This is a genomic window from Lacicoccus alkaliphilus DSM 16010 (assembly GCF_900142805.1).
Lineage (GTDB): Bacteria > Bacillota > Bacilli > Staphylococcales > Salinicoccaceae > Lacicoccus > Lacicoccus alkaliphilus.
This window is the reverse complement of record NZ_FRCF01000006.1, coordinates 1-57671: the sequence shown is the minus strand read 5'-3', so window position 1 is coordinate 57671 and position 57671 is coordinate 1. Positions and strand designations below refer to the sequence as shown.

Here is a 57671-nt window from a genome sequence, read left to right as displayed (position 1 = left end):
CTTCGAGCCATGTGATGCCCTGCAGAATGATGTAACCGACGAGGATGGCCACCCCGACTATGGTGAAATGGAAAGTGAATGCATCAATCGACTCGGGTCTCACAGTCTTCTGGGCACCTTTTCCGCGGTCCTGAGGTTCAACGATGCCCGCTTTCTGCGTCGGTGAGAGACCTTTGACATCAGTGATGATCTGCGCCTTATCTCTTCTCACACCCCAGTTGATCAGTGCAATACCGGCGACCACCCCTGTCAGTATACCGACGGTCGCGAGACCGACGGCGATATCATATGCTTCCGGAAAGCCCAGTTCCACAAATGTATCCTGCAGGCCGGCTGCCGTACCGTGTCCGCCCTCGAAACCGATTTCGATGAGGGCACCGATGAATGGCGGCATATCGTAGAAAGGCACCAGTACAAGCATGGCAAGCAGCAGACCGACGACGTACTGGCCCCAGCCGAGCGTCCAGCCGAAAGCGAGCTGCGGTCCACCGATGTCCCATACCCGCTGCAGATTCGGGAGCACCGTCCCTATGAATAATGTGGCAAATACGATATTGATCATCAGGCCGGGAAGTGCCGACCATACTTCCATGATTTCAGGCGTCACGAGTCCCGTCGCCCAGAAGGAGTCCTCCCCGGTGAAATTCCCCATGATCCGCCCGAGGATTTCCGGCCCTACAATCAATGCGAGGAACCCGCCGATGACCGAAGCAGGGAGGAAGAGGTTCTGCATCATCGCAGAACGCATTCTGATCCATTTCCCAAGCAGCAAAAACAACCCTAAGTATAATAACGCAAAACCGATCTGATCCGCACTCATATTATCCCTGTCTCCTTTTTCCAATTTGCAGTCCTCTTCCCCGAAACGGGAAAAATTAACCAAACAATTTCAGGAAATGGTGTGGAATCAGTTCATTTTCCTCGACCGCGCATCCGCATAGTTTTTATTCTTATGGATGATGAGTTTCGAGAGCTGATCCGCAAACAGGAGTCCGACTGCGACACCGCCTGCGATCAGTATGACTTCGAGCATCGTATTCAACGACTGGTTATATTCGAACTGGACGAGGAGGCTGGTCGCTTCGTACGCCAGGCCCCCGGGGACGAAAGGGATGATGCCCGGGACCATGAACATCGTCGCCGGTTCCTTGAGCATCTTCGCCATCAGATGGCACATGATGCCGAGCACCAGGCTGCCGAACATCGTGGCGTATACTTCATGCATGTTGAACACTTCAAGGAGTATGCGGCTGACGATCCAGCCGGTCGCACCGGTCACGCCTGCAAAGAAGAAGAGGCGTTTCGGTGCATCGAAGAGCACGGCAAAGAAGAAAGATGAAGTGAAGCTGAATATCAGATGTAAAAGCCAGGACATGTCCGCCCCTCCCTTATAAGAATATCAATACCGTCGCAACGCCCGCACCGATTCCGAAGGAGGTGACCAGTGCTTCCAGGAGTTTGGTGATCGACATCAGCATATGGCCGCCGAACAGATCCTGGATCGCATTCGTGATGAGCACACCAGGCACGATGGGCATGACTGCCGAGATGATGATGACGCTGAGTTCGCCCCCGGGAATCAGCATATGGCCAAAGGCTGCAAGCAATGCGATGATGAAGGAACCGATGAATTCCGGGATGAACTGCGTCTCAACCTTCTTTGAAATATACTCCGTGACGAAATAGCCGATGCCACCCGCCAGAATGGCCGTCGGCACATCGATCATCATGCCGCCCTGCAGGTAGAGGAAGCTGAGTCCAACCATGCCGCCGGCTAAAGCTTTGAAGGGCAGGGGGTGATCATCGATTGCCTCATCGATGTAGTTCAGCTTCTCCCATGCCTCATCCAGGGACAGTTCACCCGAGACGATATGGCGGGAGACACGGTTCGTCTCCGATATGCGGATCAGGTTGGTGTCCCGCGTCTGGATCCTGTATATGCGCGGATGCGTGCCGTTATGCAGCAGGTAAGTGACGACCGTATTCGTCACGAAACTATTGGACCCCTTGTATCCGAGTGCCGAAGATATATATGTCATCGTATCTTCCACACGGGTGCCCTCCGCTCCGGCTTCAAGCAGGATCCGGGCAGCCAGCATCACCACATCTTTGATTTTCTCTTCAGTTTCATATAAGTCCGTCATATACATCACCATTTATATTTATTACCTATATTAAAACATAAAAACGAGTGGAAACCCTATTCATCCGGGTCCCACTCGTCATATATCCACAATTTATCCAATGTTATCCACAGTTATCCCCACCATATACACACTGCTTTGTGGATAACTTGTTTCCGATTCGGCAATACTCTGAAATTTTCTCACAACCCTGTTAATCGATTTTCTTAACGACGGAAGATTTCAGTGCCATCTTGCCGAATCCCGGCACTTTGCAGTCGAGGTCATGACCGTCTTCCGGCTCGACGATCCTGATGCCTTTGATTTTCGTCCCCTGCTTGATGACATTCGAAGACCCTTTCACTTTCAAATCCTTGACGATGGACACATAATCCCCGTCATTCAGCACATTGCCGTTTACATCCTTTATCTGTGCGGCTTCCTCTTCCTCCGCTTCCGATTCCTTCGTCCACTCATGCCCGCACATGGGGCAGATCAAAAGGCCGCTGTCTTCGTAGGCGTATTCGGAACCGCAGCTTGGACAGTCCGGTAAGTTCGACATTTTAAGTTCCTCCAGTCAGTTATTGAACATATAGAACACTTATCCACAATCTTATCAAACTATTCACAAAAAATACACTTTATCCACAGTAGTCACAATATTATGTGGATAACTATTCAGTAAAAGATGAATATCCATATGCGCATATCAGCCGTCATCATTAAAAAGTGCCGCATCTCCAGTCAGAGATGCGGCTCATTTGCGTATATTTATCCACAGTCACCCACACCGTTTACCCACAGGCGTGGATAAACTAAATCGTATAGATCTCCGTCGGTGTGTTTTTATCCGTATGATGAAGCTGGATTTCATTATCCGTATCGATGTCATACTGGCTCAGTATCTGCTCCACGCTCATTTTTGCGAGCTCTTTGATGTTGTTATCGAGGCTCAGGTGACTCAGATATATGCGTTTCGTCTTATCCGTGATCACGTCTTTCATGGCGTGGGCGGCGTCTTCATTCGAAACGTGGCCGACATCCGAGAGTATGCGCTGTTTCGTCACCCACGGGTATCTGCCCATCCTGAGCATATCCACATCATGATTGCTCTCGAATATGAAGCAGTCGCTTTCCTTGATGATCCCTTTCATCTGATCGGATACATACCCTGTATCGGTGATCACCGAGAGCTTCTTCCCATCTTTCATGAAAGTGTAGAACTGCGGATCGATCGCATCATGGGAGACGTGGAAGGACTGGACATCCATGCCGACGATCTCCTTCGTCTCAAGCGGATTGAAGTGAAACTTCTGCTCGGATGGCACTTCTATGTTCTTCCTGTCGAGCTGCTGCCATGTCTGGTCGTTCGCAAAGATGGGGATGTCATACCTTTTTGCGATGACCTTCAATCCTTTTATATGATCGGAGTGTTCATGGGTGATCAATATCCCGTCTATATTTTTCAGGGAGGTACCGATCTGGCCCAGGCCTTCTTCTATTCTTTTGCACGTCAGTCCCACGTCAATGAGCAGGCTGCCTTTTTCTGTTTCCACATAAGTGCTGTTGCCTGATGATCCACTGGCCAACACGCTCATTCTCATGTCATTCACTCACTTTCAATTATTTCACCTGAATCTGTTGTTGCATCCACATAAAGGGTCCTTGTCTCACCCTCATCTGTTATATTCAGCTCCCATTTGGGCCTCAGCATGACATTCTCATCACCTGAAAGAATGATGTAATAGCCGAGCCGGGCGTCATTGATGACCGCTTCATCGGATATTTCCTCTGATACATAGAGCTCCTCGACCACTTCCACAGGAGGTTTCGCCTGAATGTTCAATGTATATTCATTTTCCTGCAAATTCGTCAGCCGCGTCTGTTCCATGAGTTTGACCTGACGGCCTTCACCTTCGAAAATGATCCGGGCCGCTTCATGATTGAATATCGGAAAATCCTCGTAAACCTGGTTGAAGATGAAACGGTCCCCGGTGCTCATCATCTCATCATACTTATATTCTTCCCCTCTGTAAACATACTCGTCCGTGTAGTTTTCAAGATTGCGCTCCACCATCGTCGGTCCGCTTTCCTCGAATTCCACAACGATTTCCGTCCCCCTCACATGCTCCGGTTCCACTTCCTGACGCAGCACATCCTGACTTGAAAAATCTTCGACCGCGCCCGTCAGTATATTCATTTCTACCGGTTCATATTCTTCGATGTTGCTCATATTTATATCGGTGCGGCTCAAAATATCGGGGGATTGCTCGATTTCATTCACGGATTCACGATGTTCATATACATATATATAGAGCAGGGCGATATTCATCAATAGGAACACGATGATATAGAGGGACTTCGTCAATTTCCAATCCATCAGCTCAAGCTCCCTTCATCGAACCTCATCCACTCGCCGTCATATTTGACGTACCAGGACGGTGTATACCTGACAACATTGATTTCACTTTCTTCCGTCGAAAAAGTCATATTGTAGCCGACCGTTATTTTCGTGACATTTTGAAGGTCATGGTTGTCATTCAACGCGATTTCATACCTGACATTCTCTATGGGCGGGAGTTCCCGGCTCTCTTCCCCGGGCACCTGGGCATTCACGCGGATCAAAGGTCTGGTGTATTCATAAACCGCATGTTCACCGTGTTTGACGGAAATCGTCGTCGTCACTTCATCGCTGAAGACGAAGTGGCCGTTCATCGAAGACCGGTATATCGATTGGTTTTCATCCGTGATGTAATCAAACAGGATGTGCCGCTGATCGATGCCGATATGCGAGGTCAGGAAATAAAACCCGCGCTGTATCGTCTGATGGGGGTTGCTGCCGCCGGTCGGGGATTCATCCAGATTATTGTAGGAGTAGGTGTACGTTTCACTGTTATAAGTCGCTATATTGTCTTCGCCTTCATACACATGGATGCCTTCCTCGCCTTCCATCGTATAATCATCATCCATGAAGAGAACGTTGTTTATAGCTTCCACACTGACCACATTATAAAGGAATGTCTCTACCGGCATTTCTCCGGGAGAGGTGGGACCGTAGATCGCCGTCTTATTGTTGGAAGTCTGCTGATTGGTGATGACGGCCGAGTATTCTTCAAACAGGTCACTGTGATCTTCAAGCAGCGATTTCAAATAGTCACTTTCAAGATCGGTCGCCGCGACCGCCACCCTGTCGAGGTCTTCATTGATCAGGAAAAAGGTGACGTGTTCATCCACCAGATCCACGATGATGCGGTTGTAGCTGTAATCCGGGTAGTCACCTTCATATTCGAAGTCGAGCACTTTGAAGAGCGACTTCGTCGGCATATCGGATGCATAGTCCACAATCAGGAACTCTTCATCACCATCTTCATCCGTGCCAGGTGAGAGTCGGCTCAGACTGTTATAGACATTGATGTCCGTAATTTCCGTCCCATCGATGTACTCACGTATGCCGACGACCGCTTCTTCCTCGATCGTCCCCTGTACATCCATGTCATTCACCCAGACGAGCTGATAGGCACGCATGACGGAAGTGAACGGCACCGGCTCACCCGGCCCGATGTTGGCGGTCCTTTCGACATCGGTTTCCACTTCAGAGAATTCGGGTTCATAGCTCCACACCATCAGGGTGAGGACCAGGCTTGAGATGACCAGGAGGAAGAGGGCGATGGATTTGATGGTCTCTTTATTCATCCCAACCATCCTCCCCCAGCGTCTCACACGGCAGGTTGATGAATATCGTGGTGCCTTCGCCTTCCAGGCTGTTGGCCCAGATGCGTCCGTTATGCGCTTCTATGATCTCTTTTGAAATCGCAAGGCCGAGGCCTGTACCGCCTTTTTTACGTGCACGGGCTTTATCCACGCGGTAGAACCGCTCGAATATGCGGTCGACTTTATTGGCGGGGATGCCCATGCCGTTGTCTTTGATGCGGATGGTCATACGGTTGAATAAAACATTCTGTTTCACATGAAATTCCACCCGTTTGTTTTCCCTGTTGGAATATTTGATGGCATTCGATATGACATTGTCCAGCACCTGATTCATCTTATCCACGGCAATTTCGGAAAACATTGCCATTTCCGGGATATTGCGGATGAATTCCACTTCGTCCTTGTGCGTCATCTCGAAACGGTCGATGATTCGGTTTAAGAACAGGTTGAAATCGACGATCTCCTTATTGATTTCCTCAGCTTCATTATCCATCCTTGATAACTGGAGCAGATCTTCCACAAGACGGATCATGCGGTCGGTCTCCTCCCTTGTGACACTGAGGAAACGCGGGGCGAGCTGATCATCCTGCCATGCACCTTCCTGCAGTGCTTCAATATAGGAGCGCATCGAAGTCAGCGGAGTACGGAGCTCGTGGGACACATTGGCCACGAATTCCCTGCGCTCATTGTCAATCCGCTCCTGTTCCGTGACATCATGGAGCACAGCAATATATCCGTTCATGAAGCCTGTATCTTTATAGATGGTCGAGAAGTTGGCACGTATCGCAGCTTCGTCATCACTGTCGGAGAACAGCAGCTGGCTTTCGTTCATCTCCTGGATATCCTCGAGTGACATCTCCTCATCGAGCCTCAGTATCTTCAGCATATTCTTCCCGTGAATGTCTTCTCCCTTAGGGATGTGCAGCATATCCAGGGCCATCTCGTTGACCACAGTGATGCGGCCTTTACGGTCGGTGGCGATGATGCCCTCCGACATGTTCGTAATGACTGAATCCAGGCGCTTCCTTTCACTTTCGGTGTTGGCCTGGGCTTCCTGGACCCGCTTCGAGAGGATGTTGAAGGAGCCGGCGAGCTCGCCGATTTCGTCATTGCTGTAGATTTTGACCCGTGATGTATAATCGCCTTCCGACATCATCAATGCCTGGTTCCTCATATCCGAAATCGGTTTGGTGATCGTCCTCGCTATGAATATCCCGAGGATGCTTGTGATGACAAGGGAGATGATGGTGGCGATGATGAACGTATTGTTGATCGCTTCAAGCTGCTGATAAACCGTTTCAATATTCGAGGCAGCATAAATAGCACCCAGCATTTCACCTTCATTCGTCACCGGGTGGTTGAGCAGCCATGTGCGCTGATGGTCCTGATTGACATTGACGTATATCTCATCATTCCTGGCACCTGTTGAAATGGCTTCCTCGGTCAATGGTTCATTGATGCGCGAACCGATATTCGGCTCGTTTGAAATACGGCTTGTGCCGATGAGGATGTTGTCAGGGTTTATAAAACGGATCTCCTCGATTTCAGGACGGTTGCCGAATTCCGACAACAGACTCTGGATCTCCTCACCCAGTGTCTCCAGGTCATCCTGATGCTCCGTATGTAGTTCCTGGATCCTCGTATCGATGAGATCCACCTGTGTTTCAATATTATCCTGGAAATTTTCGGTCAATTCACGTTCAAGCGTGTTCGTGAAATATAAACCGATGATCTGCATCCCGATGACGATCAGGAGCACATATATGATGACCAGCTTAATATGCAGGGATTGCAGATTCCTCAAAAACTGCTTCATGTATTATGCTCCTTTATTCGTTGCCCTGGATGAAGTACCCGACACCTCTGCGTGTCATCAGATATTCGGGATGGGAAGGGTCATCTTCAATCTTTTCCCGCAGACGGCGCACTGTCACATCCACGGTGCGTACATCTCCGAAATAGTCATAACCCCATACCGTCTCCAACAGGTGTTCACGAGTCATCACCTGTGAAATATGCTTGGTCAGATAATGGAACAGTTCGAATTCCCTGTGGGTCAGGTCGATGCTGTCGCCATTTTTCTTTATGGAATATGAATCCGGGAGGATGGTGATCTCCTTGATCTTTATATTATTATTTTCCGGCTCTTCTTCCTTCTGGACCGGGGCGTTATTACGGCGCAGGTTCGCTTTGACTCTCGCAATCAGTTCCCTTGTTGAAAAAGGCTTGGTGACATAATCGTCCGCCCCCAGTTCAAGGCCGAGCACTTTATCGATTTCTGAGTCTTTTGCCGTCAGCATGATGATCGGCATGTCATGTTTCTTCCTGACTTCCCGGCAGACTTCCATACCGTCCATGCCCGGCAGCATGATATCCAGCAGCACGATGTCCGGCACCACTTCCAGAATAAGATCCAGTGCATCATTGCCGTCATAAGCACTGTGGACTTCATAGCCCTCTTTTTCCAAATTGAATTCCAGTATGTCCGCAATTGGACGTTCATCATCGACGACCACTATTTTTTTTGGCATTATCTTCCCTCACTTTAATTGTCGGTTATGTTGATATATCTTTCACATTTAATCTCAAATTATAAAATTACCCAACCATAATGTATCATTTTTCAATAAAATTATCCATTATACGGGAATTTGATGAGTACAAAAAAGTCACCAACACGGATGTTGATGACTTTTGTAGGACGGTCCCGACGGGAATTGAACCCGCGATCTCCTGCGTGACAGGCAGGCATGTTAACCGCTACACCACGGGACCATATCAATGGATGTCTGTATTTGAATTTTGTAAAAAAGTGACCCGTACGGGATTCGAACCCGTGTTACCGCCGTGAAAGGGCGGTGTCTTAACCACTTGACCAACGGGCCATCATTCTATGGCACAAGATTGATTATAACATGAAAGTATTTTCGATTTCAACACAATTGTGGAGAATTAATGAGGTTTTTTTAGTTTTGCCAGTTTTATTTTGAAACTTTCAGGAACTTGTTGGCGGGGTGGGGATGGGGGATATTTAAAGGAGATGGCTTTTATTCGATTACAGAGCCAGAATCGATTAAGTCACCGGAAATCAGACAAGATAATCGAATTGCGAAGCCGGAATCGATTAAGTCATGGGAAATCAGACAAGGTAATCGAATTGCGAAGCCGGAATCGATTAAGTCATGGGAAATCAGACAAGGTAATCGAATTGCGAAGCCGGAATCGATTAAGTCACCGGAAATCAGACAAGGTAATCGAATTGCGAAGCCGGAATCGATTAAGTCACCGGAAATCAGACAAGGTAATCGAATTGCGAAGCCGGAATCGATTAAGTCACTGGAAATCAGACAAGGTAATCGAATTGCGAAGCCGGAATCGATTAAGTCACCGGAAATCAGACAAGGTAATCGAATTGCGAAGCCGGAATCGATTAAGTCACCGGAAATCAAAAAGTTAATCGAATCCACCGGAAATCAAAAAAGACCCGCAGCAGCGGGTCCCGGCCGGAAAATCAGTTCCAGAAATCTTTCAAAAGGTTCGTCTGTGTACGGTCGGGGCCGACACTGAAGATCGACACCCTGACATTACAGAGTCTTTCAATTTCACGCAGATAATTGAGCGCATTCTCAGGCAGTTCATCCAGATGTTTGACACCTGTGATGTCTTCGCTCCAGCCCGGCATTTCTTTATATACCGGTTTGGCACGTTCAAGGGCATCGAGTGTCGCAGGATATTCCGTGATCTCCCTGCCGTCGATTTCGTAGGCCACACAAAGTTTGACCGTCTCAAGTCCGCTCAGGACATCGATCGAATTCAGAGACAGGTCGGTGATACCGCTGACGCGTCTTGAATGGCGGACGACGACGGTATCGAACCAGCCGACACGGCGCGCACGTCCTGTCGTCGTGCCGTATTCACGGCCGACTTCACGGATATGCTCTCCCTGGTCGTCGAACAGTTCAGTGGGAAAGGGTCCATCGCCGACACGTGATGTATATGCCTTGCACACGCCGACGATGCTTTTCACATTCGTCGGGCCGACACCGCAGCCGACCATGACGTTCCCGGCGATCGGGTTGCTTGAAGTGACGAACGGATATGTACCGTGATCGACATCGAGCATCACGCCCTGTGCACCTTCAAATAAAACCTTCTCACCATTCTGGAAGGCATCATCCAGAATTTTCGCAGTATCCGCCACATAAGGTGCCAGGCGTTTCGCCGCCTCCAGATACGGGAGGTAGATGTCGTCGAATTCAAAGCCTTCATGATCATACAGCGCTTTGAGCGTTTTATTTTTGATTTCCAGATTTTCATCCAGACGTTTTTTGAATACTTCATCGTCTATCAAATCCGCCATGCGGATGCCGATACGCTGGACTTTGTCCACATAGCACGGGCCGATGCCGCGTTTGGTCGTACCGATCTTATTTGCACCGCGTGCTTCTTCTTCAAGTTCATCCTGCACGAGATGATACGGCAAAATGACTTGCGCCCTGTTGGATATACGCAGGTTATCGACATCGATGCCGCGTTCGATCAGACCATCCAGTTCTTTGATCAATGACAACGGATCAACCACCACACCGTTACCGATCAGGGACAACTTATCTTTATAGAATATACCCGACGGAACGAGGTGCAGCTTATAAGTTTCCCCGCCGAATTGAATCGTATGACCCGCGTTGTTTCCACCGGAAAAACGCGCAATGATGTTCGCATCTTCTGACAGGAAATCCGTTATCTTCCCTTTACCTTCGTCTCCCCACTGCGTTCCAACCACTACTGTACCAGACATTTAAGAGCCTCCAATTTATTCAATAGAATACCGTTTACATTCTATCAATATCATCTGTAAGATGCAACAAAAATACGAACGTTTTCACAGGACGCCTGTAAAAACATTCGCATTTTAGTTGGGCGGGATGTATCCATCCCCGTAATCTCTTGTATCCTGGTCAAAAAACGTACTATATGATTTATTGAATATCAGATTGACCGTGCCCGTCGGACCGTTACGGTGCTTGGCCAGGATGATTTCTATTTCATCCTGTTCCTTCTGGGCGCCGGCGTCTTCCTCCTCGCCGTCACCGCGTGTGTAATAATCCTCACGGTAGAGGAATGCGACGATATCCGCATCCTGCTCGATCGAACCGGATTCCCGAAGGTCACTCATCATCGGACGTTTATCCTGACGCGATTCGACACTTCTCGACAGCTGGGAAAGGGCGACGACCGGACATTCCATCTCACGGGCGAGCGCCTTCAGCATCCTCGAGATTTCCGAGACTTCCTGCTGACGGTTGTCGCTGCCGCGGGAACCGGATCCCTGGATCAGCTGCAGATAATCGATGATGACCATATCGAGGCCGTGTTCCTGTTTCAGCCGCATGCATTTCGAACGGATGTCGGTGACGCGGATGCCCGGTGTATCATCGATGAATATTTTGGAATCCGCAAGCTGACCGATGGCCGTCGTGAAGTTGTCCCAGTCCTGGTGCTCAAGGCTGCCCTGCCTGAGTTTGGTGGCATCGATCATGCCTTTGGATGATATCATCCTCGTCACCAGCTGGTCGGCGCCCATCTCAAGGGAGAAGATTGCGACGGTGTACTTATCCTGCGACGTTCCGACATGGCCTGCGATGTTCAGGGCAAACGCCGTCTTACCCATGGAGGGGCGGGCGGCGATGATGATCAGGTCATTCCGGTTGAAACCGGATGTCATGAAGTCGAGGTCCCGGTAGCCTGTCGGGATACCGGTCGTCAGAGACTTCTGTCCGGCCCTCGCCTCGACCTGCTCATACACTTCGTGCACGACGGACTTCATCGATTTGAACCCTTCGTTGCGGCGGGATTCGGAAATCGACATGATCCTGCTTTCGGCTTCATTCAATATGTCTTCAATCTCAACCTCTTCGGAGAAGCCGTCCGTTGCGATCTGGCTCACTGTTTCGATCAGTTTCCTGCGCAGTGAATACTTGCTGACGATGTCGGTGTAGAATGACCAGTTCAGGCTGGTCGGCACGAACTCGGACAATTCCCCGAGGTACCTCGGTCCGCCGACCACATTCAGCTGATCCATCGCACGCAGCTGATTGGTGAGCGTCACGAGGTCGATCTGTGTACGTTCTTCACTTAAGAGCGCCAGGGCGCGGAATATCTGCTGATGCTCATTGCGGTAGAAATCTTCAGGATCCAGCCTCTCCTGGATCGTTATGAAGATTTCGGGATTGACTAAAATCGCACCCAATACCGACTGTTCTGCTTCAACATCATGCGGCATCTGGTGATTGCCATTCATAATCAACCCCTCCTTTGCAATGCATGTTACTGTTCAACGACATGAACTTTGATTTCCGCCTCGACTTCCGGGTGAACTTTCACTTTCAGTTTATGGTAGCCGAGACTTTTGAGCGGCTGATCCATATTCAGTTTCCTCTTGTCGATTTTAAGGTTGTGCTGCTTATCGAATGCATCGACGACCTGCTTGGAACTGATCGAACCGAACAGCCGGCCGCCTTCACCGGATTTCGTCTTGATTTCCACTTCTTTGGATTCAAGTTCGGTCTTCAAAAGCTGTGCATCCACAAGCTCCTGTTCCTTCTCCTGTGCATCCTGATCTTTCTGCTGTTTGAGTTTCTCCAGGTTCCCGGCCGTCGCTTCTTCAGCCAGCCCTTTTTTTATGAGGAAGTTCTGTGCGTAACCTGTCGCAACATCTTTCACTTCGCCTTTCTTACCCTGATTCTTTACATCTTTTAGGAATATCACTTTCATTCTTCTTCACTCCTGTTTTCTAAAGCTTCATCAATCACTTTGACTAAATCTTCATATACCAGATCGATTGGACGGTCCAAGATCCGGGTCGCGGCATTTGTCAGATGACCCCCGCCGCCGAGGGCTTCCATGATGAGCTGGACATTTATTTCGCCGAATGAGCGGGCGGAAATGCCGACCGAGTCATCTTCACGGTACGCCATGACAAACGATGCTTTGACGCCTTCGATCTGCAACAGCTGATCGGCCGCCTGGGCGACCGTCACCGGATGATAGCTCAGTGCCTCATCTGATTTGACGATTGCGACACCATTGTCGAGGATTTCCGCCGACTTGATCAGATCACTCCGGGCGATGAACGTATCAATATCATCTTTAAGGAATGTCTGTGCAAGGACGGGATCCGCACCATGACTTCTCAGGAAGCTTGCCGCATCGAATGTACGTGAGCCGGTGCGCAGTGTATAGTTTCTCGTATCGACGATGATGCCGGTGAGCATCACGGTCGCTTCAATGCGTGACAGGCGCTTTTCGACATTCTGGTATTCGATCAGCTCGGCAACAAGCTCGCTCGCACTGGAAGCGTATGGTTCCATATAGACGAGGAGGGGATTTGAAATGATGTCATCGCCGCGCCTGTGATGGTCGATGACGACTTTACGGGCCGCCTTGTTCAGGATGTCCTCATCCAGCACCATCCCCGGCCGGTGTGTATCCACGACGACCACGGTCGTCTTCGGATTCATCAGATTCCAGGCATCCTCGCTGGTCACGAATTTATCCAGAAGATCTTCACGCCCGGTGACTTCATTCATCACCCTTTGCATGGTATCATCTACATCCTCTTCATTTAAAATGATACGCGCTTCGATGCCGTTCATCGAAGCAAGACGGGCCACCCCGAGGGACGCCCCGAGGGAGTCCATATCCGGACGCTTATGCCCCATGATGAGCACGTTGTCCCCTTCAAGGAGGATATCGCGGAGCGCATGAGCAACGACCCGTGCTTTGACGCGTGTCCGCTTCTCCATCGGGTCGGTCTTGCCGCCGTAGAATCTCGCGTTGCCGTTTGCCGCCTTGATCGCCACCTGGTCACCGCCGCGCCCGAGTGCAAGATCAAGGGAGGACTGCGCGAGTTCGCCGATCTCGATGAACTCATCCGTACCTTCGCCGATGCCGATGCTGAGTGTGATCTGCACACCGATTTCATCGGAGCGGTCACGGACTTCATCCAGCAGGTTGAAACGCGTCTCCTCAATATCTTTCAGTATCTTGGAATTCAAGACGATGATGAACCGGTCCTGTGAAAAGCGTCTGATATAGACGTTATGACGGTTGGCCCAGTCATTGATCGTGTTGGTGATCGAGTTGTTCAGTTCACTTTTCAAAGCTTCACTCATATTCTGGGTGACATCATCATAGTTATCGAGGTAGAGTATCCCGATGACCGGCGTTTTTTCTTCCACACGGCTCTCCAGCTGACGCTGTCTGCTTATATCGAACAGGTGCAGTGCCTTATGTTCCTCTTCCCAGAAGATGCGGTAGTCCTTTTCATCATATGAAGACTCGATCACTTTCATGTTATTCGCTTTCAGGGCGGTCATGATGTTCGAGAAGATCCGGTTGATGGGTTCGCCGATTTTTTCATTGCCCAGTTTTTCAAGGATATGCGGGTTCATATAGTCGATTTCATCATCATCATTCAGGAGGATCAGACCGACCGGAAGTTCGTCGACCGCGTATTTACGCGACCCGGCGATGCCGTAGACGATTTTCCTTGAACGTTCCTCGCTGCTCGTGATGGACCGCGCCAGATACATGAATACGGCAAGCATCAGAAGGATGCTGAACAACAGGACGATGAGGCCCAATCGCACATGATTGGCCATCACGAAGATATTCAACACTAATATGTGGAATACAGCGATTCCAAAAGGGATATAAATCAACTTTTTATCTATAATGTTGAACATCTGCTTCACTTCCTTTTTTGTTTCATCAATAATCTAAACCTGAATACCATTTCCAAAAGACCGATGATGATCGTCAAAGGCCTGAGTATCGCAAGCGGTATCAGCAGCAGGATTGCGACGACCTTGTTCAGCTTCTTCTCCAGGAAGAAGAAATAAGCGAAACTCAACCCGTGCAGGAACACTGCCCATTCAACAACCACATAGGCATTGCTGATGATCGTTCCGAATGTGTCGTCATTGGATGTAAAGAGCGAGATGATATAAAGGATGAAGAATAAATAGAGTATGAACCTCGGGAAGGCCCAGTCCTTGAAAGACATATATGGCCAGGCCTGCAGTTCTTTATTCTGTAACAGCAATCTCAACATCAATACGGTGTAGAGCACGACGAAGAACGAGGCGACCGTGATGAACGCCGGCAGCTGGATGAACAGCTGATCAAGCGCCGTCCTGAAGAGATCTGCATCCAGTGCGGCAAAATTGAGGACGTCCACGTCTTCCACCTGTTCAACATACCAGTTCCTTACATCCGTATATGTATCTGCCAGCGGGTTGATGATCCCCGTCATCTGAAGGAGGTTCAGTCCGCCCACGACGCTCAGCATCAACGCGAATGTGCCGTAGAAAAGCGTCAGTTCCTGTGAAAAACCTTTACTCAAAGTATGATACAGCACTGCAGTCAATATATATAATACCACAAACCACATCCATACTACGGGTGTCAGGAACAGAAAAGCAGGTAACATGAAGCTGATGAATATCAGCCAGAAATGATAATTGGATTTATGTTTTATATTGAGTAGATAATAAACGACGAGCGGCAGGATCACTGCGCCGAGCAAGACGCTCAGAGATGTGATGGTGATGAATATGAAGCTGATCAATATCGCAAGAAACGTCTGACCCAGCGAAACATTTGGTTTCAAATAAACACCCTTTCAAATACGCAATAAAGCTCCTATAAGGAATAGGAGCATTGACTATGATATATTATACCTTTTTAAGCACTTCCTGACCACCCATATAGGGCTTCAGGACCTCAGGGATCGTGACGGTGCCGTCCGCATTCTGGTAATTTTCCAGGATGGCCGCCATCGTCCGGCCGACCGCAAGGCCGCTGCCGTTCAGCGTGTGGAGCAGTTCAGGCTTGGCATCTTTGCTCCGCTTGAACTTGATGTTTCCGCGGCGTGCCTGGAAATCGGTCATGTTTGAGACGGAGCTGATTTCCTTGTAGTCGTTGTAGCTCGGCAGCCATACTTCGACGTCGTATGTCTTTGATGAACCGAAACCGATGTCCCCTGTACAGAGGAGCACCGTGCGGTGGGGGATTTCAAGCAGGTTTAGGATATTTTCCGCATGCTGCGTCATCTCTTCAAGCGCCGCCCATGAATCTTCCGGACGTTCCATGCGCACCATCTCCACTTTGTTGAACTGGTGCAGCCTGATCAGTCCGCGCGTATCACGTCCTGCAGAACCCGCTTCACTCCTGAAACATGCAGTCTGCGCCGTGAACTTGACCGGCAGCATGTCACCTGTAAGCGTCTCATCCTTGTAATAGTTGGTCAGCGTCACTTCGGATGTCGGTATCGTGTACATATCCGTACCTTCAAGTTTAAAGAGGTCTTCTTCAAACTTCGGAAGCTGGCCCGTCGAGTACATGGCACCGGCCCTCACGATCTGCGGCGTCATCATTTCACGGTAGCCATTTGTGTTGTGCACATCCAGCATGAAGTTCATCAATGCACGCTCAAGTCTCGCGCCGTCCCCGGTGTGATAGACAAAGCGGGCGCCGGATACTTTCGCGGCACGCTCGAAGTCGGCAAGTTCAAGGTCTTCGAGTATGTCCCAGTGCGCTTTCGGCTCGAAATCGAACGTGCGCGTTTCACCACTCCGTCTCACTTCGACGTTTTCAGAGTCATCCGCACCTTCAGGCACATCGTCGTGGATCAGGTTCGGGATGCCGCTCATCAGGTCGTGGAACTGCTCTTTGACTTTATTCAGCCGATCATCGATCTGTTTGATCTGCTCGCCGACATCCCGCATCTCCTTGATCACATCTTCGGCATCTTCCTTGTTCTTCTTCTTCTGTGCGATCTCACCGGACACTTTGTTCCTGCGGCTCTTCAGTTCTTCGGTCTCCTGGATCAGATCACGCCGCGCCTTATCGAGATCCAGGATCTCATCGATGACCCCTGCATCCATGCCGCGCTTCGTGACTTTCTCCTTCACCATTCCGGTTTCCTGTCTGATCAATTTTATATCCAACATAATTTCCGCCTCCTGAGTTTTATCCATAAAATAAAAAACCACATCCCCTGTGAAAGGGACGTGGTTTTGATTACGCGTTGCCACCCTAATTAGTGCCGTCGCCGGCACCATCTCATTGGTTTAACGGCATTTGGAAATGCCGGCTGCTTTTTGTGCGAAGGATGGAAATTCACATTGTCCGCTGACCATTTCCACCGACCATGGCCTCTCTGAGATTGGATCATGCTACTGTTTCCTTCAAAGCAGTGAATATTTGATTGACTTTGTGTCATTTTATAACGTGGAGCCGGAAAATGCAAGCGAATGAGCGTGTATTGGCGGGCGCAGGGCGGTCTGAATTCTGTATATCGGGTGCTTTTCGCAACCTTCATGGTTTTTTGAGCCCCCCTTACGAATCCGGCCTTCCAAACGATCCTCATTGTTAAAACATCAGCCCCGGACGCTCATACAGCAGCTTTCCGTCCGCAATCACTTTATATGCATGGTTCACGCCGTAGTGATAGGGGATGTACTCGTGGTTCGGCGCATCCCAGATGACGATATTGGCATCATCGCCGGCCTCGAGCGTCCCGCGGTCGGGCGCATCGATGGCATGTGCGGCATTGACGGTGACCGCGTTCCAAATCTCATTTGGTGTCATCTTCAGCTTCAATGCGGCGATGGCCATGATCAACTGAAGATTGTCGGTGACGCAGCTGCCCGGGTTGTAGTCGGTGGCAATGCTCACCGCGCCGCCGCCGTCGATCATGCCGCGGGCGTCGGCGTACTTCTCCTTGCCGAGATAAAACGTCGTGCCCGGCAGGAGCACCGCGACGGTATCGGAATCCGCGAGCTGCTTTTTGCCTGCCTCACTCGCAGCGACGAGATGGTCGGCGCTCACTGCATCCTGTTCGATCGCGAGTTCCAGTCCGCCGAGCGGATCGATTTCATCGGCATGGATCTTCACACGGAAACCTTTATCCCGTGCCGCTTCCATATACTTTCTCGACTGTTCGACCGTGAACACACCCGTTTCGGTGAACACGTCCGCAAAATCGGCATATTCTTGCGCCTCATCCAGCAGTCCGATCATCTCATCCATGAATTCATCCGCATCACGGCCTTTCGGTATCGCGTGCGGCCCGAGATAGGTGTGGCGCATCTCAATCGGGAAGTTCTCCTCCAGCGCCTTCGATACTTTCAACTGCTTCAATTCGTTCTCACGGTCCAGCCCGTAGCCGCTTTTGCTTTCGACCGTCAGCACGCCGTGCTGGATCATGCGTGTGATGTTGACCGAAGCCTTATCCAACAGTTCATCGAAGGACGCCTGCCGCGTCTGTTCGACGGTGTTCAGGATGCCGCCGCCCTGTTCCAGTATCTTCAGGTAATCGACACCCTGCCGCTTCAAAGCCATCTCATGCTCGCGTGAACCGCCGTGGACGACATGCGTATGCGGTTCGACGAGGGCAGGGGAGGCGACTTTGCCTTCGGCATCCATCACTTCCGCCGCTTCATATTCATCAACGGCTGCCCCCGCGTAGACCACTTTGCCATCCTTCACGACGATCATCGCATCTTCAACGATTTTCAGTTCATCCATCTCACTGCCTTTCAAAGGCTGATCCGACTGCTTCGGCAATATCAATGATTTTATATTTTTAATGATCAGATCGTTCATTTTTCATTCTCCTCCAGCATCGGTATATTCACGCCGTGTTCCTTCGCAGTGTCAATCGCGGTGTCATACCCTGCATCCGCATGCCTTGCGATACCCATGCCCGGATCGCTCGTCAGCACCCGTTCAAGGCGCCTTGCCGCATTTTCGGTGCCGTCGGCTACGACCACCATGCCGGCGTGCAGCGAGTAACCCATGCCGACACCGCCGCCGTGGTGCACACTGATCCATGAACCGCCTGCTGCGGTGTTCACGAGCGCGTTCAAAATCGCCCAGTCGCCGACCGCGTCACTGCCGTCCTTCATGCTTTCCGTCTCACGGTTCGGGCTCGCAACGGACCCCGAATCCAGATGATCCCGGCCGATGACGACGGGTGCTGAAATCTCGCCCGACGCCACCATTTCATTCAACGCAAGCCCCATCTTCGCGCGCTCCCCGTATCCGAGCCACGCAATCCGCGCAGGCAGACCCTGGAAGGCGATCCTCTCCTGTGCCATATCGAGCCAGCGCAGCAGTTTTTCATTGTCCGGGAACAGCTCGCGCATTTTATCATCCGCCGCTTTGATATCCTCCGGGTCCCCGCTCAGTGCGACAAATCGGAACGGACCCTTGCCTTCGCAGAATAGGGGACGGATGTAGGCAGGGACGAACCCCGGGAAGTCAAAGGCGTCTTCAACCCCCTCATCGAAGGCCACCTGGCGGATGTTGTTGCCGTAATCGAAGACGACCGAGCCGTTCCTCCGGAATTCAAGCATCGCATCCACGTGCTTTGCCATGGATTCTGACGACAGCTTCACATATTCCACCGGATCGGCTTCACGGAGCTTTGCCGCTTCCTCCAATGAAAATCCTTCCGGCACATAGCCGTTCAGCGGGTCATGCGCGGATGTCTGGTCGGTCACGACATCGATTTTGAAACCCCGCCTTAAAATCTCATGGTGGATTTCAGCCGCATTGCCGAGCAGTCCGATCGACAGTGCTTCACCCGCATCTCGCGCTTCACCGGCGAGCCTGAACGCTTCATCGAGGCTGTGGACTTTCAAATCGAGGTATTTCGTCTCAATCCTCTTATCGATCCGGCTTTCATCCACTTCCACACATATCGCGACCCCTTCATTCATCGTCACTGCGAGCGGCTGTGCGCCGCCCATGCCGCCGAGTCCCGCGGTCAGGGTGACGGTCCCTTTCAGCGACCCGCCGAAACTTTGGCTTGCAAGTTCTGCGAACGTTTCATAAGTGCCCTGAACGATGCCCTGGGAACCGATGTATATCCATGAGCCTGCGGTCATCTGGCCGTACATCATCAGCCCCTTCTTATCCAGCTCGTTGAAATGCTCCCAGTTTGCCCACTTCGGTACAAGCACCGAGTTCGACAATAAAACCCGCGGCGCTTCTTCGTGTGTCCTGAACACCGCAACCGGCTTGCCGGACTGAATCAGCATCGTTTCATCCTTCTCCAGTGCACGCAATGTATTTTCAATCGCTTCGAACGCTTCCCAGTTGCGCGCCGCCTTGCCGATGCCGCCGTAGACGACGAGTTCCTCCGGTCTTTCAGCGACTTCCGGATCCAGGTTGTTATGCAGCATCCTGAGCGCCGCTTCCTGTTCCCATCCTTTGCATTCGATTTCCAAACCCCTTTTTGCAGTGATTTTACGTGACATACAAACACCCCTTATTTGGTGGCACTCAGTGCCAGACTTAAATTTTCAATATCCATGCTGAAATTCCGGTCTTCATCGATGAAATCCGCAACCATCCGGTATTCTTCGAATTTCTTCAAAGTTTCCGGCGCCAATTTATCTGTCCCCTTCAGTTCAACCGCCGTCAGTGCAATCAGCAGTTCGATCGCCAGCACATTCCGCATATTGTCTATGATATCCCTCGCATGCCGTGCACCGATTGTGCCCATCGAGACATGGTCCTCCTGATTGGCCGATGATGGTATGGAATCGACGCTCGCCGGGTGGGCGAGTGTTTTATTTTCGGACACCAGGCTTGCCGCTGCATACTGCAGTATCATCGCCCCCGACTGCAGCCCCTCCTCGGGACTCAGGAATGCCGGCAGATCCCCGTTCAATGCCGGATTGACGAGGCGCTCGATGCGGCGTTCCGAAATGTTCGCGATTTCAGCGGCACCGATCTTCAGCAGATCCATCGCAATCGCGATGGGCTGGCCGTGGAAATTGCCGCCTGAAAACACTTCATCTTCACTGAATATGAGCGGATTGTCGTTCGCCGCATTCATCTCGATTTCAAGCTTGTCCTTCACATAGTCCAGCGTCTGCAGCGAAGCACCGTGCACCTGAGGGATGCAGCGGATGGAGTAGGCGTCCTGCACACGCACTTCCCCCTGGCGTGTGGTGAGGTGCGACCCTTCCAGAAGTCTGCGCATCTCCCGTGCGACATGCACCTGTTCCGCATAACCACGTGAAGCATGGATCTTTTCGTTGTAGGCATCGATGATGCCGTTCAAGGCCTGATGGGTGAGGGCGGCGATCCACAGTGCATCCTCCATCAGGCTTTCCGCTTCGATGTAATTCAGCACGCCCTGCGCCGTCATCGGCTGGGTGCCGTTGATCAGCGCGAGGCCTTCCTTCGCCTGGAGTATGACCGGTTCGATACCGAGCACTTCAAGCACATCGGCAGTCTGCCTCGGCTCCCCTTCATAATAAACTTCCCCTTCGCCCATCAGCGTGACTGCGATATGGGCGAGCGGGGCAAGGTCCCCGGATGCACCGAGGGAGCCCTGTTCCGGCACTTTCGGTATGATCCTCCGGTTGATGTACATCTTCAACTGATCCACCAGGCCGGTGGTGACGCCTGAATGCCCTTTGACCAGCGTATTCAATCTGAGTATCATCATCACGAGCACGGCGTCTTCCGTGAAGGGCCTGCCCACCCCGCAGCAGTGGGAGCGGATGAGATTGACCTGCAGGTCCAGTGTCTTCTCCTTTGAAATCAGCACATCGCAGAACAAGCCGAATCCTGTCGTGATCCCGTAGATCGTCCGCCCTTCATCGATGATGTTTTCAACGATTTTACGAGATGCCTTTATTTTCTTGTACCCTTCCCCGGGGATTTCCACGGTTGATTCATTATTTCCCAGGAAATCTTTGATCTTCCCGATTGTCAGGCCTTCGCCCGTCAGTTCCAAAACCGTCATGTCCGTCCCTCCTTTTTTGCATTAAAAAAAGACATGGTCACCCTGAGTAACGATGTCCCTGTCAACTGATATCTATGACACTCATATTTTATATATGGTTGATGCCGAGACCGAGCGTCTCGTGTTCTTTTCCTTTGATCGGTGCGCCGATCGTCCCGTAAAAACAGACGGCCAGCCATTCGCCTTCACGCGCATCTTCATACGGTCTGCCTCTCACCACTGAAAATGATAATCCCACTGTGCGCATGATCTCACCGACGCTGAGCTTACCCCTGGTCACGCCTTCAGCCGCTTCGATGATGGCATGGTAGAGCGCATGCGTTTCACGGTAAGTCTCCCCATCGATCAGATTACCCCGTTTCGCTGCGGTTTCAACGGATGCGATGACTTTCTTCAGTTCCATCGAGCCGACTTTTCCCGTCACGACTTCGTATTCCGACAATTGCGGCGCGATGTCCAAAGCCGCCGTTTCATCCGTCAGTGCAACGAGCGCGGCCAGTTTGCCGATTTCATTCGTTTGTACGTCCACCATTGACACGCACCTCTTCTATCAACTATTGACTCCCTTAAGTATAGCGCTTTCATTTTGACTTATCAACAAAAAGAAGGACAGCATGCCGCTGTCCTTCTGTAACGATTCCTTTATGAACGTGATTTTTTGACCCAGCCCTGACTGTATGAGAAAAAGTATATCATCAGTACAAGGACGAATGAAATCACCACGAATAACCAGTGCTGGCCTGCTCCAATGAACAACGGCCCGAACGTTATGAGCGCAATTTCAACCGGTGCGATCGGCACATAGGCAAGACCGAAATCTTCCAGTGTCTCGCTTTCCTGTTTCGGATCGGCGACTCTGATGAGTGCGATGGCCATGGCCACGGCACCCGTGATCCAGCCGAATGTGAAGATGCCTTTTTCAAACCAGTTCTGCTGGAAGTAGTACCCCGACAGGAAGCGGTAGAATGCGACCGCAAGCAGGATGCCGAAAATCATCAGGAGGATGAAGGGCACCAGATTCTGTGCGACGACCGTGAGGTTGATCGATGCGATGCCGAAAGCGACCAGATAGTCCGTCGCGCCGCCGCTGATTTTGGAGAAGATCTCCTGATCCAGATACTTGTCCGCACCGAGTGCCTCTATCGCCAGCCTGATGAGCAATGCGACGATGAACGCAAGCGAGAAGGCCGGTATTGCGACATCCGGCAGCATCTCCTCGCCAAGCACGCTCAAGTAATATCCGATGCCTGTCGCGATGGCGATGAACATCACATGATAGATGAGCGGATCGATCACGATGGACGAAATCCTGCTCTCACCCATCGATTCATAATCTTTCTCGGAGAGCAGACCGGTACGCAGACCATGCGGCAAATGTTTGAAATCCTTGATATAGTTCGTCTGGCCTTTCGCTGCAGCCCGTTTGATCAGCAGCAGACCGATACTGATCGCCGTCAGTGCACCGACCGTCGCCGACGTCATGGCGATGGAAGTCGCTTCTTCCCAGCCCTGAAGTGCAAAAGCCTCACCGATTGCCGCTGCGGTGCCGTGCCCGCCTACGAAACCGGCTGCAAGCAGGAGCCCGAAGCCATTATGTAAATCAGTGAAAAACGGCCCGAGGACGACCAGTGCAAACAAAAGCCCAAGTGTGTAGAAGAGTATCATGATCGTCTGTGAGTATGACCAGAGCCCTCCGACTTTCTCTATGACTTCCTTGACTTTGAATTTGCCCGTTGAAAATGGCAGCGCCGCGAAGACGAAGGCGATCAACATCCCCGGATATGTACCGATCAGTTCTGAAAATGGCAGCACATTCAATGCGAATGGACCGAGTATCAGCCCCAGAAGCCCTGCGATGATGCTTGCGGGCATGAATGATCTCTGAATGAAGACGATTTTAGCTCTCATCAGGACACCGGCAAGCAGCAGTCCAGAAATGATGGAGAAGTCGATTAAGACATCCCAAATACTGAATTCCATAAAGACCCTCCTTAAAATAATAAATTCCAATCTATTGAAAGATAGCAGACCCATAATACTTTGTAAATGATATTCGTTTCACAATCACACGCAAATCCTTAATGGCAAAAAAAAACAGGACGCCAATTCATTGGCGTCCTGTCCTCGATCATACTCCGGGGTAGCCCCCGGAATCTTCATCTTCTTCAACCGGTTCTTCGACATCACTCGTTATTTCATGATCCTCTTCATCGAGTCGTTCTTCCATTTCTTCTTCGATCTGTTCTTCGATCTTTTCCTCGTCATCGAGAGTCAGTTCTTCTTCTTCAAGCTTTTCCTTGACCTTTGCCACTGTCGCGACATTGTGCTCATCCGCAAGGCGGATCAGCCGCACGCCCTGGGTGTTGCGGCCGGTCACCGAAACTTCTTCCATCACGAGGCGGATGATGACCCCGTAATCCGTGACGATCATCAGGTCCTCATCACCGTTCACCGCCGCGATGTACACGAGGTCCCCGATACGGTCGTTCAGGTTCGCTGTCTTGACCCCCATGCCGCCGCGGTTTGCACTGCGGTACTCTCCTGCCGGGGTGCGTTTGCCGTAGCCGTTCGAAGTCACTACGAGCACTTCCTGACCTTCGGAGAGGACATCCAGCCCGATGGCTTCGTCATCCGCACGCAGTCTGATGCCGCGTACACCGGCAGCCGTCCTGCCCATATTTCTGATCTGTCTTTCATCAAATCTGATGAGCGAGCCTTTGCGGCTGCCCAGAATGAGTTCTTTGGAACCATCCGTCAGCCTGACGGCCAGCAGTTCGTCATCTTCCCTGAAGGTGATGGCGATTTTACCGTTCTTGTTGATCCGGTCGAAATTATTCAGGGCGGAGCGTTTGACGAGGCCTTTCTTCGTTGCGAAGACCAGGTGCATGCCTTCCGTATCGCTGTCCTTCACCCCGATGATCGTACTGATTTTTTCATCTTTGTCGATCTCGAGCATGTTGACGATCGGTATCCCTTTGGACTGGCGGGACAACTCCGGTATTTCATAACCTTTCAGCCTGTATACACGGCCTTTATTCGTGAAGAATAAAATGTAGTCGTGTGTACTCATTGCGACGATCTGGCTGACGAAGTCATCCTCGACCGTGTTCATGCCCTGGACGCCGCGACCGCCCCGGTGCTGTGCACGGTACGTCGAAGAGGGCAGGCGTTTGATGTAACTGTTGTGGCTCAATGTCACCACGATCTGCTCCTCCGGTATCAGATCCTCATCCTCGATATCGGAGATGCTGCCGAGCGTGATTTCAGTACGGCGTTCGTCGCCGAAACGGTCCCTGATTTCCGTCAGTTCCTCCCGGATGATTTCCAGGAGTCTTTCTTCACTGGCAAGGATCAGTTTCAGTTCCTCGATCGTCTTCATGACTTCTTCGTACTCGGATTCGATCTTGCCCCGTTCAAGGCCGGTCAGACGGCGCAGTCTCATATCAAGAATTGCCTGAGCCTGGCGGTCGGATAAACTGAAGTCTGTCATCAAGCCGTTCTTCGCTTCTTCATCGTTGGATGAACCGCGGATCAGGGAGATGATCTCATCAATGTGGTCGAGTGCGGTGCGCAGCCCTTCCAGTATATGCGCACGATCCTGCGCCCGCTTCAGATCAAACTCCGTACGGCGTCTGACCACGACTTTCTGATGCGCGAGATAATGTACGAGCGCTTCCTTCAGTCCGAGGACGATCGGCTCGCCGTTCACCAGCGCAAGCATGTTGACGCCGAATGTGGACTGCAGCGGTGTCTGTTTATATAAGTTGTTCAGTATGACGTTCGCATTCTTATCCTTGCGGATTTCAATGATGATCTTGACGCCTTCCTTCAGGCTCGTTTCATCACGCAGGTCGGTGATCCCTTCAATCTTCTTATCTCTTGCGAGTTCGGCAATCTTCTCGACCAGTCTTGCCTTGTTCACCTGGTAGGGGATTTCCGACACGACGATACGCTCTTTGCCGTTCTTCATCATTTCAATTTCGCATCGTGCACGCATCAGCACCGACCCGCGGCCGGTCTCATACGCACGCCGGATGCCGCTTTTGCCGACGATCAGTCCGGCAGTCGGGAAGTCCGGCCCCTTGACATGTTCCATCAATTCAGCGAGTGTGACGTCCGGATTCCTTGAAATTTCAAGGACTGCATTGATGATTTCAGTCAGGTTGTGCGGCGGGATGTTGGTTGCCATGCCCACAGCGATGCCGCTCGTCCCGTTGACGAGCAGGTTTGGAAAACGTGAAGGCAGCACGGCAGGTTCCCGCTCGTTGCCGTCGTAGTTATCCGAGTAATCAATCGTGTCCTTGTTGATGTCGCGCATCAGCTCCGCGGAAATCTTACTCATCCTGGCTTCCGTATAACGCATTGCCGCGGCACCGTCACCGTCCATCGAGCCGAAGTTGCCCTGGCCGTCCACGAGCGGATACCGGTAACTGAAGTCCTGGGCCATGCGCACCATCGCCTCATAGATTGAAGAGTCACCGTGAGGGTGGTATTTACCCATGACATCGCCGACGATACGCGCCGATTTCTTATAGGCTTTATCCGCCGTCATGCCGTTATCATACATGCCGTACAAAATACGGCGGTGGACCGGCTTCATCCCGTCCCTGACATCCGGCAGTGCACGCGAGACGATGACGCTCATCGCATAATCCAGGAAGGATGTGCGCATCGTTTTACTTATATTGATATCCTGCAGCTGATCTCGTTTTTCATCTGCCATTAATACTGACCTCCATCATTAAATATCCAGGTTCTGGACATATAAGGCATTTTCCTCGATAAAATTCCTTCTGTGTTCGACCACATCGCCCATCAGCATTTCAAAAGTCTGGTCCGCTTCGACGGCATCGGTCAGGCGCACCTGCAGTAAAACCCTGTGTTCCGGATCCATTGTCGTATCCCACAGCTGATCGGCGTTCATCTCACCCAGACCTTTATACCGTGATAAGGACCATCTCGGTGTTTCCGGCAGGGTCGCCCTCAGTTCTTCAAGTGCTGCCTCATCGTACACATAATATTTCTTCTTGCTCTGTTCCACCTTGTAGAGGGGCGGCTGTGCGATGTACACATAGCCTGCCTCGATCAGCGGTTTCATGAAACGGTAGAAGAATGTCAGAAGCAGTGTCCGGATATGGGCACCGTCGACATCCGCATCCGTCATGATGACGATTTTATGATAACGGGCCTTCGACAGGTCGAATTCCTCACCGATGCCCGTACCGAGCGCCGTGATCATCGAACGGATTTCATTGTTGTTCAGTATCCGGTCGAGACGTGCTTTTTCAACGTTCAAAATCTTTCCCCGGAGGGGGAGGATCGCCTGGGTCGTGGAGTCACGGCCCGATTTGGCCGATCCGCCTGCAGAATCACCCTCGACGATGAACAATTCACTTTCCGCAGGATCTTTGCTTGAACAGTCTGCAAGCTTGCCCGGCAGGCTGGAAACTTCAAGTGCCGACTTCCTGCGTGTCATTTCACGTGCCTTTTTGGCAGCCATCCGTGCATGCTGTGCAGTGATCCCTTTTTCAACGATCACTTTGGCAACGGACGGGTTTTCAAGCAGGAACCTTTCAAATCCTTCCGTGAACAGCTGATCGGTGATCAGACGGACTTCGGAGTTGCCGAATTTCGTCTTCGTCTGACCTTCGAACTGCGGATCCATATGCTTGATGGAAACGATGGCTGTGAGCCCTTCACGCACATCTTCGCCGCTCAGGCGTTCCTCGCTGCTCTTGATGAGATTATTTTTGGCCGCGTAATTGTTGATCACTTTTGTGAGCGCGCGCTTGAAACCTTCTTCATGCGTACCGCCTTCATAGGTGTGGATATTATTCGCATAGGAAAGCATGGTGGTCGCGTAGCCTTTGTTGTACTGGATGGCGATTTCCACTTCCACATCTTCTTTTTCCTTATCCAGATAGATCACTTCATTGTGCAGGACTTCTTTGGATTCGTTGATCTGTTCAACATAGGATTTGATGCCGCCTTCGAAGTAATACTGGTCGCTGATGGGTTCCTCACCGCGTTCATCGGACAGGTTGAGCTCAAGCCCCTTGTTCAGGAAGGCAAGTTCCTTCACACGGTGCTGGAACACTTCATAATCGTATTCCGTCGTCTCGGTGAAGATCTCCGGATCCGCTTTGAACCGGATCACCGTGCCTGTCTGATCCGTCTCATCTATGACCTTGAGGTCAAAATCAGGCACGCCGCGGGTATAGCTCTGGTGATGGATTTTGCCGTCCCGGTGCACGTATACTTCAAGTGTCTCACTGAGGGCATTGACGACCGAGGAACCCACACCATGAAGACCGCCGGACACTTTATAGCCGCCGCCGCCGAATTTACCGCCGGCGTGCAGGACCGTCAGGATGACCTCGACCGCGGGTCTGCCCATCTTCTCCTGTATATCGACGGGTATGCCGCGTCCGTTATCCGTCACTTTGATCCAGTTGTCTTCTTCTATCGTAATGTTGATGGTGTCCGCATGGCCGCCGAGTGCTTCATCGATGCTGTTGTCCACGATTTCCCAGACCAGGTGATGAAGGCCTCTTGAAGCCGTGGAACCGATGTACATTCCCGGACGTTTCCTCACCGCTTCAAGTCCTTCAAGCACCTGTATCTGACTGGCACCATATTGTTCCAAATTCTTATCTTCCATATTCTCACCTTCCATTATGCTTTGACCTGCCCTTCTGTAACTCTGAATGCCTTCATATCGTCCATGATCGCATGATTGATGTCACTGATCGATGTCGTCGTCACAAATGTCTGGACACGGTCCCTGATCGATGTCAGCAGATGCGCCTGCCTGTTTTCATCCAGTTCGCTCAGCACATCATCCAGCAGCAGTACCGGATACTCCCCGACTTCCTTGCGGATCAGCTCGAGTTCCGCAAGCTTCACACTGAGTGCGGTCGTCCGCTGCTGCCCCTGGGAGCCGTACGTCTGGACATCGAAACCGTTGATGCTGAATGTGATGTCATCCCGGTGCGGACCGATCAGCGTCTGCATACGTTCAATTTCCCTGGGCAGATATTCTGCGAATAAAATGCGGAGCTCCCGTACCAGTCCTTCTGGATCATCACTTTCATATTTTATATTCGGTGCATATTCGACTTTCAATGCTTCACTGTCATTCGATATATCACTGTGTATGCCTGCAGCAAATTCCCCGATCGTCTTTATGAACCCGGCCCGCTTCAATATGATGGTGGCCGCATACCCGGAAAGCTGTTCATTCAGGACTTCAATCATCATCTCATCCGGATTGCGCTGCTTCAGATACTGGTTCTTCGTCGCCAGCACTTTCTGATAATTGCTGAGGGCGCTCAAATAAACCTTGGATATCTGACCGCATTCAATATTGATGAATTTTCTCCTCACCTGCGGCGGGCCTTTGACCAGGTTCAAATCTTCCGGGGCGAACAGCACTGTGTTCAAATGGCCGATATACTGGCTGAGCCTGGATGATTCCAGATGATTCACTTTAGCCCGTTTCCCCTTCTTGCTTATGCTGATCGACAGGGGGAGGGTGCTGTACGATGTGGTGATATGCCCATTTACAAATGCTTCTTCCTGTTCAAACCGGATGAGCTCTTTGTCTTTCGTTGTACGGTGGCTTTTGGCAAGGGCCAAAAAATAAATGGACTCAAGAAGATTCGTCTTTCCTTGAGCATTCGCACCGATGAATATATTGAGCTTTGGATGGAAATCCAGCTCCAGGGAGTCATAATTCCTGAAATTGCTTATGCTGATATCCGTTAAAATCATTGTTTGTACTCTATTTTAAACTGACCGAATTCACCCAGATCCAGCACATCTCCATGTTGCAGCTTTTTGCCGCGGCGGCTTTCAATTTCGTGATTCAATAAGACTTCGTTCTCACTTAAAAACCACTTCGCTTCGCCACCGCTCCCGATGATGCCTTCATGTTTCAAAAACTGGCCCAGGGTGATGATATCACTGAAAATTTTAGTTTCCATATACACAGCCTCCTAAAACTTCACACTATTATATTATACACCATTTTAAGGTGAATTTCACTTTAAAAGGCCAAAATCGGCGTTCAGAGCGTTTTAAGGTGAATTTAGGGTCAACCTACTTATAAACAAAAAAAGACTGTCCCTGGTTTTTATTTCAAAATCAGGGCAGTCTGGAAGGATTTCGATTGATTTATGATCAATAAGTTCTGATCGGCAGGATCAGCTGGACGACTTCATCCGATTCACTGGATTTCAGGGTGAACGGACGCATCGTGCCGTAGAATTCTATCGTGACATCTTCATTATTGATTGCTCTCAGTGCATCCATCATATATTTCGAGTTGAAGGAGATCTTCAATCCTTCACCTTCGACCTCCCCGGTGTTGATGTCTTCATTCACCGTTCCGACTTCCGGGGAATTTGACGACAATTCCACACTGCTGCTGTTCACGTTCATGCGTATCACATTGTTTCCGCCTTCCCGTGCGAGCAGGGAGACACGGTCGATCGCATGGAAGAACTCGGCATTGTTCACCGTCACCTTTGTTTCATAATTCTCAGGGAACAGGCGTGATGTGTCCGGGTAGTTGCCTTCCAGCAGCCTGGAGATGAAGCGCATATTGCCGTAGCTGAACAGCACCTGGTTCTGGGACAGGTGGATTTCGACTTCTTCATCCGTATCGTTGATGATCTTATTGAGTTCGGACAGGGACTTGCCCGGGATGATCGCATTACCGAGGTCGCTGTTGAACTGTCCGCCCCTCAGTTTGCGGAGTGCAAGGCGGTGGGAGTCGGTCGCAGTGAATGTGATCTCATCATTGTCGAACTGCCAGTGGACACCGGTGAGTACCGGTCTTGTCTCTGATAATGATACGGCAAAGTTCGTCTGGCTGATGACATCCTTCAATACGGATGCAGAAATGACGAGACTTTCTTCGTCATTGACCTCAGGCAGCAGTGGATACTGGTCCGGATCGTTTCCGCTGAGGTTAAATTCTGATTTTGCCGCAGTTATTTTAGTCTGGAAAGAATCATTCGTTTCCAATTGAACGAATTCCCCTGAAAGTTTTTTGATGATATCGACAAAGAAACGGCCGGAGAGTACGACTGCACCGGGTCTTTCTATTTCCAGCACTTCTTCATTATCGATTTCCATAGGCACTGTAATTTCAATGGAGACTTCGGAATCACTGCCGGTCAGAATCATATGATCATTTTTCACATCAATTTTTATACCGGTCAGAATGGGCAGGGTCGTCCTCGGGGAAATTGCTTTCAGGCAATGATTCAATTGTTCAATGAAATATTGACGGTTGATGTTAATTTTCATGATTCTTAACTCCTTATATATTAATAATTAATTAAAGATAGTAATAACAGTAATAGGCCCTGTGAATATGTGGATAACCCCATCCGTTCCAATGAAGCCGAGTTATCCACATGTGTATAACCTGTTGGCCCAAGTGTATCATTTATCCACATTATGCACATTGTTTTATTCTATCAAAAACGGGCGCATTAATTGAGCTTTTTCTCTATGTCCTCCAATTCATCCTTGAAGAGTGAATCTTCATTGACGAGTTTCGATATCTTCTCGTGTGCATGGATGACGGTCGTATGGTCACGGCCACCGAATACCTCTCCTATTTTAGGCAGTGAATTATCCGTCAGTTCACGAGCGAGATACATTGCCACGTGTCTTGGGAATGCGATGGATTTCGTCCGTTTCTTCGACAGGAAATCCTCTGTCTGGACCCCGTAGTAGGCGGCGACGACGTCCTGTATATCCTGGATTGTGATTTTCTTCGGCTTCTTCTGGGAGACGATGTCCTTGAGCGCTTCTGCGACGACGTCCGAAGTCAGCGGCTGATTGGACAGCTTGGAATACGCAGCGACCCGTGTCAGGGCACCTTCCAGTTCACGTATGTTCGTCTGGATGTTGCTTGCGATGTAGATCATCGCCTCGTTCGGAATCTCGACTTTCTCCTCTTCACATTTCTTCCGGAGTATCGCGATGCGCGTCTCCAGGTCCGGCGGGGTGATATCGGTGATCAGGCCCCACTCGAAGCGTGAACGCAGCCGGTCTTCAAGCGTCGGGATCTCCTTTGGCGTACGGTCGCTTGAAATGACGATTTGTTTATTGTCTTCATGGAGGGCATTGAATGTATGGAAAAATTCCTCCTGCGTGGATTCCTTGCCTGCAAGGAATTGTATGTCATCGATCAGCAGGACATCCACGTTCCTGTACCTGTTGCGGAATTCCTCCGTCTTGTTGTCCCTGATGGAATTGATGAATTCATTGGTGAACTTTTCGCTCGACAGGTAGGCGACTTTCGCGTTGGGTTTATGTTCCAGCACGTAGTGGCCGATGGCATGCATCAGATGCGTCTTGCCGAGGCCGACTCCACCGTATATGAACAGCGGGTTGTAGGCTTTTGCAGGTGCTTCGGCGACTGCGAGTGAAGCGGCATGGCTGAAACGGTTGCCGCTGCCGATCACAAAAGTTTCAAATGTATTGTTCATGTTCAGCTGCGGCGGCACCGGTTTTTCAGCAGGGGCCCCGGCTTTGGCCGGCGCCGCGGCAGGCGCATCCTGGTCAGGTTCATCATGGATGGTGATCTGTATCGACGGCTGTTCACCGATGGATTCGTATATTTTCTGTTTGATCAGATCGGTGTAGTGGTTTTCCAGCCAGTCACGCTGAAAATTGGTTTCCGCCTTGATGACGGCGGTTTTATTGTCAAGGTGGATCAGGGTGGTGTCGTTGAACCATGTTTTGAAGCTTGTGATCGGTATTTCATTTTGGATCGCATCCAGTGTCTGCTGCCAGATATCATTTATAGAACTCATATTTATCCTCTCTCTTCACAAAAATCACACCCTGTGGATAAAGTTTTCCCACGCCTCTGGAAAACTATCCACAAGTTACACACAGTCTGTGGATAACTCAGTCGTTAAAGATGGTTGTCCACAGAGATACATTCAAATTCTACCGAAAATCTGAGCGAAAAACAATGATTCCAATGCAATTTATATAAAGTTATACACAGAAATCACAATTATCCACAATTCCATGCTCCACACCTGTGAATAACCTGAATAAGTCATGTATCCACATGTGGGTAACTTTAAATGACGGAAAAGTTATCCACAATTTCTTCATCATCCACAGATTTTCCGGTCATGAACATGAAAAAAATCATTGAAATGAAGGGGCCTTTCTGTTATCCTTTAATAGTTGCATTCAAAGAGAAGAATATGAACGTAAGTAATACATGGTCTATGGAGGTGTTTAGAGATGACAAAACGTACTTACCAACCAAATAAACGTAAACACAGCAAAGTGCACGGATTCCGTAAGAGGATGAGCACTAAAAACGGCCGCAAAATATTGGCGCGCCGCAGAAGAAAAGGCAGAAAAGTACTTTCCGCATAAGTTATCCCAAGATCATCTATGTCAAGAATAGGTGGTCTTTTTTTATGGCCTGAAGTGGATGATTTCAGACTTGGTGTAAATTTTGTTATAATAAACTATCATAAATTGTGAAAGAGCGTAATAATGATGAAAAAACGATTCAGGATCAAAAAAGAACAGGATTTCAAGCTTGTTTTCAAAAAAGGCAAATCATATGCGAACAGGCAGTTTGTCGTTTATTTGAGGGACCACCCGGAGGTCTCTCATTTAAGGCTCGGGATCAGCGTATCCAAGAGGCTCGGCAATGCTGTACAGAGAAATAAGATCAAGAGGCGCATCAGAGCCTTTTTCCAGCATCATAAAGATGATCTGAAAGCGAAGGAATACGTCGTCATAGCGAGGAATCCGGTCAGCGACATGGATTATCATCAGATGGAGAAGTCATTATTACACGTGTTGAAGATAGCGAAATGTATAAAATGACGCGGAGGTACTTTCAATGTACAAAAATTACAAAGCAGAAACAGTCGACCACGCAATCGCACTCGGACTCGAAGAACTGAAAGTGGCGGAAGAGGATGTCAGGATTGACGTACTGGAAGGCGGCTCCAAAGGCTTTTTGGGCCTCGGCAAAAAGGATGCTGAAGTGAAGCTCACGATCATCAACCCTGAACTCAAGACTTACGGGACCATCGGGGCAGTCATCGGCCGTGATCATCCAAAAGAGGAAACAGCACTGGTCGAAGCGGTGATGGAAGAGAACAGGGCAGAGGCTGTGACCGGGACGGAAGAGGAACCCGTAACGGCGGAAGAAACTATTCCGGAAGATGTGCCTGTGCAGCAGGAGGGACCGCAGCCGGAAACATCTGCTGATGAAAGCCATGAAGAAGATGGATCGGATGACGGGTGCCTCTCATTCGATGAGGCGGCGCAGCGTACGATGGAGTACATCCAGGATGTCATCACGGATATGAATATAGAAAATGACGCAACATATAAAATCACCGACAACCGGGCATATATCGAGCTCGAGTCGGCGCTTGCAGCCAAACTGATCGGCAAAAGGGGCCAGACTCTGAACGCCCTGCAGGAAGTGGCGCAGAATCATCTGAACACCATCTACAGAAGTTACGGCATGATCGTCCTCGATGTGGAAAATTACCGGGCAAAACGTCGCCGGACACTTGAAAATCTGGCCGTCAACATGTCGAAGAAAGCGATCAGGACGAATCAGCCGGTCAAGCTCGAACCGATGCCTTCATTTGAAAGGAAGATCATGCATAATGTGCTGAGCGGCATGGATGACATCAACACATATTCGGAAGGCAATGAGCCGAACCGGTATTTAGTGATAGAAAAGAAATAAAGGAGTTATACCATCATGCAATTAGAAACGATTTCCAGCATCTCCACCCCTGTCGGGGAAGGTGCCATCGCCATCGTGAGGCTGTCCGGAATTGATGCATTGGAAATTGCCGAGAAGTTATACCGCGGTAAGAAACCTTTGGCCGAAGTGGAGACGCACACGATCAACTATGGCCATGTCGTCGACCCGGATACAGAAGAAGTGATAGAAGAAGTGATGGCGGCCGTGATGCGTGCACCGAAGACCTATACGCGCGAAGATATCGTGGAAATCAATTGCCACGGTGGGATCAACACCATCAACCGCATCCTGCAGCTGACTTTGAAATACGGCGCACGCATGGCGGAGCCGGGGGAATTCACAAAACGCGCATTTTTGAACGGACGGATCGACCTGTCGCAGGCCGAAGGCGTGATGGATTTCATCCGGGCGAAAACGACCGAAGCGTCGAAAGTCGCAAGCGGCCAGATGCAGGGCCGTCTGAAAGTCTATATAGAGGGCCTCAGGCAGAGCATTTTGAATATACTGGCGCAGGTGGAAGTCAACATCGACTATCCCGAATACGATGATGTCGAGGAAGCGACGACGGCATTCCTGATGGAAGAAGCGGAAAAAGTGAAGATTGAAATCGAAAGCTTGTTGAAGTCGAGCCGCCAGGGCCGTATAATGCGCGAAGGACTCGGCACCGTCATCGTCGGCAAGCCGAACGTGGGTAAAAGTTCGCTTTTGAACTACCTGATCCAGGACAATAAAGCCATCGTCACCGAAGTGGCGGGGACGACCCGTGACATCCTCGAAGAATATGTCAACGTCAACGGCATCCCGCTCAAACTTGTCGATACTGCAGGCATCCGGGATACGGATGATATCGTCGAGCGGATCGGCGTGGAGCGGAGCCGGCAGGCACTCGAGGCAGCCGAACTCATCCTTTATGTGCTGAATTATAATGAAGCACTGACACCGGGGGATATGGAAATCCTCGATTCCATCAAAGATGAGAACGTCATCATCATCATCAATAAGCTGGATCTCGAGAACAACCTGGATGTCGGGGAACTGGAGAGCAAATATGACTTTCCGGTCGTCAGGACATCCATCACCGAAGGCACCGGCGTCGACGACCTTGAAGATAAGATTGCCGAACTGTTCTTCGGCGGTGCCGTCTCAAGTGCAGATTCGACTTATCTCTCGAACAACCGTCATATCGGACTGCTGGAACAGGCCAACAGCGCAATCAATGATGCGATCGACTCCGCACAGATGGATGTTCCGATCGATATCGTGCAGATAGATTTAGTGAAAACATGGGAACTGCTGGGTGAAGTGATCGGCGAAGATGTGAGTGAGCAGCTCATCGATCAGCTGTTCAGCCAGTTCTGCTTAGGTAAATAGGTAAGAGGAGGAAAATGATGAAAGAGATGAATTATGATGTCGTCGTCATCGGTGCAGGCCATGCAGGTGTCGAAGCGGGACTTGCTGCGAGCCGTAAAGGTCTGAAGACACTGATGCTGACGATCAATCTGGATAATATCGCATTCATGCCGTGCAATCCGTCCGTCGGCGGCCCTGCAAAAGGCATCGTGGTGCGTGAAGTCGATGCACTGGGCGGTGTCATGGCCAAAGTGACCGATAAGACACATATCCAGATGCGCATGTTGAACACAGGTAAAGGACCGGCGGTGCGGGCACTCCGGGCACAGTCGGACAAGGTGCTTTACCAGCAGGAAATGAAAAGCATATTGGAAAATGAAGAGAACCTTGATATTTTACAGGGCATGGTCGATGAACTGATCATTGAAGACGGTGCGGTGAAAGGTGTACGCACGAACATCGGGGTGGTCTACAATGCCAAATCGGTGATCATCACGACAGGTACATTCCTGCGCGGGGAAATCGTCCTCGGACCGTTGAAATATTCCAGCGGGCCGAACCATCAGATGCCGTCGATCGCCCTGGCGGATCAGATCAGGGAGCTCGGCTTCGACATCGTCAGGTTCAAGACGGGTACGCCGCCGCGCGTCAACGCCGATTCGATCGATTATTCAAAAACGGAGATACAGCCGGGGGACGACGTGCCGCGGGCATTCAGTTTCGACACGACGGATTTCATAATGGATCAGCTGCCGTGCTGGCTGACATACACTTCAGAACATACACATGAAGTGATCAATGAAAACCTGCATTTATCACCGATGTATTCGGGCATGCAGATGGGCACAGGCCCGAGATACTGCCCGTCCATCGAAGATAAAATCGTCCGCTTCAATGATAAGCCGCGCCACCAGATCTTCCTGGAGCCGGAAGGCCGCAATACAAAAGAGGTATATGTGCAGGGGCTGTCCACAAGCCTGCCGGAGGATGTCCAGCGTGAAATGCTGTCGACCATCCCGGGGCTTGAGAATGCACGCATGATGCGTGCGGGTTATGCGATCGAATATGATGCGCTCGACCCGACCCAGCTATGGCCGACGCTTGAAACGAAGAAAATCGAAAACCTGTTCACCGCAGGGCAGATCAACGGTACGAGCGGTTATGAAGAGGCCGCCGGCCAGGGCATCATCGCCGGCATCAATGCGGCGAACAAGATATTGGGCCGGGACCCGCTCGTCTTGAGCCGTGCGGATGCATATATCGGTGTACTGATCGATGACCTGGTGACCAAAGGCACGAACGAACCCTACCGCCTCCTCACTTCGCGTGCGGAACACCGCCTGTTGCTGAGACATGATAATGCCGACATGAGGCTCACCGATATCGGCTATGAAAACGGCCTGATTTCAGAGGAGCGATATGCGAGATTCAACCAGAAGCGTGACAATATCGAAGCGGAGATGGAACGTCTGTCGAAAATCCGCATCAAAGCGGACGAATATACGCAGGCCATCATCAGATCCCGCGGGGGGACCCCGCTGAAAGATGCGATCCTCGCACTCGATCTGCTGCGCCGCCCCGAAATGGACTATATGTCCATACTGGAGATACTCGGGGAGGAAAACCAGCTGGATCAGCTCGAGTATGAGCAGATTGAAATCAAGACGAAATACGAAGGCTATATCCAGAAGTCCCTCCTGCAGGTCGACAAGATGAAACGCATGGAAAAAAAGAAGATACCTGAAAACATTGATTATGATGCGGTGAATTCCCTTGCGACGGAAGCGCGTGATAAACTGAAGAAAGTGAAGCCGCTGGATATCGCTCAGGCATCCAGGATTTCCGGTGTCAACCCGGCGGACGTCTCAATACTCCTTGTCTACATCGAACAGGGAAACGTGAAGAGAGTGGAAGCATGAACCGGCAGGAATTTACAGAAGCACTGATGAATCACGGCATCGAGTTGAGTGATGCACAAGTCGCACAATTCGAAAAGTACTATGAGATGCTGATTGACTGGAATGAAAAAATCAACCTGACGGCAGTCACGGAAAAAGAGGAAGTTTATCTGAAACATTTCTTTGATTCACTGACGCCTTTGTTCTACACGGACATCCCGGAAGATACACGGCTCTGTGACGTCGGTGCGGGTGCCGGATTCCCGAGCATCCCGATGAAGATCGTGCGGCCCGACCTCAAAGTCACCATCGTGGATTCCCTGAATAAGCGGATCACATTTTTGAACGAACTGACGGCGGAACTGTCGCTCACCGATATGCATCTGGTGCACGACCGTGCAGAAACTTTCGGACAGCACAAGGGCCGGCATATGTTCGATATGGTGACGGCGCGGGCGGTCGCCAACATGAACACGCTGCTTGAACTGTGCCTCCCGCTTGCGCGCACGGGCGGAAGGTTCCTCGTCCTGAAAGGGAAAAAAGGGCTCGAAGAACTTGAGGAAAGCGACTTCGCCCTCGACCTGCTCGGCGGCAGGGTCGTCGGGACTCATCAGTTCACATTGCCCGAAGAGGACAGCGAACGCTATATAATCGACATCGAAAAGGTCCATAAGACACCAAAGAAATTTCCGAGAAAACCCGGGACCCCGAACAAATCACCATTAAAATAAAAACCAGGGAGGCGGTGGGACGATGAAAAAGCCATTTTCAAAGTTATTTAATCTGATTGATAAAAGCAGTGAAGATCAGCCGGCTGCGGAAAGTCTGCAGAAATTGCCGCTTGAAAATATTGTTCCAAACCGCTATCAGCCACGGACCGTCTTCAACCATGAACGCATTCAGGAACTGGCCGATTCGATTCTCGAACACGGCCTCCTGCAGCCGATCACCGTCCGTCCGATAGAGGAGAACATGTATGAGATCATCGCAGGCGAACGGCGTTTCCGGGCGATGAAGCTTCTGCACATGGAGGAGACGGACGCCCTCATCCGTTATCTGACGGATCAGGAAACGGCGGCTGTGGCACTCATTGAGAACATCCAGCGTGAAAACTTATCAAGCATCGAAGAAGCACGCGCCTACCGCAAGCTGCTTGAAATGGAAGACATCACCCAGAAAGACCTGGCCCAAAACCTCGGCAAATCACAGTCTTTCATCGCCAACAAACTGCGTCTTTTGAAATTGTCGGACAGTGTGATCGAAGCACTGGGCACCGGGGAGATCACGGAGCGGCATGCAAGGAGCCTGCTCAGCCTGGAAGATGCGGAGCAGGGCGAAGTGCTCGGTGACATCAGGGATGGGAAGCTGACGGTCAAGGAAACCGAGGATGTCGTCAAAAAACGGACGAAAAAAGACGTCAAACAGATCAACTTCAACAATGATGTGTCATTCGTCGTCAATGATATAACGTCCCAGGTCGAAAAGCTCAAGGCAAAAGGGCATTCGCTCGCCTGCGCAAGTACGGATGAGGACGGATATGTCGAAGTATCGATAAAGGTCTACAAGTAATGCACTCAACTCCCGTTGGGTGCTTTCATGTTTTGTGTTACTTTTGATGAGCTGCTTGATATAATACATTTATGTGATTTTTGAGAAGGAGCGACACCTCAATGAAGATTTTTGCGATTGCCAACCAAAAAGGCGGCGTAGGAAAGACGACGACAGCAGTGAATCTCAGTGCCGCATTGACGGAGCGCGGGAAAAAGGTCCTGCTTGCCGATATCGACCCCCAGGGCAATGCGACCAGCGGGCTCGGCATCGGTAAAAATGATCTGGAGCAGTCGATATATGATGTATTGATGGATGAGGCGGACATCAATGATGTCCGCTGCGCCACAACGAATATGAACCTCGACCTCATTCCGGCGAACATCTCTCTTGCCGGGGCAGAAATTGAACTCGTGTCTGCGATGAGCAGGGAGCTCCGGCTGAAGAAAGCATTTGAAAAACTGGATCAGGATTATGACTATTGCATCATCGACTGCCCGCCGTCGCTCAGCCTGCTCACGATCAATGCATTCACGGCGGCAGACAGTGTGATCATCCCCGTCCAGGCAGAGTATTATGCACTTGAAGGTCTGAGCCAGCTGATCGATACGATAGAACTGGTCCGTCGTCACCTGAACACCGACCTTGAGATTGAAGGGATCCTTCTGACGATGCTGGATGCCCGGACGAACCTCGGTGCACAGGTTTCCGAAGAAGTGAGGGATCACTTCGGGGAAAAGGTGTATAAAACGGTCATACTTAGAAATGTGCGTCTCGGTGAAGCGCCGAGCTACGGACAGCCCATCACTGTATACGACCCGAAGTCGCAGGGGGCGGAAAATTATTCACGTCTGGCGGAAGAGGTGATCGAACGTGGCAGGTAGGAATAGGCTTGGCAAAGGGCTGGATGCCCTGTTCAATACGGATACGGCAGAGGCGGAAGCGGTCACGGAAGTGAAGCTGTCCGAAATCCGTAAAAATCCATATCAGCCGAGGGTCGAGTTCGATCCGGAAAAGCTGGAAGAGCTTGCGGACTCCATCCGCACCCACGGCATCCTGCAGCCGATCATACTGAGGAAGTCGGTCAAAGGCTATGATATCGTCGCAGGGGAGAGAAGATACCGCGCAGCCGGGCTCGCAGAAATGGAGACCATCACTGCTATCGTGAAGGAATTGTCGGATGACGACATGATGGAACTCGCGATCATTGAAAATCTGCAGCGTGAAGATCTGAATCCGCTGGAAGAAGCGATGAGCTATAAGCAATTGATGGAGAAGCGCAGCCTGACACAGGCTGAAGTTGCTGAACGTCTGGGTAAATCCAGGCCCTACATCGCCAATATGCTGCGCATACTCAACCTCCCTGCAGCGGTCAAAAAATTGATCAATGAAAAGAAGCTGTCCGGTGCACATGGGAGGACGCTGCTCGGCCTGAAAGACCCGGTGTCACAGGAGGCGGCGGCCAAAAAAGCCGTGACGGAAGATATGAGCGTCCGTGCACTGGAAGAGTATGTGAGAAGCATGCAGACGATGAAAAAGAAGAAGGCATCACAGGAAAAACCGAAATTCCTGCTCCGGCATGAGAGCAGCCTGAAGGAGAAGTTCGGGACATCCGTCGAGATTAAAAAAACCCGAAACAAGGGCCAGATAGCATTTGAATTTAAAAATGAAGAGGAATTCAACCGATTGATGAAATTGTTTGAAGAATCATAGGGAGGCTAAGTATTGGTTTTATCGTTTTTATTCAGTATATTGAGCACCGCGCAGAGCGGGGTGGATGAATCGCTGACATTCTTCCAGGAAATCGCCGAGGAGATGAGTGATCCGGAGCTGTGGATGAACATCGGCATGAGTGTCCTGTTTGCCGTGATCCTCATCACGGTCGCAGGTATCATCATCAAAGTGGTCAACCGCATCATCGAAAATTATTTTACATTCAAATCCAAAGCGGCTCTGAAGGCCAATGGAAAAGGCAAGAACGGCAAGAATGGCAGGAACGGCAAAAATAATGAAAAGCGCAGCCGGACGCTGATCAATGTGCTTCAGAATGCAGTGAGCATCGTTGTCTGGTTCATCGTATTCGTCATGATACTGGAAACGTTCGGCGTGCCGGTCGCGACACTGCTCGCCGGTGCCGGTGTCGTGGGTCTCGCCATCGGTTTTGGAGCGCAGAGTCTCGTCAAGGACATGCTGACCGGGTTCTTCATTTTGCTGGAAAACCAGTTCGACACCGGTGACTTTGTACGCATCAACACGTCGGGGACGACGGTCGCCGAGGGTGAAGTGCTGTCCATGGGGCTGCGCATCTCCAAAATTCAAGGGTACGAAGGTGAGTTGTTCATCATCCCGAATGGTACAATCAATGAAGTGATCAACTTTTCGAAATATAATTCAATCTCATTTTTGGATATCAATCTTTCTCTGAATGAAGATCTGGACCATGTGGAGGAAGTGCTCAACGAATTCTCCGAAACTGCCATGGCGCTGGAGGAGACGCTTGTCGAGAAGCCGCAGGTGCTCGGCCTGAACGGCATCGTCAACGGTGAAGCGATCATGAGGGTGATGATCGTCACCCAGCCGATGGAGCATTTCGGAGCGACGAGACGTGTCAGGAAAGAAATCAAGAAACACCTTGGGAAGAACGGCGTTCAGATTTCCGTGCCGACCATGGACATCCAGGATTTTGATGAGACGGCGAGAAAAGGTGAAGAGTCATGAAAAAAGAATACGAATTAAATGATATAGTTGAGATGAAAAAGCAGCATCCATGCGGCAACAGCAATTTCCAGATCATCAGGATGGGTGCCGACATAAAGATAAAATGTACAGAGTGCGCGCGCACGATCATGATGACAAGGCGCGACTTCGAGAAACGCATGAAGCGTATCATCACAAAAAAGAATGGTAATTAAAGGAGAAAAATTATGGCTTTAACAGCAGGCATCGTTGGATTGCCGAACGTCGGCAAGTCCACATTATTCAATGCAATCACAAAGGCGGGCGCGCTGGCTGCAAACTATCCGTTCGCAACCATCGATCCGAACGTCGGAATCGTCGAAGTGCCGGACGAACGGTTGAACAAGCTGACCGAACTGGTGAAACCGAAGAAGACGATACCGACGGCATTTGAATTCACGGATATCGCAGGCATCGTGAAAGGTGCTTCGAAAGGTGAGGGGCTCGGTAATAAATTCCTCGCGAACATCCGTGAAGTGGATGCGATCACACAGGTGGTCCGTGCATTTGAAGATGAGAACGTCACACATGTATCGGGTAAAGTGGACCCGGTCGAAGATATTGAAGTGATCAATATGGAGCTGATCCTTGCAGACCTTGAAAGTGTCGAGAAAAGGCTGCCGAGACTTGAGAAGATGATCAAACAGAAAGATAAGGAATCGATGGCGGAACATGCGGTGCTCACAAGGATCAAAGAAGGCCTGGAAGAAGGCCGGCCGGTCAGGGCTCTCGAATTTTCCAAGGAGGAACAGGCTGCGGTGCGTCACTTCCACCTTTTGACGGCAAAGCCGATGCTTTATGTGGCGAACGTTTCTGAAGACGATCTGACGGATTTATCTGGCAATGAATATTTGAGTGCGATCAACGAGTATGCAGAAAAAGAAGGTTCCGAAGTGATCGTCATCTCGGCAAAAGTCGAAGAGGAAATCGCTGTGCTGGAAGATGACGAAAAAGAGATGTTCCTGGAAGACCTGGGGCTCGATGAATCCGGTCTGGATAAGCTGATCCGCGCTTCCTACGACCTGCTCGGCCTTGCGACCTACTTCACGGCAGGCGAACAGGAAGTCCGGGCGTGGACATTCAAAAAAGGGATGACGGCACCTGAATGTGCAGGCATCATCCACACCGACTTCCAAAAAGGATTCATCCGTGCAGAAACGGTCGCCTACGACGACCTCGTTGCAGCAGGCAGCGAACTGAAAGCCAAAGAAGCGGGTAAAGTCCGCCTGGAAGGCAAGGAATACATCATGAAGGACGGCGACGTCGTCCATTTCAGATTCAACGTATAATAAAGGATCGCCGGAGCCCCCGTGGGTTTCGGCGGTTTTTATTTCGTCATGCATTTGTTTATGGGAGCGGCATCACCCGGATGTTGTGCTGTGAGTGATGGCGCACTCTTCCAATACCATTTCCCGGCATGGCAGTTAATAAATTATCTTCTTAAAAATAGGGTTGAAAATATTGTAATATGACCGTTTTACTGATATAATAACTGATTGTGAGTAATGAAAATTATTCCTTGCTGGTGACGGATTGTCAGCAGCCGCCAAAGACCATAAGGAGGTGCAGAAGATGAGAGCATATGAAATTTTATATGTCATCCGCCCGAACATCGAGGAGGAAGAAAAAACAGCTTTAGTAGAGCGTTTTGACGACCTGTTGACTTCAAACGGTGCGGAAATCGTCGAATCAAAAGAGTGGGGTAAACGTCGTTTAGCTTATGAAATCAATGATTTCAAAGACGGTTTTTACCAGATCATCAAAGTGAATGATGATGGAACAGCGACTCAGGAATTCGAACGTCTTGCGAAAATCAGCAATGATATCATTCGTCATATCATTGTTCGTGATGAGCAGGCAGAAGAAAACAAGCAAAAATAATTTAGTCAAAAAATGACATGGAGTTGATTACATGATAAACCGTGTTGTACTGGTCGGTCGCCTCACTCGCGATCCGGAACTTAGAGTCAGTCAGAGCAATGTATCTGTCACAACTTTCAACCTGGCGGTCAATCGTCCTTTTACAAGCCAAAGTGGTGAACGTGGTGCAGATTTCATAAACTGTGTCACCTTCCGCAAACAGGCGGAAAATGTGAACCAATATGTGAAAAAAGGCAGTCTTGTCGGTATCGATGGAAGAATCCAGACGAGGAACTACGAGAATAAAGATGGCCAGAGAGTTTACGTGACCGAAGTAGTGTGCGACAGTGTACAGTTTTTGGAGCCAAAAGGACAACAGGGCAGTAATCAATCTCAAAATAATTATAACTCAGCGGATAATTATACCAGCGCTTATGGCGGAGGGGCAGCCGGCGGAGCCGCAAGCTTCGGAAACCAGTCCACTGGTTCCAGGCCGGCACCGTCATCACAAGGCCAGAACAAATCCGAGGAAAACCCGTTCGCGAATGCGGACGGCCCGGTGGATATCAGTGATGACGATCTTCCGTTCTAAGATTGAACGATAATTTCATCGAAAAGAAATAATTTCGAATTACGTGTGTGAACTGTGTGTGTTAAAAGGACATTCAAGTGTGTGGATGTCTGATATGTGTGTGGGTCCCGTGGATATTTTCCACGGGGCTTTTTTCGTTCCCCGGATATTTTTGAATATTATCTCAAGGCTTTTTATGTTAATGTTTTAATTGATTGTAACCATGCACTTGAATATAACGTCGATAAGGGAAAATAAGGGGAGATTCGAATGTTGAGATTGATGTGCAAAGGAAAAATCCATCGCGCCACCGTCACGGAGGCGGACCTGGACTATGTGGGCAGTATCACGATCGATTCAAAATTGATGAAAGCGGCGGACATCAAGCCGTATGAAATGGTCCAGATCACGAACTTGAGAAATGCGACGAGATGGAAGACATATGCGCTGCCCGCTGAAGCGGAGTCGGGAAAAATCTGCCTGAACGGCCCGCCGGCGCACCTTTTTTCACCGGGGGACATTGTGATCATCCTGAGCATGGCCCAGATGTTGGATGAAGAGATTGAAACATTGGAGCCGCACGTGGTCTTCGTGGATGAGGACAATCAGATCACACACGTGGAGACACACGACCTCCACTGGGGATGAAACCGGAAAGTGAACACCCATGACGCCGTCATGGGTGTTTTTTTTAATTTGCTGCGATTGCTGCAGAACTCCAGGATATTTGCAATGTATTGTTTATAGATATATGTAATGGGTATATAAATATTGCTTTAAAGATTCAAAAAAACGGAGGGGTAATATGTTTTTGCATGACAAACATTTGCAGTTCGAAGCAAAACCGGTCAATCCGGATCCATTGATGGCGAAGCGCGTTCAGGAATTGATCGGCGGCCAGTACGGAGAGATGAGCGTCGCGATGCAATACTTATTCCAGGGATGGGGCGTCCGTGAAGGAAATGAGAAATATAAGGACCTGCTCCTTGATATCGGTACGGAGGAGCTTGGACATATTGAAATGCTGGCGACCATGGTTTCAAGACTGCTGGAAGGGACTTCCCTTGAAGATCAGCAATCGGCCATGAAGGATCCCGCCACAGCCGCAGTGATGGGCGGCATGAACCCACAGCATGCGATTGTTGCAGGTCTCAATGCACGTCCCGTCGACAGTGTCGGCAATCCGTGGCAGGGCAGCTACATCATTTCAAGCGGCAATCTGCTTGCCGATTTCCGTGCAAATCTGAATGCTGAATCACAGGGCCGTGTGCAGGCAACGCGGATTTATGAAATGACGGATGATCCGGGTCTGAAGGATATGCTTGCGGTGCTGATCGCACGTGATTCCTATCATCAGAACCTGTGGATGCAGGCCATTCAGGAACTGGAGGAAAAAGAGGGCAGCAGAATCGTACCGACGACATTCGACCGTTCACAGCAGCGTGAAGATATCGCGTTCAGCCTGTACAATCATTCCAACACGGAAGAAAGTAAAGAAGGCAGCTGGATTGACGGTAAGACTCCGGCAGGCGACGGCACTTTCAATTATGTCGAGAAACCGCCGTTCGAGGGTGAAATACCATCCATTCCGCCGTCACCGGAGTCTGTACACAATACATTGCCTGAAGATAAGCTGTAATTCATTGAATAAGAAGACTGCACTTAAACACCGGGCGACCGGTGTTTTATTTTTGTGGAACATAAAGCGTCATCATTCCCATCACCACTTATTTAGTATAAAATTATACTTAATAGAAAATGAGGGGTGTATCATTATGTCATATCAGAAGATAGTGCCGCATTTATGGTTCGATGATGAAGCGGTTGAAGCAGCCAATTTTTACGCAGGGCTGTTTCCCGGCTCCGTGGTGCATTACACCAATGTGTTGGAAGGGACGCCCTCAGGCGGTGCCGAGCAGGTGGACTTTGAAATCATGGGATACCAGTTCATGGCGATCAGTGCCGGGCCGGGTGTCACCAAAAATCCCTCCATTTCCTTCATGGTCCTCTTCACCAGGGAAGAGCGGAAAGCATTCGAAAAGATATGGGAAACGCTCGCCGGTGAAGGGAAGGTGCTGATGCCTTTCGGGAAGTATGATTTCAGTGACTTGTACGGATGGCTCGAAGACGGGTATGGTGTATCGTGGCAGTTCTACATGGCGGATGAAGAACCTGGATCCAGGGTCATACCGACAATGATGTTCATCAATGCCAATCTCGGGAAAGCCGGGGAGGCGATGAAGTTTTATATGGACATCTTCCGTGATGCCGGGATGGAAGATATTCATTATTACCCGGGAAATGATGGGCCCGACTCAGGTCAGCATGTCATGCACGGCCAGGCCAGGCTCGAAAATCTGTCTTTCGCCTTCATGGATTCAGCGGAAGATCATGCATTCGATTTTTCGGAAGGCGTGTCATTGATCGTGAAATGTGACGACCAGGATGAAATCGACTATTACTGGAACAGACTCTCCCATGTGCCCGAGGCGGAAGTGTGCGGATGGCTGAAGGATAAGTACGGTGTATCCTGGCAGATCATCCCAAAAGTGATGGACGAGATGGTTGAGAATGGTTCGAGGGAGCAGCTGCAACGTGTGACAGAAGCTTTCCTTAAGATGAAGAAGTTTGATGTCGCAGAACTTGAAGCAGCATATCGAAATTGACCGAAAAGCACCCGCCCGGGTGCTTTTCCGATGTCATGTTTCCAACGGAAATTTATCGGGTAGCTTTTATATAACTGATGAAAGGGAGTAGGATCATATGTTGAAATTATCGGAAAGTGAATATCCCAATGTCGTCCAGATAGAAGTTGATGGCAACGTCATGGATATAGATGCCGAAAAATCGGAGGCTTTCATAAAGGAGCATTACGGTGACGATGCGGAACTGAATGCACTCATCTACATCAAAAAGCTTGAAGGTGTGAGACCCGGCGGTGTATTGAGGGGCATACCGGTGGATGCAAAGCATTGGGATCAATTCAATAAATTCGCGGTGGTCGCCGACGATGATATTTTAAAGAGCCTGGGATCACTGACGGATATGCTGCCGGGCATCAGCGTCGAATCATTCGACAAGACTGAAATCGACGACGCCTGGCGGTGGCTGGCGGCATAAGCCGGCTCACCTGAACCGGTAAATCATGTAAAGGAATGAACGGAATGGATGTACTGACAGAGTATTTTCACATGGCTTCGAAACTGGTCGTCGGACTCATAGGCATCATCATCGTCATCCGGCTCCTCGGCAAGAAAGAGATGGCCCAGGTGACGCTGCTCGATTTCGTCTATGCCCTGGTACTCGGCGGGGTCATCAAAGATGCGATGTATGAGCCGTCGGTGACCATACCGGACATGCTTTTCGTCCTGGCAATCTGGAGTGCCCTCATCTACATTTTTGAAAAGCTCACACAGAAATCAGGTGTGCTCAGGCATGTCATCAAAGGGCGGCCCGCCACACTCATAAAAGAAGGCCGGCTCATGTACGGTCAGATGGAGAAGCTCAACATGGAAATAGAGGAACTCAATCAGCTGCTGCGGGTGGAAGGCATATTTTCCCTGAGGGAAGTCAACTATGCGATGCTGGAAAACAGCGGGCAGCTCACTGTACTTAAGAAACGGTCGGAACAGGAGACGGTGATCGATGTCCCCTCCCATACGCTGGTGGGTGATGGTAAAATCATGAATTACCCGCTTGAAGACATCGGGGGTGATGAAGAGTGGATCACCCGCGCCCTGGCGGAAATCGACAAAGAAGCCGATGAGATTTATTTTGCCGAATGGAATGCTGAAAAGGGTTGGCATATCCAGGATTACGAAGGCAACCTGTACGATTTATAATGATGGGCGTATTTTGGAAAGACCCGGGTGAACCGGGTCTTTTTTCACTTATTGATGGTATTGGGGCGCCCGGCTGTGTTTAAATGAAAGTAAGCAAAATACATATAAAAGGTGAATTCTATGAATCGTATCAGGATATTCGGATTGACGGCTGCTGCGGTGCTGCTCGCATCATGTGACGGCGGGACGGAGGAAGCGGCTGAGGAGCAGCCGGTGGAAGAAGAGACGCAGGAAATGGAAGAAGCAGAAGAGGCGGAAGAAGAGACGGAGGTCACAGTTGAGGAGGAGAATGGGGAAGAGGAAACGGTTGAAGAAAGTGAAGCGGAACTGCTCATAACGGAAGAGGATGTGTTCGATGACGGGAGCATTCAGGCGCTTGTCAATAAACAGCACCATCTCGACGCGGATTATGTGCCTCACGACCTGGTGACCGTCGAAGTGCCGACGGTGCTGCAAAATCCGGAAATCAACCAGCTGAGGGCAGAGGCGTCGTCTGCGTTGACGGAAATGTTCGATGCGGCGCTGGAAGACGGTCTGACCTTATACGCCCGGTCGGGTTACCGGTCATATAATACACAGGTCAGCCTGTACAACAATTATAAGGAGGCGCACGGTGAGGCAGCCGCCGACCGTTTCAGCGCCCGGCCCGGAGCAAGTGAACATCAGACGGGACTTGCGATGGATGTGACGAGTGAGAGTGTGAACTACGAACTGAATGAGGCGTTCGGGGAAACTGAGGAGGGTGTATGGGTCAAGGAAAATGCACATGACTACGGCTTCATCATCCGGTATCCCGAAGGCATGGAAGATATTACAGGTTACTCGTATGAGCCTTGGCATCTGCGGTATCTCGGGGCGGGACTCGCCACGGATATTCATGAGAGCGGACTGACTTATGAAGAATATATTGAGGAGAGTGGGATGGACATTGAAGAGGACGGAGAAGAATAAAAACAGTTCACCGATACTGAAGATACTGGTGCCGGCATTGCTGCTGATCCTGGCGATCGGTGCGCTTTTCATGGCATTCAACCTTTCAGGCAATGGGTCTGATGAGGAGGAAGCGGCCGTGGAGGAAACAGCCGGAGAGAGCGAATCAGCGGAAGAAGGCGATCAGGCAGAAGATGAAGGTGAAGAAAATGGCGGAGAGGCTGCAGGGGAAAATACGGAAGCAGCGGAAGAAGGTTCGACTGAAATCACGATTTCAACCGTCGGCGACATCATGGTGCATGATGAGCAGTATTGGGGTGCATATGTGGAAGAGACGGACTCATATGACTTCAAGCCATGGTTTGAACATGTGAAACCTTATCTTGAGGAAGCGGACCTCGCAATCGGCAACTTTGAAACGACGGTGGCGGGCGAAGACCGGGGTTACACCGGGTACCCGCTGTTCAATACACCGGATGAGATCGTTGAAGATCTGGACTATGCAGGTTTTGATTCCATCGTGACATCAAACAACCACAGTCTGGATATGGGGGCACAGGGCCTGGAACGCACAGTGCAGATGCTGGAAGAACACTTTGATGTGATCGGTACATATGATGCCCCGCCTGAAGACAGACATGTGATCAAAGAAGTGGACGGCATCAAAGTGGCGATGCTCGCTTTCACCGAAATGCTGAACGGCATGGATGGACCGTACACCGATGAGGAAGTATATAACATGATTGATGTCATTTCCGAAGAAAACCTGACTGAGGCGATCGATGCCGCGAAAGAAGATGATCCCGACATCATACTGACCTATATGCACTGGGGTCCTGAATACGTGGAGGAACCGAGTGACTATCAGAAAGAGTATGCACAGTTTTTGGCGGATCAGGGCGTTGACCTGATCATCGGCTCCCACCCGCACGTCCTCCAACGTGCAGAATATCTTGAATCGAGTGACGGGGAGAGCGAATCATTCGTCGCTTATTCCCTCGGCAACTTCATCTCCAATCAGCGCCTGGAGACGATCGGCCCGGACTTTGAGCCGAACGAAGACGGTGTGATTCTGAATTTTGATATTGAAAAAGACCACGAATCCGGCGAGACGGTCCTGGCGGATGTACATTATACACCGACATGGGTCTACCGTCACAGTGATACCGGGGATACGCCATTCGATTACGAGATCCTGCCGGTGGAGGATTTCCAGGAGGATGAGGATCTCCCGGAAGACATCCGCGAGCGTCTTGACCGTTCACTGGAACGCACAAATTCAAGGTTGAATCTGGAACAATAATAACTTTCAAACCCTGCAAATTTGCAGGGTTTTTTATTTTTCAGGGAGTAGATCGGCCGCAGCCGGGTAGATATAAGTTAAACGCATATATATAAAGGAGGATTTTCATGAGTAGTATGCAGTATGGCAGTGATTACAAGAAAGTTCCCGCACTATCGAAGGACAGCGGCAAAGGTGCTGAAGTGCTGCCGGACGTCTATACGTATACGAATCAGATCGTCAACATCCATCTGGTGGGCCGCCCGGAGGGCGATGGCTTTGTGCTGGTGGATGCCGGTCTGCCGGACTCTGCGGAAAAGATCATCAAAGTGGTGGAAGAGCGGTTCGGCGAAGGGGCGAAGCCTGAAGCGATCATACTGACACACGGGCACTTCGATCATGTCGGTTCCATCATTGAGCTGATCGAGGAATGGCAGGTGCCGGTCTATGCGCATAAGCTCGAGCTGCCTTACCTGACGGGGAGGGCGCCTTATCCGGAGCCGGATCCGACGGTGGAAGGCGGCATGATGGCGAAGACTGCAGGCATGTTCCCGAGGGAGCCGATCGACCTTGAAAATCACATCGAAGCGCTGCCTGCGGACGGGAGGGTGCCGCATCTGCCGGATTTCGAGTGGATCCATACACCCGGCCACACGGATGGACATGTGAGCTTCTACCGGGCATCCGACGGCCTGCTCATCGTCGGCGATGCATTCGTCACCGTACAGCAGGATTCCCTCTATAAAGTGATGACACAGAAGAAGGAAATCCACGGGCCCCCGGTCTATTACACGACGGATTGGGGAGCGGCGCGTGCTTCGGTGGAAAAGCTTGCATCAACCGATGCAAAGACGGCCGTCTTCGGACACGGTCAGCCGCTTAAAGGTGAAGAACTGAGGGAAGGCCTTGATCACCTTGCCCGCAATTTCGATGATATCGCACTGCCCGCCCACGGCAAATATGTGGATGATGATAAATAATTTCCACTGTTTAAAGATACATTCATTTCACCTATAATTGAATTAATGATCAAAGATGAATTTTAAAGGGAAATTGTAGGTGTAAAAATGAAGAAATGGATTGGAGTCATCATTGGTGTGCTGGCCATCCTGGGAGCGGCCGTTTTTCTGATGTTCAACTTCACGGACATATTCCAGGCGGATGAGGAAGAAGCGCTGGCCGCTTATGTCTCCCATTACGAGGATGGGAATTATGAAGAGATATATGAAACATTGAGCGCAGGGACGCGGGACAGATATGCCCCGGAGGACGTCACAGAAAGATATGAGAAGCTGTATGGGGACCTGGGTGTCGAGTCACGGTCCATCGATGGTCTTGAACCGGATGAAGAAAGGTCGACCGACCATAATAAGATTTATGAAGGCGACTGGACGGTTGATACCGCATACGGCGAACTGACGCGTGATATGCAAATCAGCCTGCTTTATGACGAGGCGGAAAATGAATGGGATGTGGAATGGACGCCCGACATGATCATCCCGGGCCTGAACGGCAACCGGACGCTCGATTTCAATTTCTCAAATGGTGTCCGTGGTGAGATCCAATCCAATTCCGGTGAGCCGCTCGCATTCAATGGCCGCAAGGAAGTGGTCGGGTTCACAGCGGGAGAGGTTTCGGAAGAGGATCTGACCGACCTTGCCGATGTGCTTGAGATCAGTGAGGAATCACTTGTGTCCACATACAATCAGGAGTGGATCGGTGAAGGCATGTTTGTGCCCGTGAAAGAAGCACACCGCTTTTCCGATGAAGATAAATCGAAGTTCGGTGATAACGGTCTCCAGGTTCAGGAACAGCCGGCCCGTGAATATGCCTTGGATGCAGCGACATTCCACCTGCTGGGTTATGTCGGGGAAGCGAGTGCTGAGGAGATCGAGGAATCGGATTACTTGAGCGCCGGCGATATGACAGGAAAACGCGGTCTTGAACAGCTGTATGATGAGCGCCTTCAGCCTGAGGGCGGATATGAGGTCGCCATCACGGACAATGACGGTCAGGTGCTCGACACTTTATTCAGTGAAGCAGCGGAAGACGGTTCGGATATCGTACTCACCATCGACATGGATCTCCAGGATGTCATCTTCAATGAGCTCGAGGATGATTCGGGCGCGAGTGTGGCGCTGAATCCGGAAGACGGGGATATACTGGCTGCAGTCAGTTACCCGTCCCCGAGCCCGTACGATTTCATGTTCGGCATCACCCAGGACGAACTGGATGAACTGCAGGAAGACTCGGAGAATCCGTTGCTCGGCAAGTTCAACCGGACGACCTCCCCGGGCTCCACCCAGAAGATCCTCTCAAGCCTGGTCGCCATGAATACGGATGGGTTCGACCGTGATGCCACACGCGAGATCACCGGAGGCAGCTGGCAGGCGGACGACTCCTGGGGCGGGTACACCGTGAACCGCTACCATGTCGAAGACGGGGCGTTCGATCTCGGCCGTGCCATCACGAGCTCCGACAACATCTACTTTGCACAGACCATGCTGGACATCGGCGCCGACCGTTTCATCGAAGGCATGCATGAACTCGGCATCGGCGAGGAATATGACGGGGATTATCCGATCTATACGAGCCAGGTGGCGAACGATGAAACGATCGAGAGTGATGTCCTGCTTGCGGACAGTGCCTACGGACAGGGTGAACTGCTGATTTCACCGCTTCAGATCACAGCGATCTACGCCGGGGTGGTGAACGGCGGGGATGTCTATGTCCCACATATACTGGCGGATACGGATGAAGATATCCAGGTGGAAGGTATCGCCGAAGAGGATGACCTTGCCTACCTGGAGGGCGCGATGAGAAGCGTCGTCACGGACTACCATGCCGACGATATGGAGCGCGATTACGCCAGCTTCGCCGGCAAGACCGGGACGAGTGAGAATAAGATGTCCCAGGACACGAGAGGGTCCGAGACGGGCTGGTTCATCGGCTACGATCAGGATGAGAAAGACATGATGCTGAGCCTCTATGTCGAAGACGTCGAGGACCGCGGCATGAGTGAGTATTCTGCACAGAAGTTTGCAGATATCCACGATGCCTACAGGGAAATATCGGAATGAATTTAAAAATGCGTACATCTGAAAAGATGTATGCATTTTTAATGCAAAAATAATTTTATCGTGTTTACGGTTGGAAATTAATGTGCTACGCTTTTTATAATTATCAGAAAAATCCGATTCAAAGCACCGGCAGAAGAGTCATCTTGAAGACAGTTAGTGAAGAATTCCGGAAAGGGGATGTAAAGGATGGACGCTTTTCCAATAGCTGGATGGCTGATCTTGATCGTACCGCCTATTCTCATGATAGGCTCTGTTGCCATATGGTATGCACGTGAAGTGAAGATGGAAAAACTTGAAAATGAGTTGTTCAGAAAAAAATATGATGACAGGGAGATGGAGTAGATGGGCGGTATAGGCATATTGAGCATCGTCATTCTATACATGATATTACTTCTGGTCCTTGGCATCTGGTCTGCAAGGATCAGTACGCAGGGGTCTTCCGAATACTTCCTCGGCGGAAGGAAGCTCGGACCATGGGTCTTGTCCATGAGTGAGAAAGCGTCGGAGTCGAGCGGTTTCATGACCGTCGGTCTGCCCGGTGAAGCATATTCCTCAGGCATGAGTGCGGCATGGAACGCGGTATCGAGTGTATTTTCGATCTTCAACTGGCTGTTCTTCGCGAAGAGGATACGCCGTTTATCTGAGATACAGAACTCCATTACAGTGCCGGATTTCCTGTCCGCACGGTTCAAGGATGATACACATATAATGAGATGGGTCTCCATCGTCGTCATGACGATATTCATGACCGTCTACGTCTGTGCCCAGTTTGTGGCATTCGGGGTTTTATTCGAAGTGGTGCTGGGTGTCAATTTCGCAACAGGCGTCATCGTCGGCGGTATCGTGACGATCATCTATACGATCCTTGGCGGTTTCTTTGCAGTCTCACTGACCGACTTCATACAGGGACTGCTTATGGCATTCGCATTCCTGGTGCTGCCGATCCTCGCCATCACCGAAATCGGCGGATTCAATGAGATGGGGTACCAGCTCACGGATATGATGGGTCAGGAGTTCCTGGCGCCGTTCTTCGGCAACTCGGCACTGACGCTTGCCGGTCTGATCGCCATCATCAGTTACCTGTTCATCGGTATCGGGTTCAACGGGTCCCCGCACGTACTCGTGCGTTACATGGCGCTGCGCCATACCCGTGACGTGAAGCGTATCGCACTGATCGGCATCATATGGATGATGGTGGCCTACTACGGTGCCGTACTGATCGGTTTGTCCGGGCTCGCCTTATTCCCGGACCTTGCAGATCCTGAACACATCTTCCCGACGATGACCGTGGAATTGTTCCCATGGTGGATTGCGGGCATCATCGTCGCAGCCGCATTATCTGCGATGATGTCATCGATCGACTCGATGCTGCTGATCGCTTCATCCACCATCGCAGAAGATTTATGGAATAAAATACTCAAAAAAGGCGAACTCAGGGAAGATAAGACGATCCTCATTTCAAGGATTGCGACAGCCCTGCTCGGTCTCATTGCAATCATCATCGCCCTGAATCCGCTCGACACGGTATTCTGGCTCGCGGTATTCGCCTGGGCGGGACTTGCGACGTGTTTCGGTCCACCGATCATCCTTTCCCTGTTCTGGAAAGGCGTCACAAAAACAGGCGCGATCGCAGGCATGATCGTGGGGCCCCTGGTCACCGTCATCTGGTATTTCTGGCCGCCCGTCGACATTTATGAAGGCGGACCGGCATTCATTGCGGCAATGCTGACCATCGTGCTCGTCAGCCTCTTTACTAAACCGCCTGAAGGCGATGACTTCGAGCGGTTGTGGGATACGTATTCCGAGAAGAATGAGCTTGGCAGATTTTCATTCCTGCCTTCGGACGAAGCAGTCATCAGGAACCTCAAGGCGAGCAACCTGGGTGACAGGACCGAAAAGGAAATCATCATGGAGCTGCTCGACAGTGAGCATAAATCGGCAAGTGCGTTCCGGACGAATTGATGGAAGGGGGGTTGAGTATGGATAACGAAGAATATGCATCCGTATCCCTGATAGAGACACCGATGGATTTGAGCGGAAGGGAACTGATCTGTTATCCATATTTGATCGTGCTCTGTAAAGTGTGCATGCCGCGGATGTTCATGAAGCCGAGGGTCGCCTGGACGGTCATCACGGTGGATCTTGTGAAGGGTGTGCCGCTGCGTTCGAATATGTTCCCCGAAACGAAGGAGATCAGCATCAAACCGTCGGCGCTTGTACCGGCTGTACTCTCAAACGAAGAAGCGATCCAAAAGTCGCGTAAGCTGGTGCTGCGGTGGGTGATGTATAAGTTCCATGCATTCAAGAATCCCGAAATTGAAATTGTGAAGCAGCAGGCAGTATATAAAGCGTTTTTCTTTGCGGAAGCGGACGGTAAGGAAATCCTGGTCGACTCAGTCAAAGGACTGACGCCGGAAGACTTATAATTTCAGACGAAAGCAGGGATACAATGTTTGATTTCAAATCGAGAAGATCACGCGTCATCGACAAGCTGAAGGCGCAGGGTGATGCCGTCGCCATCGTGACGGACCCGGATTATGTCTTCTATTTGACGGGCTATCACGGTGCGCTCGGCATCGAATGGGGCAGGCCGAACATCTTCATTCAGACTGTCGACGGCGAGTCCGTTCTCCTCGTCCCGCTCATGGAGGAGGAGATGGCGCACAGGCAGACGGATGTGAAGAGGATACTCCCATGGACGGACGGTATCGACGAAGAATGGCGGCCGCATCTCCAGGAATACCTGGATAAATACAGGAACGACAAAGTCGCTGTGGACTATACGTCGATTCCAAGGCTCGTCTGGGATTTCATCGGTGATGTCATCCCGAAAGAACGCATCTCCGACATCGGCAAAGAAATCGACCGGCTCAGAAGCGTCAAAGATGAGAAGGAGATCCAGGTCGCAAGGCACGCAGGGGAAGTGGCGGTTGAAATGCTGAAAGGCGCGATGAAGGTGGCTGCACCCGGCGTCTATGAATATGAAGTGGAACTCGCTTCAAAAGAAGCAGGCACCCGGCACGCCGCGGGGCTCATGGAAAAGTATTATCGAGATGTGCAGCCGTTCAACTATCCCGGCATCGGCAATAAACAGATCATGAGCTCAGGCGGAGAAATCACGATGTGCCATCACAGAAGCAGCATGACGAAACTCGTCCATGGCGAACCGTTCTTCATATGCCATTGCGGCACGGCGGAATTCAAGAACTTCTTCGTCGGTTTCGACCGTATTTTATTCCCCGGGGACATCAACGACGAAGCCGCAAAGATGCTGGAAGTGGCAGAGGAGGCACAAAAAGCGGCCCTGTCCCGGGTCAAGCCCGGGGCATATGCCAAAGATGTCTACAATGCTTACGCAGAAGTGATAGAAGACAACGGCTACCCGATACCGTTCCGGGCCGGCCGCTCCCTGGGCTTTTCATACAACGCCTGGCCGGCGCTTGAAAAGGGCAGCGGGGCGGTACTTGAAGAAGGTATGACATTCGCGGTGGACGGGGCGACGGACTCGGACAACTACCGCACCCAGGTCGGGGACAGCATACTGGTGACTAAAGACGGCTTTGAATACTTGACGCCGTTCACCAAAGACCATAATGCGCTGATCGTAGGAAAATGAACTTCATAACTGTGCCCGGACGAGCGTGGATGCTCGTCCGGGTTTTTTCGTGTCGCGGGAGCGTGTTTCGTGCCACAGCAAGTCTCCAAATGATATAACTCGGGTGCCATGCCACCAGTTGTGTCACAAGCCGACCTCCACCCTTAACTCAATTTAAAAATTAAAATAAAAATAAAAATGGGGCTGGGACATAAGTCCCCGCCCCTAACCAAAAATCCCCGGATTAAAATGTGAATTTTAATCCGGGGATTTTTATATAAATATAAGACAAAAACAAGGCACACTCTTATAATGTAAGTAACCACACAAACAAAGGAAGAGGTGCCTTATGTATAAAGATTATAACATGAACCAGCTTACAATACCATTGGATATCGAAGTGATGATTCCGGACGATGACATCGCCGTTGCGGTGAATGAGATGGTGGAGAGCATCCCGGAGGCGCCGTTCAAAGCCTTCGAGCATGATGTCGGGGCGTCCTCCTACCATCCGAGGATGATGATG

The 57671-nt window shown here is 50.5% G+C and carries 53 protein-coding genes and 2 tRNA genes (1 of these 55 running past the window's edge); 27 read left to right on the top strand and 28 right to left on the bottom strand.

Translation table 11 applies throughout. The features are described from left to right. The 28 genes from BUA12_RS08205 to dnaA form a co-directional block, all read right to left on the bottom strand. Nucleotides 1-844, bottom strand: the 5' portion of a protein-coding gene (locus BUA12_RS08205) for a sodium/glutamate symporter (RefSeq protein WP_331463073.1). Its footprint begins 587 nt before the window's first position; 844 of the gene's 1431 nt are visible here — the first part of the coding sequence; it begins with the start codon at nucleotides 842-844; its stop codon lies beyond the left edge, outside the window. A 63-nt stretch (nucleotides 845-907) separates the two neighbouring features. Next, nucleotides 908-1375: a threonine/serine exporter family protein gene (locus tag BUA12_RS08200; RefSeq protein ID WP_072710117.1), complete on the bottom strand. Its 468-nt coding sequence runs from the start codon at nucleotides 1373-1375 to the stop codon at nucleotides 908-910. A 13-nt stretch (nucleotides 1376-1388) separates the two neighbouring features. Next, nucleotides 1389-2144 (bottom strand): threonine/serine exporter family protein, encoded by a 756-nt coding sequence (locus BUA12_RS08195; RefSeq protein ID WP_072710175.1) that lies wholly within the window; start codon nucleotides 2142-2144, stop codon nucleotides 1389-1391. A gap of 193 nt (nucleotides 2145-2337) precedes the next feature. Then, complete coding sequence (locus BUA12_RS08190; protein WP_072710116.1) at nucleotides 2338-2685, bottom strand: zinc ribbon domain-containing protein YjdM; 348 nt, start codon at nucleotides 2683-2685, stop codon at nucleotides 2338-2340. 253 nt (nucleotides 2686-2938) lie between these two features. Next, entirely contained in the window at nucleotides 2939-3727 is a 789-nt protein-coding gene (locus BUA12_RS08185) for an MBL fold metallo-hydrolase (RefSeq protein ID WP_143146117.1), read from the bottom strand. A gap of 5 nt (nucleotides 3728-3732) precedes the next feature. Next, complete coding sequence (gene yycI, locus BUA12_RS08180; RefSeq protein ID WP_072710114.1) at nucleotides 3733-4503, bottom strand: two-component system regulatory protein YycI; 771 nt, start codon at nucleotides 4501-4503, stop codon at nucleotides 3733-3735. After that, on the bottom strand, nucleotides 4503-5816 hold the full coding sequence (locus BUA12_RS08175) for a YycH family regulatory protein (RefSeq protein WP_072710113.1): 1314 nt from the start codon (nucleotides 5814-5816) through the stop codon (nucleotides 4503-4505). Before BUA12_RS08175 ends, yycI begins: the two co-directional genes overlap by 1 nt. Next, the gene (walK, locus tag BUA12_RS08170) at nucleotides 5809-7650 is read right to left on the bottom strand and encodes a cell wall metabolism sensor histidine kinase WalK (protein ID WP_072710112.1); all 1842 of its coding nucleotides are present in this window, start codon (nucleotides 7648-7650) and stop codon (nucleotides 5809-5811) included. The genes BUA12_RS08175 and walK overlap by 8 nt, the downstream gene beginning before the upstream one ends. Nucleotides 7651-7663: 13 nt before the next feature. Next, on the bottom strand, nucleotides 7664-8365 hold the full coding sequence (gene yycF, locus BUA12_RS08165) for a response regulator YycF (RefSeq protein WP_072710111.1): 702 nt from the start codon (nucleotides 8363-8365) through the stop codon (nucleotides 7664-7666). A 171-nt stretch (nucleotides 8366-8536) separates the two neighbouring features. Next, nucleotides 8537-8609, bottom strand: a tRNA-Asp gene (locus tag BUA12_RS08160). A gap of 38 nt (nucleotides 8610-8647) precedes the next feature. Beyond that, nucleotides 8648-8719: transfer RNA gene (locus tag BUA12_RS08155), tRNA-Glu, on the bottom strand. 626 nt (nucleotides 8720-9345) lie between these two features. Then, nucleotides 9346-10632, bottom strand: coding sequence for an adenylosuccinate synthase (locus BUA12_RS08145; RefSeq protein WP_072710109.1), 1287 nt, complete (start codon nucleotides 10630-10632; stop codon nucleotides 9346-9348). Between the two features lie 114 nt (nucleotides 10633-10746). Further along, nucleotides 10747-12135: a replicative DNA helicase gene (dnaB, locus tag BUA12_RS08140; protein WP_072710108.1), complete on the bottom strand. Its 1389-nt coding sequence runs from the start codon at nucleotides 12133-12135 to the stop codon at nucleotides 10747-10749. A gap of 26 nt (nucleotides 12136-12161) precedes the next feature. Beyond that, entirely contained in the window at nucleotides 12162-12608 is a 447-nt protein-coding gene (rplI, locus tag BUA12_RS08135) for a 50S ribosomal protein L9 (protein ID WP_072710107.1), read from the bottom strand. Then, nucleotides 12605-14581, bottom strand: coding sequence for a DHH family phosphoesterase (locus BUA12_RS08130; protein ID WP_072710106.1), 1977 nt, complete (start codon nucleotides 14579-14581; stop codon nucleotides 12605-12607). The genes rplI and BUA12_RS08130 overlap by 4 nt, the downstream gene beginning before the upstream one ends. A 5-nt stretch (nucleotides 14582-14586) precedes the next feature. Further along, nucleotides 14587-15507: a DUF2232 domain-containing protein gene (locus BUA12_RS08125; RefSeq protein ID WP_072710105.1), complete on the bottom strand. Its 921-nt coding sequence runs from the start codon at nucleotides 15505-15507 to the stop codon at nucleotides 14587-14589. Between the two features lie 64 nt (nucleotides 15508-15571). Further along, a complete protein-coding gene (gene serS, locus BUA12_RS08120) occupies nucleotides 15572-16849 on the bottom strand; it encodes a serine--tRNA ligase (RefSeq protein ID WP_072710104.1) in 1278 nt (425 codons plus the stop codon). 421 nt (nucleotides 16850-17270) lie between these two features. Continuing rightward, entirely contained in the window at nucleotides 17271-18506 is a 1236-nt protein-coding gene (gene hutI, locus BUA12_RS08115; protein ID WP_072710103.1) for an imidazolonepropionase, read from the bottom strand. Further along, on the bottom strand, nucleotides 18503-20164 hold the full coding sequence (hutU, locus tag BUA12_RS08110; protein WP_072710102.1) for a urocanate hydratase: 1662 nt from the start codon (nucleotides 20162-20164) through the stop codon (nucleotides 18503-18505). Before hutU ends, hutI begins: the two co-directional genes overlap by 4 nt. 11 nt (nucleotides 20165-20175) lie before the next feature. Further along, complete coding sequence (gene hutH, locus BUA12_RS08105) at nucleotides 20176-21666, bottom strand: histidine ammonia-lyase (protein ID WP_072710101.1); 1491 nt, start codon at nucleotides 21664-21666, stop codon at nucleotides 20176-20178. 88 nt (nucleotides 21667-21754) lie between these two features. Continuing rightward, nucleotides 21755-22198 (bottom strand): histidine utilization transcription antiterminator HutP, encoded by a 444-nt coding sequence (gene hutP, locus BUA12_RS08100; RefSeq protein WP_072710100.1) that lies wholly within the window; start codon nucleotides 22196-22198, stop codon nucleotides 21755-21757. Between the two features lie 110 nt (nucleotides 22199-22308). Continuing rightward, complete coding sequence (locus BUA12_RS08095) at nucleotides 22309-23646, bottom strand: sodium/glutamate symporter (RefSeq protein ID WP_072710099.1); 1338 nt, start codon at nucleotides 23644-23646, stop codon at nucleotides 22309-22311. 148 nt (nucleotides 23647-23794) lie between these two features. Then, on the bottom strand, nucleotides 23795-26389 hold the full coding sequence (gene gyrA, locus BUA12_RS08090) for a DNA gyrase subunit A (RefSeq protein WP_072710098.1): 2595 nt from the start codon (nucleotides 26387-26389) through the stop codon (nucleotides 23795-23797). 18 nt (nucleotides 26390-26407) lie between these two features. Then, a complete protein-coding gene (gyrB, locus tag BUA12_RS08085) occupies nucleotides 26408-28327 on the bottom strand; it encodes a DNA topoisomerase (ATP-hydrolyzing) subunit B (RefSeq protein ID WP_072710174.1) in 1920 nt (639 codons plus the stop codon). Between the two features lie 14 nt (nucleotides 28328-28341). After that, a complete protein-coding gene (gene recF, locus BUA12_RS08080) occupies nucleotides 28342-29439 on the bottom strand; it encodes a DNA replication/repair protein RecF (protein WP_072710097.1) in 1098 nt (365 codons plus the stop codon). Next, nucleotides 29436-29651, bottom strand: coding sequence for a S4 domain-containing protein YaaA (gene yaaA / locus BUA12_RS08075; RefSeq protein ID WP_072710096.1), 216 nt, complete (start codon nucleotides 29649-29651; stop codon nucleotides 29436-29438). Before yaaA ends, recF begins: the two co-directional genes overlap by 4 nt. Before the next feature lie 196 nt (nucleotides 29652-29847). Continuing rightward, nucleotides 29848-30984, bottom strand: a complete 1137-nt coding sequence (gene dnaN / locus BUA12_RS08070; RefSeq protein WP_245772786.1) for a DNA polymerase III subunit beta — start codon at nucleotides 30982-30984, stop codon at nucleotides 29848-29850. Between the two features lie 185 nt (nucleotides 30985-31169). Next, nucleotides 31170-32501 (bottom strand): chromosomal replication initiator protein DnaA, encoded by a 1332-nt coding sequence (gene dnaA / locus BUA12_RS08065; protein ID WP_072710094.1) that lies wholly within the window; start codon nucleotides 32499-32501, stop codon nucleotides 31170-31172. Between the two features lie 448 nt (nucleotides 32502-32949). Between dnaA and rpmH the strand changes: the two genes are divergently transcribed. The 27 genes from rpmH (at nucleotide 32950) to BUA12_RS07935 (ending at nucleotide 57166) form a co-directional block, all read left to right on the top strand. Further along, complete coding sequence (gene rpmH, locus BUA12_RS08060; protein ID WP_072710093.1) at nucleotides 32950-33087, top strand: 50S ribosomal protein L34; 138 nt, start codon at nucleotides 32950-32952, stop codon at nucleotides 33085-33087. A 123-nt stretch (nucleotides 33088-33210) separates the two neighbouring features. Beyond that, nucleotides 33211-33549, top strand: a complete 339-nt coding sequence (rnpA, locus tag BUA12_RS08055; RefSeq protein ID WP_072710092.1) for a ribonuclease P protein component — start codon at nucleotides 33211-33213, stop codon at nucleotides 33547-33549. Nucleotides 33550-33565: 16 nt separating this feature from the next. Then, on the top strand, nucleotides 33566-34432 hold the full coding sequence (gene jag / locus BUA12_RS08050) for an RNA-binding cell elongation regulator Jag/EloR (RefSeq protein ID WP_072710091.1): 867 nt from the start codon (nucleotides 33566-33568) through the stop codon (nucleotides 34430-34432). A gap of 15 nt (nucleotides 34433-34447) precedes the next feature. Next, nucleotides 34448-35824 (top strand): tRNA uridine-5-carboxymethylaminomethyl(34) synthesis GTPase MnmE, encoded by a 1377-nt coding sequence (mnmE, locus tag BUA12_RS08045; protein WP_072710090.1) that lies wholly within the window; start codon nucleotides 34448-34450, stop codon nucleotides 35822-35824. A 14-nt stretch (nucleotides 35825-35838) separates the two neighbouring features. Beyond that, a complete protein-coding gene (gene mnmG, locus BUA12_RS08040; RefSeq protein ID WP_072710089.1) occupies nucleotides 35839-37722 on the top strand; it encodes a tRNA uridine-5-carboxymethylaminomethyl(34) synthesis enzyme MnmG in 1884 nt (627 codons plus the stop codon). Next, nucleotides 37719-38432, top strand: coding sequence for a 16S rRNA (guanine(527)-N(7))-methyltransferase RsmG (gene rsmG, locus BUA12_RS08035; protein ID WP_072710088.1), 714 nt, complete (start codon nucleotides 37719-37721; stop codon nucleotides 38430-38432). The genes mnmG and rsmG overlap by 4 nt, the downstream gene beginning before the upstream one ends. 22 nt (nucleotides 38433-38454) lie before the next feature. Further along, a complete protein-coding gene (locus BUA12_RS08030) occupies nucleotides 38455-39270 on the top strand; it encodes a ParB/RepB/Spo0J family partition protein (RefSeq protein ID WP_072710087.1) in 816 nt (271 codons plus the stop codon). 101 nt (nucleotides 39271-39371) lie between these two features. After that, entirely contained in the window at nucleotides 39372-40133 is a 762-nt protein-coding gene (locus BUA12_RS08025; protein ID WP_072710086.1) for a ParA family protein, read from the top strand. Further along, nucleotides 40123-40962 carry a ParB/RepB/Spo0J family partition protein gene (locus BUA12_RS08020; protein WP_084670052.1) on the top strand — a complete coding sequence of 280 codons (840 nt, stop codon included), beginning with the start codon at nucleotides 40123-40125 and terminating at the stop codon, nucleotides 40960-40962. The genes BUA12_RS08025 and BUA12_RS08020 overlap by 11 nt, the downstream gene beginning before the upstream one ends. Nucleotides 40963-40974: 12 nt before the next feature. Next, nucleotides 40975-41967, top strand: coding sequence for a mechanosensitive ion channel family protein (locus BUA12_RS08015; protein WP_245772779.1), 993 nt, complete (start codon nucleotides 40975-40977; stop codon nucleotides 41965-41967). Then, complete coding sequence (locus tag BUA12_RS08010) at nucleotides 41964-42161, top strand: DUF951 domain-containing protein (RefSeq protein WP_072710085.1); 198 nt, start codon at nucleotides 41964-41966, stop codon at nucleotides 42159-42161. The genes BUA12_RS08015 and BUA12_RS08010 overlap by 4 nt, the downstream gene beginning before the upstream one ends. 12 nt (nucleotides 42162-42173) lie before the next feature. Then, nucleotides 42174-43274, top strand: a complete 1101-nt coding sequence (gene ychF / locus BUA12_RS08005; protein ID WP_072710084.1) for a redox-regulated ATPase YchF — start codon at nucleotides 42174-42176, stop codon at nucleotides 43272-43274. Nucleotides 43275-43557: 283 nt separating this feature from the next. Then, nucleotides 43558-43866: a 30S ribosomal protein S6 gene (rpsF, locus tag BUA12_RS08000; protein ID WP_072710083.1), complete on the top strand. Its 309-nt coding sequence runs from the start codon at nucleotides 43558-43560 to the stop codon at nucleotides 43864-43866. A gap of 31 nt (nucleotides 43867-43897) precedes the next feature. After that, nucleotides 43898-44437, top strand: a complete 540-nt coding sequence (gene ssb / locus BUA12_RS07995) for a single-stranded DNA-binding protein (RefSeq protein WP_072710082.1) — start codon at nucleotides 43898-43900, stop codon at nucleotides 44435-44437. A 249-nt stretch (nucleotides 44438-44686) separates the two neighbouring features. Further along, entirely contained in the window at nucleotides 44687-45064 is a 378-nt protein-coding gene (gene panD / locus BUA12_RS07990; RefSeq protein ID WP_072710081.1) for an aspartate 1-decarboxylase, read from the top strand. A gap of 157 nt (nucleotides 45065-45221) precedes the next feature. Beyond that, nucleotides 45222-46055 (top strand): manganese catalase, encoded by an 834-nt coding sequence (locus BUA12_RS07985; RefSeq protein ID WP_072710080.1) that lies wholly within the window; start codon nucleotides 45222-45224, stop codon nucleotides 46053-46055. A gap of 136 nt (nucleotides 46056-46191) precedes the next feature. Next, on the top strand, nucleotides 46192-47082 hold the full coding sequence (locus BUA12_RS07980) for a VOC family protein (protein WP_072710079.1): 891 nt from the start codon (nucleotides 46192-46194) through the stop codon (nucleotides 47080-47082). 97 nt (nucleotides 47083-47179) lie between these two features. After that, the gene (locus BUA12_RS07975; protein WP_072710078.1) at nucleotides 47180-47536 is read left to right on the top strand and encodes a SpoIIAA family protein; all 357 of its coding nucleotides are present in this window, start codon (nucleotides 47180-47182) and stop codon (nucleotides 47534-47536) included. Between the two features lie 44 nt (nucleotides 47537-47580). Continuing rightward, complete coding sequence (locus BUA12_RS07970) at nucleotides 47581-48258, top strand: DUF421 domain-containing protein (RefSeq protein ID WP_178138249.1); 678 nt, start codon at nucleotides 47581-47583, stop codon at nucleotides 48256-48258. A 120-nt stretch (nucleotides 48259-48378) separates the two neighbouring features. Beyond that, nucleotides 48379-49209, top strand: a complete 831-nt coding sequence (locus tag BUA12_RS07965; protein ID WP_072710077.1) for a M15 family metallopeptidase — start codon at nucleotides 48379-48381, stop codon at nucleotides 49207-49209. After that, nucleotides 49154-50491: a CapA family protein gene (locus BUA12_RS07960; protein WP_084670048.1), complete on the top strand. Its 1338-nt coding sequence runs from the start codon at nucleotides 49154-49156 to the stop codon at nucleotides 50489-50491. The genes BUA12_RS07965 and BUA12_RS07960 overlap by 56 nt, the downstream gene beginning before the upstream one ends. A 107-nt stretch (nucleotides 50492-50598) precedes the next feature. Continuing rightward, the gene (locus tag BUA12_RS07955) at nucleotides 50599-51450 is read left to right on the top strand and encodes an MBL fold metallo-hydrolase (RefSeq protein ID WP_072710075.1); all 852 of its coding nucleotides are present in this window, start codon (nucleotides 50599-50601) and stop codon (nucleotides 51448-51450) included. 87 nt (nucleotides 51451-51537) lie between these two features. After that, nucleotides 51538-53550, top strand: a complete 2013-nt coding sequence (locus BUA12_RS07950) for a penicillin-binding transpeptidase domain-containing protein (protein ID WP_072710074.1) — start codon at nucleotides 51538-51540, stop codon at nucleotides 53548-53550. A 186-nt stretch (nucleotides 53551-53736) separates the two neighbouring features. Continuing rightward, the gene (locus tag BUA12_RS13055; RefSeq protein WP_178138248.1) at nucleotides 53737-53892 is read left to right on the top strand and encodes a hypothetical protein; all 156 of its coding nucleotides are present in this window, start codon (nucleotides 53737-53739) and stop codon (nucleotides 53890-53892) included. Then, on the top strand, nucleotides 53893-55512 hold the full coding sequence (locus BUA12_RS07945) for a sodium/proline symporter (RefSeq protein ID WP_072710073.1): 1620 nt from the start codon (nucleotides 53893-53895) through the stop codon (nucleotides 55510-55512). Between the two features lie 17 nt (nucleotides 55513-55529). Next, nucleotides 55530-55976: a hypothetical protein gene (locus BUA12_RS07940; protein WP_072710072.1), complete on the top strand. Its 447-nt coding sequence runs from the start codon at nucleotides 55530-55532 to the stop codon at nucleotides 55974-55976. Between the two features lie 23 nt (nucleotides 55977-55999). Further along, nucleotides 56000-57166: a M24 family metallopeptidase gene (locus tag BUA12_RS07935; protein WP_072710071.1), complete on the top strand. Its 1167-nt coding sequence runs from the start codon at nucleotides 56000-56002 to the stop codon at nucleotides 57164-57166. Nucleotides 57167-57671: the final 505 nt, after the last annotated feature.

Bases quoted from the DNA above. Each gene is read 5' to 3' on its own strand.
- BUA12_RS07980 (WP_072710079.1), top strand. From the start codon at position 46,192: ATGTCATATCAGAAGATAGTGCCGCATTTATGGTTCGATGATGAAGCG.
- BUA12_RS07985 (WP_072710080.1), top strand. From the start codon at position 45,222: ATGTTTTTGCATGACAAACATTTGCAGTTCGAAGCAAAACCGGTCAAT.
- recF (WP_072710097.1), bottom strand. From the start codon at position 29,439: ATGATTTTAACGGATATCAGCATAAGCAATTTCAGGAATTATGACTCC.
- walK (WP_072710112.1), bottom strand. From the start codon at position 7,650: ATGAAGCAGTTTTTGAGGAATCTGCAATCCCTGCATATTAAGCTGGTC.
- BUA12_RS07935 (WP_072710071.1), top strand. From the start codon at position 56,000: ATGTTTGATTTCAAATCGAGAAGATCACGCGTCATCGACAAGCTGAAG.
- rplI (WP_072710107.1), bottom strand. From the start codon at position 12,608: ATGAAAGTGATATTCCTAAAAGATGTAAAGAATCAGGGTAAGAAAGGC.
- mnmE (WP_072710090.1), top strand. From the start codon at position 34,448: ATGCAATTAGAAACGATTTCCAGCATCTCCACCCCTGTCGGGGAAGGT.
- BUA12_RS08010 (WP_072710085.1), top strand. From the start codon at position 41,964: ATGAAAAAAGAATACGAATTAAATGATATAGTTGAGATGAAAAAGCAG.
- hutI (WP_072710103.1), bottom strand. From the start codon at position 18,506: ATGAACGATCTGATCATTAAAAATATAAAATCATTGATATTGCCGAAG.
- dnaB (WP_072710108.1), bottom strand. From the start codon at position 12,135: ATGAATGGCAATCACCAGATGCCGCATGATGTTGAAGCAGAACAGTCG.
- BUA12_RS08145 (WP_072710109.1), bottom strand. From the start codon at position 10,632: ATGTCTGGTACAGTAGTGGTTGGAACGCAGTGGGGAGACGAAGGTAAA.
- BUA12_RS08030 (WP_072710087.1), top strand. From the start codon at position 38,455: ATGAAAAAGCCATTTTCAAAGTTATTTAATCTGATTGATAAAAGCAGT.
- hutU (WP_072710102.1), bottom strand. From the start codon at position 20,164: ATGTCACGTAAAATCACTGCAAAAAGGGGTTTGGAAATCGAATGCAAA.
- BUA12_RS08200 (WP_072710117.1), bottom strand. From the start codon at position 1,375: ATGTCCTGGCTTTTACATCTGATATTCAGCTTCACTTCATCTTTCTTC.
- gyrA (WP_072710098.1), bottom strand. From the start codon at position 26,389: ATGGCAGATGAAAAACGAGATCAGCTGCAGGATATCAATATAAGTAAA.
- BUA12_RS13055 (WP_178138248.1), top strand. From the start codon at position 53,737: ATGGACGCTTTTCCAATAGCTGGATGGCTGATCTTGATCGTACCGCCT.
- mnmG (WP_072710089.1), top strand. From the start codon at position 35,839: ATGATGAAAGAGATGAATTATGATGTCGTCGTCATCGGTGCAGGCCAT.
- BUA12_RS07950 (WP_072710074.1), top strand. From the start codon at position 51,538: ATGAAGAAATGGATTGGAGTCATCATTGGTGTGCTGGCCATCCTGGGA.
- BUA12_RS07955 (WP_072710075.1), top strand. From the start codon at position 50,599: ATGAGTAGTATGCAGTATGGCAGTGATTACAAGAAAGTTCCCGCACTA.
- hutP (WP_072710100.1), bottom strand. From the start codon at position 22,198: ATGGTGGACGTACAAACGAATGAAATCGGCAAACTGGCCGCGCTCGTT.
- ssb (WP_072710082.1), top strand. From the start codon at position 43,898: ATGATAAACCGTGTTGTACTGGTCGGTCGCCTCACTCGCGATCCGGAA.
- gyrB (WP_072710174.1), bottom strand. From the start codon at position 28,327: ATGGAAGATAAGAATTTGGAACAATATGGTGCCAGTCAGATACAGGTG.
- serS (WP_072710104.1), bottom strand. From the start codon at position 16,849: ATGTTGGATATAAAATTGATCAGACAGGAAACCGGAATGGTGAAGGAG.
- BUA12_RS08185 (WP_143146117.1), bottom strand. From the start codon at position 3,727: ATGAGAATGAGCGTGTTGGCCAGTGGATCATCAGGCAACAGCACTTAT.
- BUA12_RS08195 (WP_072710175.1), bottom strand. From the start codon at position 2,144: ATGACGGACTTATATGAAACTGAAGAGAAAATCAAAGATGTGGTGATG.
- jag (WP_072710091.1), top strand. From the start codon at position 33,566: ATGTACAAAAATTACAAAGCAGAAACAGTCGACCACGCAATCGCACTC.
- yaaA (WP_072710096.1), bottom strand. From the start codon at position 29,651: ATGGAAACTAAAATTTTCAGTGATATCATCACCCTGGGCCAGTTTTTG.
- panD (WP_072710081.1), top strand. From the start codon at position 44,687: ATGTTGAGATTGATGTGCAAAGGAAAAATCCATCGCGCCACCGTCACG.
- hutH (WP_072710101.1), bottom strand. From the start codon at position 21,666: ATGACGGTTTTGGAACTGACGGGCGAAGGCCTGACAATCGGGAAGATC.
- rsmG (WP_072710088.1), top strand. From the start codon at position 37,719: ATGAACCGGCAGGAATTTACAGAAGCACTGATGAATCACGGCATCGAG.
- BUA12_RS07940 (WP_072710072.1), top strand. From the start codon at position 55,530: ATGGATAACGAAGAATATGCATCCGTATCCCTGATAGAGACACCGATG.
- yycI (WP_072710114.1), bottom strand. From the start codon at position 4,503: ATGGATTGGAAATTGACGAAGTCCCTCTATATCATCGTGTTCCTATTG.
- BUA12_RS07945 (WP_072710073.1), top strand. From the start codon at position 53,893: ATGGGCGGTATAGGCATATTGAGCATCGTCATTCTATACATGATATTA.
- BUA12_RS08175 (WP_072710113.1), bottom strand. From the start codon at position 5,816: ATGAATAAAGAGACCATCAAATCCATCGCCCTCTTCCTCCTGGTCATC.
- BUA12_RS07970 (WP_178138249.1), top strand. From the start codon at position 47,581: ATGGATGTACTGACAGAGTATTTTCACATGGCTTCGAAACTGGTCGTC.
- rnpA (WP_072710092.1), top strand. From the start codon at position 33,211: ATGATGAAAAAACGATTCAGGATCAAAAAAGAACAGGATTTCAAGCTT.
- BUA12_RS07965 (WP_072710077.1), top strand. From the start codon at position 48,379: ATGAATCGTATCAGGATATTCGGATTGACGGCTGCTGCGGTGCTGCTC.
- ychF (WP_072710084.1), top strand. From the start codon at position 42,174: ATGGCTTTAACAGCAGGCATCGTTGGATTGCCGAACGTCGGCAAGTCC.
- BUA12_RS08190 (WP_072710116.1), bottom strand. From the start codon at position 2,685: ATGTCGAACTTACCGGACTGTCCAAGCTGCGGTTCCGAATACGCCTAC.
- rpmH (WP_072710093.1), top strand. From the start codon at position 32,950: ATGACAAAACGTACTTACCAACCAAATAAACGTAAACACAGCAAAGTG.
- BUA12_RS08025 (WP_072710086.1), top strand. From the start codon at position 39,372: ATGAAGATTTTTGCGATTGCCAACCAAAAAGGCGGCGTAGGAAAGACG.
- rpsF (WP_072710083.1), top strand. From the start codon at position 43,558: ATGAGAGCATATGAAATTTTATATGTCATCCGCCCGAACATCGAGGAG.
- BUA12_RS07975 (WP_072710078.1), top strand. From the start codon at position 47,180: ATGTTGAAATTATCGGAAAGTGAATATCCCAATGTCGTCCAGATAGAA.
- BUA12_RS08130 (WP_072710106.1), bottom strand. From the start codon at position 14,581: ATGTTCAACATTATAGATAAAAAGTTGATTTATATCCCTTTTGGAATC.
- BUA12_RS07960 (WP_084670048.1), top strand. From the start codon at position 49,154: ATGAAGAATATATTGAGGAGAGTGGGATGGACATTGAAGAGGACGGAG.
- dnaA (WP_072710094.1), bottom strand. From the start codon at position 32,501: ATGAGTTCTATAAATGATATCTGGCAGCAGACACTGGATGCGATCCAA.
- BUA12_RS08095 (WP_072710099.1), bottom strand. From the start codon at position 23,646: ATGGAATTCAGTATTTGGGATGTCTTAATCGACTTCTCCATCATTTCT.
- yycF (WP_072710111.1), bottom strand. From the start codon at position 8,365: ATGCCAAAAAAAATAGTGGTCGTCGATGATGAACGTCCAATTGCGGAC.